The sequence below is a fragment of the Gordonia sp. (in: high G+C Gram-positive bacteria) genome, from assembly GCF_052106715.1.
Lineage (GTDB): Bacteria > Actinomycetota > Actinomycetes > Mycobacteriales > Mycobacteriaceae > Gordonia.
In genome coordinates, this window is record NZ_JBQEDL010000010.1 from 1 (window position 1) to 57,671 (window position 57,671).

General features: G+C 65.8%; 31 protein-coding genes and 1 pseudogene (1 of these 32 running past the window's edge). 26 read left to right on the plus strand and 6 right to left on the minus strand.

The genetic code is table 11. The annotated features are described in order from the left end of the window. The 5 genes and pseudogenes from ACTIMF_RS06985 to ACTIMF_RS07005 form a co-directional block, all read left to right on the plus strand. Positions 1-363 (plus strand): annotated as a pseudogene (locus ACTIMF_RS06985) (succinate--CoA ligase subunit alpha); the annotation flags it as partial. Positions 364-449: 86 nt separating this feature from the next. Next, on the plus strand, positions 450-599 hold the full coding sequence (locus tag ACTIMF_RS06990) for a hypothetical protein (protein ID WP_442349565.1): 150 nt from the start codon (positions 450-452) through the stop codon (positions 597-599). Between the two features lie 130 nt (positions 600-729). Beyond that, on the plus strand, positions 730-1,359 hold the full coding sequence (locus ACTIMF_RS06995; protein WP_442349566.1) for a TetR/AcrR family transcriptional regulator: 630 nt from the start codon (positions 730-732) through the stop codon (positions 1,357-1,359). An 83-nt stretch (positions 1,360-1,442) separates the two neighbouring features. Next, positions 1,443-2,243: a mycofactocin-coupled SDR family oxidoreductase gene (locus ACTIMF_RS07000; RefSeq protein ID WP_442349567.1), complete on the plus strand. Its 801-nt coding sequence runs from the start codon at positions 1,443-1,445 to the stop codon at positions 2,241-2,243. Positions 2,244-2,672: 429 nt separating this feature from the next. Then, a complete protein-coding gene (locus ACTIMF_RS07005) occupies positions 2,673-2,978 on the plus strand; it encodes a GIY-YIG nuclease family protein (RefSeq protein ID WP_442349568.1) in 306 nt (101 codons plus the stop codon). Between the two features lie 250 nt (positions 2,979-3,228). Here ACTIMF_RS07005 and ACTIMF_RS07010 read toward each other — a convergent pair whose 3' ends face one another. Further along, positions 3,229-4,341 (minus strand): CaiB/BaiF CoA transferase family protein, encoded by a 1,113-nt coding sequence (locus ACTIMF_RS07010; RefSeq protein WP_442349569.1) that lies wholly within the window; start codon positions 4,339-4,341, stop codon positions 3,229-3,231. A gap of 147 nt (positions 4,342-4,488) precedes the next feature. Here ACTIMF_RS07010 and mftE point away from each other — a divergent pair, with 147 nt between their 5' ends. From mftE to mftG, 3 genes are read left to right on the plus strand one after another with little or no spacing between them, the layout of a single operon-like run. Next, positions 4,489-5,202, plus strand: a complete 714-nt coding sequence (gene mftE / locus ACTIMF_RS07015) for a mycofactocin biosynthesis peptidyl-dipeptidase MftE (RefSeq protein WP_442349570.1) — start codon at positions 4,489-4,491, stop codon at positions 5,200-5,202. Beyond that, positions 5,199-6,626 carry a mycofactocin biosynthesis glycosyltransferase MftF gene (gene mftF, locus ACTIMF_RS07020; protein ID WP_442349571.1) on the plus strand — a complete coding sequence of 476 codons (1,428 nt, stop codon included), beginning with the start codon at positions 5,199-5,201 and terminating at the stop codon, positions 6,624-6,626. Before mftE ends, mftF begins: the two co-directional genes overlap by 4 nt. A 4-nt stretch (positions 6,627-6,630) precedes the next feature. Further along, entirely contained in the window at positions 6,631-7,845 is a 1,215-nt protein-coding gene (gene mftG / locus ACTIMF_RS07025) for a mycofactocin system GMC family oxidoreductase MftG (protein WP_442349572.1), read from the plus strand. A 22-nt stretch (positions 7,846-7,867) separates the two neighbouring features. Here the strand turns inward: mftG and ACTIMF_RS07030 are convergent, their stop codons facing one another. The 5 genes from ACTIMF_RS07030 to ACTIMF_RS07050 all read right to left on the minus strand — a co-directional run bounded on the left by ACTIMF_RS07030 (position 7,868) and on the right by ACTIMF_RS07050 (position 11,821). Beyond that, a complete protein-coding gene (locus ACTIMF_RS07030; RefSeq protein ID WP_442349573.1) occupies positions 7,868-8,569 on the minus strand; it encodes a vitamin K epoxide reductase family protein in 702 nt (233 codons plus the stop codon). A gap of 7 nt (positions 8,570-8,576) precedes the next feature. Then, complete coding sequence (locus tag ACTIMF_RS07035) at positions 8,577-9,323, minus strand: DsbA family protein (RefSeq protein WP_442349574.1); 747 nt, start codon at positions 9,321-9,323, stop codon at positions 8,577-8,579. 145 nt (positions 9,324-9,468) lie between these two features. Then, positions 9,469-10,200 (minus strand): DsbA family protein, encoded by a 732-nt coding sequence (locus ACTIMF_RS07040; protein WP_442349575.1) that lies wholly within the window; start codon positions 10,198-10,200, stop codon positions 9,469-9,471. Positions 10,201-10,210: 10 nt separating this feature from the next. Next, complete coding sequence (locus tag ACTIMF_RS07045) at positions 10,211-10,702, minus strand: hotdog fold domain-containing protein (RefSeq protein ID WP_442349576.1); 492 nt, start codon at positions 10,700-10,702, stop codon at positions 10,211-10,213. A gap of 162 nt (positions 10,703-10,864) precedes the next feature. Continuing rightward, positions 10,865-11,821: a type IV toxin-antitoxin system AbiEi family antitoxin domain-containing protein gene (locus ACTIMF_RS07050; protein ID WP_442349577.1), complete on the minus strand. Its 957-nt coding sequence runs from the start codon at positions 11,819-11,821 to the stop codon at positions 10,865-10,867. Positions 11,822-12,437: 616 nt separating this feature from the next. Here ACTIMF_RS07050 and rpsJ point away from each other — a divergent pair. The 18 genes from rpsJ to ACTIMF_RS07140 form a co-directional block, all read left to right on the plus strand. Beyond that, complete coding sequence (gene rpsJ, locus ACTIMF_RS07055; protein WP_003938093.1) at positions 12,438-12,743, plus strand: 30S ribosomal protein S10; 306 nt, start codon at positions 12,438-12,440, stop codon at positions 12,741-12,743. 16 nt (positions 12,744-12,759) lie between these two features. Next, positions 12,760-13,431 carry a 50S ribosomal protein L3 gene (rplC, locus tag ACTIMF_RS07060; protein WP_442349578.1) on the plus strand — a complete coding sequence of 224 codons (672 nt, stop codon included), beginning with the start codon at positions 12,760-12,762 and terminating at the stop codon, positions 13,429-13,431. After that, positions 13,428-14,084 carry a 50S ribosomal protein L4 gene (rplD, locus tag ACTIMF_RS07065; protein WP_442349579.1) on the plus strand — a complete coding sequence of 219 codons (657 nt, stop codon included), beginning with the start codon at positions 13,428-13,430 and terminating at the stop codon, positions 14,082-14,084. Before rplC ends, rplD begins: the two co-directional genes overlap by 4 nt. A 2-nt stretch (positions 14,085-14,086) precedes the next feature. Further along, a complete protein-coding gene (gene rplW, locus ACTIMF_RS07070) occupies positions 14,087-14,392 on the plus strand; it encodes a 50S ribosomal protein L23 (RefSeq protein ID WP_237009067.1) in 306 nt (101 codons plus the stop codon). Between the two features lie 31 nt (positions 14,393-14,423). Beyond that, positions 14,424-15,260: a 50S ribosomal protein L2 gene (gene rplB / locus ACTIMF_RS07075; RefSeq protein WP_442349580.1), complete on the plus strand. Its 837-nt coding sequence runs from the start codon at positions 14,424-14,426 to the stop codon at positions 15,258-15,260. A gap of 16 nt (positions 15,261-15,276) precedes the next feature. Next, the gene (rpsS, locus tag ACTIMF_RS07080; RefSeq protein ID WP_236996200.1) at positions 15,277-15,558 is read left to right on the plus strand and encodes a 30S ribosomal protein S19; all 282 of its coding nucleotides are present in this window, start codon (positions 15,277-15,279) and stop codon (positions 15,556-15,558) included. Between the two features lie 2 nt (positions 15,559-15,560). Continuing rightward, positions 15,561-15,971: a 50S ribosomal protein L22 gene (gene rplV, locus ACTIMF_RS07085; protein ID WP_237009065.1), complete on the plus strand. Its 411-nt coding sequence runs from the start codon at positions 15,561-15,563 to the stop codon at positions 15,969-15,971. A 3-nt stretch (positions 15,972-15,974) separates the two neighbouring features. After that, entirely contained in the window at positions 15,975-16,787 is an 813-nt protein-coding gene (gene rpsC, locus ACTIMF_RS07090) for a 30S ribosomal protein S3 (protein ID WP_236996202.1), read from the plus strand. A 3-nt stretch (positions 16,788-16,790) separates the two neighbouring features. Next, on the plus strand, positions 16,791-17,207 hold the full coding sequence (gene rplP, locus ACTIMF_RS07095) for a 50S ribosomal protein L16 (RefSeq protein ID WP_237009063.1): 417 nt from the start codon (positions 16,791-16,793) through the stop codon (positions 17,205-17,207). Continuing rightward, entirely contained in the window at positions 17,207-17,440 is a 234-nt protein-coding gene (gene rpmC / locus ACTIMF_RS07100; RefSeq protein WP_161893840.1) for a 50S ribosomal protein L29, read from the plus strand. The genes rplP and rpmC overlap by 1 nt, the downstream gene beginning before the upstream one ends. Then, positions 17,437-17,718, plus strand: a complete 282-nt coding sequence (gene rpsQ, locus ACTIMF_RS07105) for a 30S ribosomal protein S17 (RefSeq protein WP_442349581.1) — start codon at positions 17,437-17,439, stop codon at positions 17,716-17,718. Before rpmC ends, rpsQ begins: the two co-directional genes overlap by 4 nt. Before the next feature lie 233 nt (positions 17,719-17,951). Next, the gene (locus ACTIMF_RS07110) at positions 17,952-20,561 is read left to right on the plus strand and encodes an ABC transporter ATP-binding protein/permease (protein WP_442349582.1); all 2,610 of its coding nucleotides are present in this window, start codon (positions 17,952-17,954) and stop codon (positions 20,559-20,561) included. Further along, complete coding sequence (locus tag ACTIMF_RS07115) at positions 20,558-22,267, plus strand: ABC transporter ATP-binding protein (RefSeq protein WP_442349583.1); 1,710 nt, start codon at positions 20,558-20,560, stop codon at positions 22,265-22,267. Before ACTIMF_RS07110 ends, ACTIMF_RS07115 begins: the two co-directional genes overlap by 4 nt. A 708-nt stretch (positions 22,268-22,975) precedes the next feature. Then, entirely contained in the window at positions 22,976-24,451 is a 1,476-nt protein-coding gene (locus ACTIMF_RS07120) for an ATP-binding cassette domain-containing protein (RefSeq protein WP_442349644.1), read from the plus strand. Next, complete coding sequence (locus ACTIMF_RS07125; RefSeq protein WP_442349584.1) at positions 24,448-25,263, plus strand: ABC transporter permease; 816 nt, start codon at positions 24,448-24,450, stop codon at positions 25,261-25,263. Before ACTIMF_RS07120 ends, ACTIMF_RS07125 begins: the two co-directional genes overlap by 4 nt. Then, positions 25,260-26,105, plus strand: coding sequence for an ABC transporter permease (locus ACTIMF_RS07130; RefSeq protein WP_442349585.1), 846 nt, complete (start codon positions 25,260-25,262; stop codon positions 26,103-26,105). Before ACTIMF_RS07125 ends, ACTIMF_RS07130 begins: the two co-directional genes overlap by 4 nt. Before the next feature lie 181 nt (positions 26,106-26,286). Then, positions 26,287-34,233 carry an amino acid adenylation domain-containing protein gene (locus tag ACTIMF_RS07135; protein ID WP_442349586.1) on the plus strand — a complete coding sequence of 2,649 codons (7,947 nt, stop codon included), beginning with the start codon at positions 26,287-26,289 and terminating at the stop codon, positions 34,231-34,233. Positions 34,234-34,250: 17 nt separating this feature from the next. Then, positions 34,251-57,671: the 5' portion of a non-ribosomal peptide synthase/polyketide synthase gene (locus ACTIMF_RS07140; protein WP_442349587.1), read on the plus strand. The gene runs 813 nt beyond the window's last position; the window shows 23,421 of its 24,234 coding nt (coding positions 1-23,421); its start codon is at positions 34,251-34,253; its stop codon lies off the right edge, out of view.

Here is a 57,671-nt window from a genome sequence, read left to right on the forward strand (position 1 = left end):
TTCTCGACCGCCATCGGCATCGGCGGCGACCCGGTCATCGGCACCACGCACATCGACGCGATCGCGGCGTTCGAGAACGACCCTGAGACCAAGCTGATCGTCATGATCGGTGAGATCGGCGGCGACGCCGAGGAGCGTGCGGCCGAGTACGTCAAGGCCAACGTCACCAAGCCGGTCGTCGGCTACGTCGCGGGCTTCACCGCCCCCGAAGGCAAGACGATGGGTCACGCGGGCGCGATCGTCTCCGGCAGCGCGGGCACCGCGCAGGCCAAGAAGGAGGCCCTCGAAGCTGCGGGCGTCAAGGTCGGCAAGACGCCGAGCGAGACCGCTCGACTCGCACGGGAGCTGTACGAAGCTCTGTAAGTCGAGAGTCGGTAGTTCCTCACGACGCCCCGGTCCGGCCCGCACGCCGTACCGGGGCGTCGTGCATTTCTGGCACGATCCGCTTCGTGCTCGCAGAGGTCATCACGTACCTCACGGTGGCCTTCGTGAAGTTCGCGGTCCACGCGCGGACCATCACCTTCCCGGAGGTTCCGTGGATCTTCACCACGACGGGGTTCCTCGTAGCCTGCGTCGTGTTCTCGGTCGGGTTGGCGTAGGTCGTATTCTCGGCCCCGCAGACGGTCGCTGCAGAACCTCGTCTTGTGGACGCGAGTGGTCTACGCCGGGTGACCGACGCTGCCGGGATACAGTTCGAGACGAACCCTACGATCTTCGCGAGGAGCGCCCGTGTCTGAGCATTCGGAATCCGCTCTGGACGCGCTGCCCGAAGCGGCGCCGGGCACACGCCGATCGCAAGCCAAAGCCGCGCGACGGGCCGAACTCATCGCCGCGGCCGCCCGGCAGATGGCGCGCAAGGGTTTCGCCGCGGTGCGTCTGGAGGACATCGGTGCGGAGGCGGGCGTGAGCGGTCCCGCCATGTATCGACATTTCAAGTCGAAGACCGACCTCCTGGACCAGATGCTCCTGGACATCAGCGAACGTCTGCACGAGGGCGGCGAGGCCGTCGTCGCCGAGGGCGGGACGCCCGCCGACGTCCTGGTGCGGCTCATCGAGTTCCATATCGACGTGCTCGTCACGAAACCGGATCTGATCACCGTGCAGGACCGTGACCTCACGTCGATGACCCCCGACGCCAATCGCACTGTTCGATCGTTGCAGCGGCGCTACGTCGAGCGGTGGGTGGACGTTCTCGCGGACGCTGTCGGCCCGAGCCTCACCCGCGACGAGGCCCGGGTACGCGTCCACGCAGGGTTCGGCCTTCTCAACTCGTCACCTCGACTGCCTCGCTATCCCGACGCCGCGCTCGGTGAACTGTTGACGGCGATGACGTTGGGCGCGTTGTACGCAGGCGTGTGATCGTCGTCGGGGAGCACCGACCGGCGAATTAGAACATGTTACAGTTTGGACATTCGCAGTGTGCTCCAGGAAGGCGTTCGTCAATGGGACAGTTCGACGGTCAGGTCGTCTACATCACGGGTATCGCCCGAGGTCAGGGTCGCAGTCACGCGATTCGATTCGCGCGGGAGGGTGCCGCCGTCATCGGGATGGACATCGCCGACCGCGTCGCCGATCACATGACGTACCCGCATGCGACGGCAGACGATCTCGCCGAGACGATCCGGCTCGTCGAGGAGGGGGGCGGCACGATCCTGGCCCGCCGCGGGGACACTCGTGATCTGGCGTTCCAGGAGCAACTCGTCGCCGATGGGGTCGAGCAGTTCGGTCGCCTCGACCATGTCGTCGCGAACGCGGGCATCCTGTCGTGGGGGCTGTCGTGGGAGCAGACTGAGGAGCAGTTCACCGACCTCGTCGACGTGAATCTCGTCGGCACGTGGAAGACGATCAAAGCCGCGGTTCCGGCGATGCTCGAAGCAGGCAACGGCGGAAGCATCACGGTGGTGTCATCGTGCGCGGGACTCAAGGCGATGCCTGCGCAGGTCGGGTACTCCGCGTCGAAGTTCGCACTGCGCGGCCTCACTCAGACGGTGGCGAAAGAGTTGGGCGACAAGCACATCCGGGTCAACTCCGTGCACCCCTACGCGGTGGACACCCCGATGGGCGTACAGGACACGTCCGCGTTCGAGGCGTTCGAGACCTGGGGCCGCCACTTCCCGTCGATGATGGACCACTATCCGATCGCCAGCGTCGACGATCTCAGTGACGCCGTCCTGTACTTGGCGACCGCCAAAGCCGTCACCGGCGCCGAGTTCCAGATCGATATGGGGTCGGCTAAGGTCTGACCTCCCTCCGCCCCCGCCGGTCGAGCGGAGGTCTCCACCCCCCTCGCCGGTCGAGCGAAGGTCTCCGCCCCCCGCCGGTCGAGCGGAGTCGAGACCACCCACGCCGGTCGAGCGGAGTCGAGACCACCTACGCCGGTCGAGCGGAGTCGAGACCGCCTACGCCGGTCGAGCGAAGTCGAGACCACCCACGCCGGAGCGGAGTCGAGACCACCCCCGCCGGTCGAGCGGAGGTCTCCGCCCCCCCCGCCGGTCGAGCGGAGGTCTCCGCCCCCCGCCGGTCGAGCGGAGGTCTCCGCCCCCCGCCGGTCGAGCGGAGTCGAGACCACCTACGCCGGTCGAGCGGAGTCGAGACCCTCTGGCGCACAACGCAAGTACCCGACTGTGGATAACGCTCTCGTCATTTCCGTGAGTCTGCGCGATGCTGCCGTCATGACAGCTTATGTGTACATCCTTCGGTGCGGCGACGGCAGTTATTACGTCGGGAGCACCCGCAACCTCGACCATCGCGTGTGGCAACACATGGCCGGGGCAGGTTGCGTCTACACGGCGAAACGCCAACCTGTTGAGCTTGTGTTCAGCGAAGAATTCACCAACGTCGGCGATGCGTACGCGATGGAGAAGCGTATCCAGAATTGGTCGCGAGCCAAACGGGAGGCGCTTATTCGAGGCGACTTCGGTGCTCTCCACGACGCCGCACGATGCCGGAACGAGACCTCGTCTGAGCGGCGGAAGTGAGCGTGGGTCTCGACTCCGCTCGACCGGCGGGGGCTTCTGCCGGCGGCGGGGGCTTCGGCCAGCGAGTTTGGGGAGTGGTCCTTCTGCTGGTCGAGCGATGTCGAGACCGTTGGCTGTGTAGGGCGTGGGTCTCGACTTCGCTCGACCGGCGGTTCGCTCGACCGGCGGGGGGCTCGACCGGCGGTTCGCTCGACCGGCGGTGGGCTCGACCGGCGGGGGGCGACCGGCGGCGGGGACCCCAGCGGGTGGCTTAGTCCTGCCAGAGGGACGCGGGATCGGTAGCGGTACGGGCGGGACCTTCGGGGGTGGCAGTGCTCGACCGGGCGAAGCGGGGAGCGACCTGAGCCTGAGTGACGCCGTCGATCTCGACGATGGTGCCACGGGCGGCGAGATGCGGGTCCTTGGGTGCGTCCTGCCAGTCCAGGATCGGCGACGTGCACGCGTCCGTGCCGTCGAAGATCGCAGCCCACTCGTCGCGCGTCTTGGTCTTGAACGTGTCGGTGAACGTCTTCTTCAATTCGTCCCACCGGGAGACGTCGTTCTGGTCCGGGAGCGACTGCGCGTCCAGTCGCAGACCCTTGAGGAGCTCGGCGTAGAACTGCGGTTCGATGGCGCCGACGGCCATCCACTTGCCGTCCGAGGTCTCGTACACCTCGTAGTAGGGCGCTCCGGTGTCGAGCAGGTTGACGCCGCGCTTGTCCTGCCACAGGCCGGTGCCGCGGAACGCCCACATCATCTGACCGAGAACTGACGCGCCGTCGACCATCGCCGCGTCGATCACCTCGCCCTTGCCGGAGACGCTCCGCTCGACGAGTGCGGCGAGCACACCCATCACGAGGAACATCGAACCGCCACCGAAGTCGCCGACGAGGTTCAACGGCGGGGTCGGCCGCTCCTCGGTGCGTCCGATCGCGTGCAGCATCCCGGTCAGCGAGATGTAGTTCATATCGTGGCCCGCGAGCTCGGCGCGGGGGCCTTCCTGCCCCCACCCGGTCATGCGGCCGTAGATCAACTTGTCGTTGACCTTCGCGAGGTCGTCCGGACCGAAGCCCAGCCGCTCCATGACGCCGGGCCGGAAGCCCTCGATGACCACATCGGCTTTGGCGATCAGGTTCAGGATCGTCTCGCGGTCGGACGGGTTCTTCAGGTTCGCCTCGACGACGCGGCGGCCGCGCAGGAGAGCGTCGGCGTTGCGGTTCGGTTCCGGGAGTTCGCCGGGACGTTGGACGCGGACCACGTCGGCGCCGAGGTCGGCCAGGAGCATCGCAGCGTGCGGTCCCGGGCCGATGCCCGCGAACTCGATGACGCGGATGGACGAAAGTGGGCCGGAGCGGCCCGACGGGGCACGATCAGTCGTAGACATGGGAATCCTCTATATATCGGGGTGTGCTGAATCACCTACGCCTAGTCAGCATTACACACATCGCATCCGTGTAACGCCGCGGGCCGGGTGGCACCGAAACGGTGACTGGCCTATGGCTGCGACGAACTCCTCGGTAGGGTTACCGGAATGACCCCTGCGCTCGCATTAGGGGCCCGGGTGTGGAGCGATCTGATCGACAGAGACCTGACGATCGTCGTGCCGGTCGGGGCCGTCGAACAGCACGGACCGCATCTGCCCGTCGATACTGACGGACGGATCGCCGCCGACGTCGCTGCGCGCGCGGTCGAGGCTGCGGCATACGGCGTCGACGTACTCCTGGCTCCGGCGATCGCGTACGGCGCGTCCGGCGAACACGAAGGCTTTCCCGGCACCGTGTCGATCGGCGCCGAGGTACTCGAACTCCTGATCGTCGAATACGGCCGCAGTGTGTGCCGGTGGGCCTCGCGCGTGGTGTTCGTCAACGGGCATGGCGGCAACGCGCTCGCGCTCGCGTCGGCGGTTCGCCTCCTGCGGTACGAGGGGCGCGACGCGGCATGGTGGCCGTGCGTCTTCCCGGGCGCCGACGCCCACGCGGGCGACACCGAGACGTCGGTGCTTCTGTCGACCAGCCCCGAGGACGTCCGGTCCGACGCCGTCGAGGCCGGAGCCACGGCTCCGATCACTGAGTTGATGGACGAGCTGCGGGCGGGCGGTGTCGGCGCGGTCAGTCCGAACGGTGTGCTCGGTGATCCGACGACGGCGGACGCGGGCCGCGGCGCGGCGATGCTCGCAGGCGGAGTCCGCGCGCTCGCAGCGGCGTTGCCGACGTGGACGGTGCGCGACGACGGGCGGCTCGTGTGAACGCAGGCGCGGCCGGGCCGGCGTCGTCGACGTTGCCGACAGGGTTCCAAGTGCAGATCGATCCGCGGTGCGCGCGGGGCGGCAACCTGCGCTACCTGGTCGGCGGGTCGCCGCTGCGGGTGATGAAACTGTCCGACCCGGCGTTGGGAATGACTTCCGGCGACGGTCGAATCGCAGTCCACGACAACGGAACTCAGGTACTCGCACGACGACTCCTCGATGCGGGGATCGCGCACCCGCGCCCCATGTCGGGGCCGGACGTCTCCGATGTGACCGTGGTGGTCCCCGTGCATGGCAACCAGTCCGGGATCGACCGACTGCTTGCCGCCCTCACCGACATCACGGTGATCGTCGTCGACGACGCATCGGACGAGCCGATCCGGGTACCCAACGGCGTCGGGCTGATCCGCTTCGATGAGAACCACGGCCCCGCCGCGGCGCGGAACGCGGGGGTGGCGGCAGCGAGAACTGGATTCGTCGCGTTCCTCGACTCCGACACCGTCCCCGACAACGCCTGGCTGACGATGCTCCTCGGGCACTTCGCCGATCCCGCGGTCGCGCTCGTCGCACCGCGGATCGTCGGTCTCGGCGCCGTGTGCAGCCACGTCGACTCGGAGTCGTCGGCGGCCGCCGCGTACGCGAACCGCTTCTCCTCGCTCGACATGGGACCCCGCGAAGCGCTGGTCGCGCCCGGCAGCCCCATCGCCTACGTGCCGAGTGCCGCGATGATCGTCCGATGCAGCGCATTCCTCGGATTCGACGAGACGCTGCGCGTGGCCGAAGACGTCGACCTGTGCTGGCGCACGCACCAGGAGGGCTGGCGAATCCGGTACGACCCGATCGCCGCGGTGGGCCACGATCATCGGGAGTCGTTGCGCGCCATGCTGAATCGGCGACGCTTCTACGGGACGGGCGCCGCGGAGCTCGCACACAGGCACGGCCCGCTCGCCGCTCCGGTCGTCACGACTGCACCGCTCGCCGCCGCGGTCATCGGTCTGATGATGCGCAGCCGGGTGGGTGCACTCGTCGCCGCGGTCATTCTCACGGTCGTCTACCGACGCACACGTCGACTGCTCGGCGACATCCCGCGCGGGCGGGCCATCGCCGCCCAGAACACGGCGCGCGCAGTTGGGTTCGGGGTGCTGCAGGCGTGCGCGGCGGTCCTCCGGCACTACTGGCCCGCGTCATTGCTCGCGTTCGCGTCGAGTCGGCGGTTCCGTCGTTGGCTGCCGGTCGTCGCCGTCGCCGAAGCCGTCGCGATGTGGATACGCAGCCAACTGCTCGACCCCGAAGCTCCGGTGATGAGCCCGCTGCACTACGCCGTCTACCGCCGGCTCGACGACCTCGCATACGGTGCCGGCCTGTGGCAGGGTGCGCTGAGCCGTCGGGACGTCGGCGCGTTGCGGCCGGTGATCTCACGATGACTCGATGACCCCCGACATCCTCATCGTCGGGGCCGGGTCGGCGGGATGCGTTCTCGCCGAACGACTGTCCCGCGATCGGCGACGTCGGGTCACGGTCCTCGAGCGAGGCCCCGGCGAGGTGTTCGCCGCTGCGCTCGATTGTCTGCCCATCGACGCCGCCGACCGCGCCGTACCGATCGTGGAACGGGGCGGCAGGCCGATCGTGCGCGGTACCGGTGTCGGCGGGTCGTCGTCGATCAACGGCGCGTACTTCCTGCGCGGGCACCGCGCGGACTACACGTCCTGGCCGTGGGCGGCGGACGACCTGGACGCCGCGTTCGACGCCGCCGATGCGGTGATGCGAGCGAGCCCGTTCGCCTACGACGACCTCGGTGACGTAGCGCGGACCTTCGAGGAGGCGTACGGCTCGGGCGTGAACACCCGTCCGTGGCCGAGCGATGGCGTGAACCGGGTGTGGAGCAACCGGGTGGACGGTGCACGGTGGACGGCCGGGCACGTGCTGGCGGCCGCCGCCGATCGGCCCGGCGTCACGGTCCGCTCCGGCGTCGAGGTCGCCGAACTGGTGACCTCCGGCGACGCCGTGACCGGCGTCCGCACGGTGACGGGGGAAGTGATCGGCGCAGGCGAGGTGATCGTCTGTGCGGGCACGCTCGGAACCGCCCGACTCCTCGCGCCGCTGGTCGGTCCGTTGCCCGTGCACGAGCACGCGGAACGGATCGTGCGGTTCACCCCGCGGACGGTGGTGCGGGCACCCGCGCTGCTGCAGACGGTGCTGCACATCGACGGGATGGAGATCCGGCCGTACGGCGATGACTTCGCCGCGTTCACGTCGCTGGAGCCCGCTGGGGTGCCGATCGGGGTCGCCGACATGGCGGGGACCACCGGTCGCCTCGACGGCGAGACGGTCGACCTCGGTGAGCCGGACGCCCCATCGTCCGCGCGGTTGTCGCGCGGTGTGGACACGGTCGTCGAGCTGTTGAACGGCAAGGTCTTCGCCGACCTCGTCGAGCCGGGGTCGGTTCGCGTCGATCCCGTGATCGGCATGTCCCAGCACGCATGGGGTTCGCTGCCCGCCGGTTCCGCGACCGACGCCGACGGCCGTGTGAACGGCTGGCGCCGCCTGCGCGTGGTGGACGGTTCGATCCTGCCGGGCCCGTTGCGCAGCGGGCCGCACGCCACCGTCGTCGCCCTGGCGACGCTCATCGCGTCCCGTTCCTGACGCCTTTCTGCTGGTTGAAAACCTAGAACAACGTCTGCCAGTAATCCCAGAACTTCACGCCCGCGGCGACGATGACCGCGACGTACCAGACGGGGAGGAGGACGCCCATCCATTCGCGGACCGAGCGGCCGAGCTTGGTGTCGGGCAGTGCGCGCGAGAGGCTGAGCACCAGGATCAGCGGCACGATCGCCCACACCACCATGCAGTACGGGCAGAGCGCGCCGATGCGGTAGATGCTCTGGAAGATCAGGTAGTGGACGAACACCCATCCGAGTGCGGTGCCGATCGACAGACCGATCCAGTACCAGCGGGGCAGTCGGACCCGACCGATGGCCAGGACCGCGGTCACGATGACGACGGCGAACGCCGGGAGTCCGAGGATCGGGTTCGGGAATCCGAAGAACCGTCCCTGCTCGGTGACCATGACCGACCCGCAGGAGATGATCGGGTTGAAGTTGCACGACAGCTGCGCCTCGGGATTGATGAGCAACTCGATGCGTTCGATCGTCAGCATCGCCGCCGCGATCAAACCGAGCACACCGGTCACGAGGAGAACCCACGCAGCGATCTGCGACGTCGCACGTCGCTCGGTCAGCGCGTTGCCGGTCGGCTGCTCGTCGATATGCGCAGCGGGAGCGAGCGTGGCTCCAGTCTCGAGCGTGGCTCCGGTCTCGGGCCCGGGGGTCTCGGGTTCGGGTACCTCGACAGCGTCCTGGTCGGCCATGGTCGGGTTACTTCGCGGCGTCGTTGACGGCGCTGGTCAGCTGCTCGGGCGACATATTCATCGCGTCGATGGTCTTGCCGTTCAAGCGAACCCAGGGAGTGCCCTGGAAGGCGGAGTCGTTGAGGACGGTCGAGCTCTGCTCGGTGAGCCACTTGCCGAACTGGTTGTCCTCGATGCACTGGGACACGCCGGTGACGCCCGCTTCTTCGGCGTACTTACGGAGCTGGTCGGAGCTCGGTCCGGGGCCCCCCTCCTGCTGCTGGTTCGTGAACAGCAGGTTGTGGAACTTGAGCCACGACTCCATGTCGCCTTCCTTGCCGCTCGCTTCGGCAACGCACATCGACGCGTTGGCGGTGTTGGCCGAGTAGTCGGTCTGGCCGCTGCGGTCGAGGAAGATGATCGGCTTGTAGTCGACGGCGACGTTCGGGTTCTTCGACAGTTCGGCGAGGGTCGCGCCCTGCCGTGTCTCGAACGCCCCGCAGGCCGGACACTGGAAGTCTTCGACCACGGACACGACGGCCTTGGGTTGGGTGCCCTTCGGCGCGGCCGAGACTCGGATCGAACCGTCGTCGGTCGCGACCGTCGGAGTGGCGGAGCCGCCGGTGCTCGAGTCCTCGCTGTTGCTGACGACCGCCCAGATGCCGATACCGGCAGCGACGGCGATCAAGACGACGGCTGCGCCGATCTTGAGCATGAGGGAGCGACGGCGGTCTGCCTTTCGCGGGTCGACGACGGTCCGACGATTCTGGGTCACAGTTCATCCTTCGAAGGTGGTGCCGCGCTCGGTTCGACGTCCATGGGAGCGCGACGAAGCGTACTCGGGTGCAAGACTACTTGCCTCACCCTGAGAGGTTCATGACAGACGCCTCGGACATTCGTGTCAGTCCGATCCGCTCGGGTCACCGGCGGGCGGCCTCCACCGCGTCTTTCACACTCGACGCGGCTGTCACGGTGATCTCGTCACCGTTCACCAGGACGGTCGGAGTGCCCCGGAATTCGGGATCGCCGGTCGTCTCGTCGGTGGTGGCCGACACGTCGTCGGCGTACTGGCCGCCGGTGATGCAACCGGACACATCGGGTGCACCCGACTGCTGTGCGATGGCGGCGAGTTCGGCGTCGTCGAGGCCCGGACCGCCTTCGGCGGGCTGTCGATCGAACGTCGCGCGCTGGAACGTGCGCCACGTCTGCGCTGAACTCGGCGAGCCGTCGCCCGAATGCCACACGCAGTACGACGCATTGGCCGCGCGCGAGGAGTAGTGGTCGGGGTAGACGCGGTCGAGGAACGAGATCACCTGGTAGTCGATCGCGACTTCGGTGTCGTCGGCGTAGCCGTCGAGAGTCGGGCCGACGATGCTCTCGAAGTTCTTGCAGGCCGGGCATCCGAGGTCTTCGATGACGGTGACGACGACCTTCGGCTGTCCGGGAGCCGAGGTGACGCGGAACGATCCGTTGGAGGTGACAGACGATCCGGACGGTGCGCTCGTCGAAGTGCCGGCTCCGCCGGTGGTGTCGGCCCCCGAACCGTCGGACACCGGTGTGCCGTCGACGGTGCAGGCTCCGGCGGCCAGGGCTGCCGCCGCGGCGAGACCGCAGAGAGCGACGGCGCGGGCCACTCGGGTTCGAACGCTCATGCGGCTCATCTTAAGCGGGCGTGACCCACGTGGTGATGTCGCAGTGCACGACCTCTGTGCTCTCCCGGTCGAGGATCCGGATCGACACGACGACGTCGGTGCCTTCGGTGAGGGTGTCGAAGTCGATCGGCTCGGCGAGTTCGGCATGCGCGGTCAGCCGCGTGGTCGCCTTGGTGAGGTACTGCGCGTTCATCGCCTTCGGGATCCAGCGGTGCGTGGTGGGCACCGTCGCCTCCATCAGCATGCCCATCGCCGTCTCCGCGAGATTGCAAGCGGCGATCGCGTGGAACGTGCCGATGTGGTTGTGGACGCCGAACCACTTGGGGGCGGTCACTCGGCAGTAGCCGGGCTCCATCTCTTCGACGAACGGAAGGATCGTGCCGAAGTAGGGGACCCGCGCGACCATGCCCAGCGAGAACAGGACGTCGCCGACCTTGTTCTGGGGCAGCTTGCGCCGCAGCGCGTACGTCGCGCTCTTTCTGTTACCGGAAGTGTCACTCATGGGTCGATCGTAGCCGCGCTACCGCAGCCTGGGCTCTGGTGCCGCACCCTCGTACACGTCGTCGCACCTTCATTGCGTCTTAGCAGCCTCCGCCCAGGCTGCTAAGACGCATTGAAGGGGTGACGAGGTAGGCGAGGCTGCGAAATCGGTGAGGCTGCGACATCAGTGGGGTCGGGCCGGAAAGGTATCGAGCGCACTGAGCCACGTCTGGAGCATCGGGACCACGCGCCCCTGCTCCAAGTCGGCCCAGATCCAACGGACCACTTTGATCCCCGAACGATTCAGTGCGTCCTCTCGCCTCTTCTCACGGACGACGGCATCGGCGACCGATTCCCCTTGTCGACGTAGCCTGCCGTATTTGTGGAGACCGTCGAACTCGCCGACCAGTCGGCAGCGCCAGTCGAAGTCCGACCGGAATGTCTCGCCGTCCGCGCGGTGTTCGCACTGCAGAGTCGGCGGCGCGAGCTTGGCCTGGATCATCTCGGCTCTGCTCCAGGACTCTCCGACGGACTCGGCGAGCCCGTTGCCGTGGACGAGTGCGGCTCGTGCGATGCGAGAACCCGGCGAACGCCGTCCGCGTAGTCGCGCCGCGATGGCCTCCCGCGTCGCTCCGGCACGGAGCGCGGCGTCGATCGCAGTGAGTGCCTGCGCGAATGTGCCCTCGAGAGCAACGTCGACGGCAGTTCGCTCGAGGCTGGTGACGGCGATGTCGTCGACCGTGACGATGTCGTCCGCGGCCAATTCGAGCGCATGGACCTTGCGGTACCCGCGTTCGCCGCTTCCGTTCACGCCGTTCCGGGTGACGTGCACGAGTCGGTCGTCGGCCTTCAGCAAGGGGAGCCGATGAACGGCGGCCGCCGACTGATGGCTCAGGATCGTCGCACCCCGATCGCGCACACTCGACGCGACCGCGATGGAGCGGAGCCGGAACAAGTCGTCACGGCCATGCGGTGTGGCGTGCAAATCGTCGGCGACGACGAAGACGCCAGGTGCCACACGCACCAGGTCGCCCGACCGCGCCGCAGCGGCGACCATCGTGTCCGACCATCCGGCAGCGAGCGCGTCACCGCGCCGGATGAGGCCGAATCTGTCGACTGGCAACAGCTGAACGTCTCCCATGGCTTCCCCCTCGATGGCGACAAGCTCATTGTGAGACGGCGGGAGCGTTCGAGCGAATGCGTTATCCACAGGCTTGTCGCAGTCTCATATACGCCGTCGCACCCTCGTATACGCCGTCGCACACTGATTGCGTCTTAGCAGCCTGGGCCCAGGCTGCTAAGACGCAATGACGCTGCGAGAGAATAGGTGAGCGTGCGACGACGCACCCGAGGCTGCGGGGACCGCAACTGAGCCTGCGGCGAACGAGAGCAGGATCACGCGAACGGCGTCCGGCAAGGATTTGTGATCGCCGACCAGGTGCTGCATACTATTCAGGTTGCCTCCAGCTGGAGGCTCACAATACTTCTAGGGCCGCAACCGTGGGTCTAGGCGTGTAACGCGTGCGATTTGCTGATCGTCACGGACACGACACGCCCGACCGCGGGGTACCGGAGGCGAAGTCGGCGAGAGCCGGCAGCTGGACGAGAGTTCGGCACCGTACAACGACAGAAGAACAGCGTCGATCGCCCTATCTCACGGGGTTGGTCATGTGGCTCAGTTGCCGCCCGCGTATGCGCGGGTGTGGTCCACGCGGTGTTCTGCTGTCGAGAGACAATCAGACGGAAGAGGACACAGCGTGGCGGGACAGAAGATCCGCATCAGGCTCAAGGCCTACGACCACGAAGCGATCGACGCTTCGGCGCGCAAGATCGTGGAGACCGTGACCCGCACGGGTGCACGTGTGGTCGGCCCGGTGCCGTTGCCCACCGAAAAGAACGTGTACTGCGTCATCCGTTCGCCGCACAAGTACAAGGACAGCCGCGAACATTTTGAGATGCGCACTCACAAGCGACTCATCGACATCCTCGACCCGACGCCCAAGACGGTCGATGCCCTTATGCGCATCGACCTGCCTGCCAGCGTCGACGTCAACATTCAGTGACGGAGGATCGGATTAAATGAGCAAGCAGAATGCAAGCCGTCAGAACGCCACTCGGGGCATCCTGGGCACCAAGCTCGGCATGACCCAGGTCTTCGACGAGAACAACCGGGTCGTTCCGGTGACCGTTATCGCGACCGGCTCCAATGTCGTCACCCAGCTCCGCACTGCGGAGCGCGACGGCTACACGGCAGTCCAGCTCGCCTACGGCGCCATCGACCCCCGCAAGGTGAACAAGCCGGTCGCCGGTCAGTACGCCAAGGCCGGAGTCACTCCCCGCCGTCATCTCACCGAACTTCGTGTCAACGACGTCTCGGACTTCGAGATCGGCCAGGAACTGGGCGCCGACCTGTTCACCGACGGTGTCAAGGTCGACGTGACCGGCACCTCTAAGGGCAAGGGCTTCGCCGGTGTCATGAAGCGTCACGGCTTCGCCGGTCTGAGCGCCAGCCACGGTACGCACCGCGTCCACCGTTCGCCGGGCTCCATCGGTGGCTGTGCGACGCCGGGCCGCGTGTTCAAGGGCATGCGCATGGCAGGCCGTATGGGCAACGACAGGGTGACCACGCAGAACCTGACGGTTCACAAGGTCGACACCGATGCCGGTCTCCTGTTGATCAAGGGCGCGATCCCCGGCCGCAAGGGCGGCGTCGTGGTGGTCCGCGAGGCAGTGAAGGGTGGCAAGAAGTGAGCACCGAAACCGCAACCAAGCTGACGCTCGACGTCCGCGCGGCCGACGGCTCCGTCAACGGAACCGTCGATCTGCCGGCCGAGCTCTTCGACAAGACCGCGAACATCGCGCTGATGCACCAGGTCGTCGTCGCCCAGCAGGCCGCAGGCCGTCAGGGCACGCACGCGACCAAGACGCGCGGAGCAGTCGCAGGCGGTGGCGCAAAGCCGTATCGCCAGAAGGGCACCGGTCGCGCCCGCCAGGGTTCGACCCGCGCACCGCAGTTCGTCGGCGGTGGCACCGTCCACGGCCCGCAGCCGCGCGACTACTCGCAGAAGGTCAACAAGAAGATGAAGGTCGCCGCACTGCGTGGCGCCCTGTCGGACCGTGCTCGCAACGAGCGCATCCACGTCGTGACCGAGATCGTCGCCGGCCAGACGCCGTCGACGAAGGCTGCTCGCAAGTTCCTGGAGCTGCTGAGTGACCGTCGCAAGTTCTTGGTCGTCCTCTCCCGCGAAGACGAGGCCGGCTGGAAGAGCATCGCGAACCTGCCGAACGTGCTGGGCATCACGACCGATCAGCTCAACACGTACGACATCCTCGACTCCGATGAGGTCGTGTTCAGCGTCGAGACTCTGAACGCCTTCATCGAGCTGAACAAGAAGGAGGCCTAGGAATGGCTACGCACGCAGATCCGCGTGACATCATCCTGGCGCCGGTGATCTCGGAGAAGGCCTACGGGCTGATCGAAGACAACGTGTACACCTTCCTGGTGCACCCGGATTCGAACAAGACCCAGATCAAGATCGCGATCGAAGCGATCTTCGACGTCAAGGTCTCCAGCGTCAACACCGCGAACCGACAGGGCAAGCGCAAGCGCACTCGCTTCGGCTACGGCAAGCGCAAAGACACCAAGCGCGCCATCGTGACGCTGTCCGCTGACAGCAAGCCCATCGAGATCTTCGGGGGAGCGGTCAGCTGACCGCCCGCGAGAAGGATAGGGACTAACACTCATGGCAATTCGTAAGTACAAGCCGACGACCCCGGGTCGCCGCGGCTCGAGCGGTGCCGACTTCTCCGAGGTCACTCGTTCGCACCCTGAGAAGTCGCTGGTTCGCCCGCTGTCTTCGACCGGTGGCCGCAACGCCCACGGTCGCATCACCACCCGTCACAAGGGTGGCGGCCACAAGCGTGCCTACCGTCTGATCGACTTCCGTCGTAACGACAAGGACGGCATCAACGCCAAGGTCGCTCACATCGAGTACGACCCGAACCGTACGGCTCGGATCGCGCTGCTGCACTACTTCGACGGCGAGAAGCGCTACATCATCGCCCCGAGGAACCTGAAGCAGGGCGACATCGTCGAGTCGGGTCCGAACGCCGACATCAAGCCGGGCAACAACCTGCCGCTGCGCAACATCCCGACCGGTACCCAGATCCACAATGTGGAGCTGCGTCCGGGCGGTGGCGCCAAGATGGCACGCTCGGCCGGTGCGTCGATCCAGCTCCTCGGCAAGGAAGGCCCCTACGCCTCGCTGCGTATGCCCTCCGGCGAGATCCGTCGCGTCGACGTCCGCTGCCGCGGCACCGTCGGCGAGGTCGGCAACGCCGAGCAGAGCAACATCAACTGGGGCAAGGCAGGCCGCATGCGCTGGAAGGGCAAGCGCCCGACCGTCCGTGGTGTCGTCATGAACCCGGTGGACCACCCGCACGGTGGTGGCGAGGGCAAGACCTCCGGTGGTCGCCACCCGGTCAGCCCGTGGGGACAGCCGGAAGGCCGTACCCGCAAGAACAAGCCCAGCGACAAGCTGATCGTCCGCCGCCGTCGTACCGGCAAGAACAAGCGATAATAGGAGGAGGTAAAAAATGCCACGCAGCCTGAAGAAAGGCCCGTTCGTCGACGACCACCTCCTGAAGAAGGTGGATGTTCAGAACGAGAAGGGCACCAAGCAGGTCATCAAGACCTGGTCGCGCCGCTCGACCATCACACCTGACTTCATCGGCCACACGTTCGCCGTCCACGACGGTCGTAAGCACGTGCCGGTGTTCGTGTCGGACTCCATGGTGGGGCACAAGCTCGGCGAGTTCGCCCCCACCCGAACCTTCAAGGGTCACATCAAGGATGACCGGAAAGCGAAGCGCCGGTAACCATGACTACTGATACTGACAACGCAGTGCAGACCGCTAAGGCGACAGCGAAATTCGTTCGCGTCACCCCGATGAAGGCTCGCCGGGTCCTCGACCTGGTCCGCGGCAAGAACGTGGACGAGGCTCTGGACATTCTGCGGTTCGCTCCGCAGTCGGCCAGCGAGCCCGTGTACAAGGTGCTCGCCAGTGCGATCGCCAACGCGGAGAACAACCAGGGGCAGGATCGTCGCACCCTGGTGGTCTCGGAGGCTTACGCCAACGAGGGACCGACCCTGAAGCGCTTTCAGCCGCGTGCACAGGGACGTGCGTTCCGCATCCGCAAGCGCACCAGCCACATCACCGTGGTCGTTGCGGCTGCAGCGGAGAACGGCGGACGTGCTCGTTCGCGCCAGCAGAAGAAGAAGGGAGCCTGAACCGTGGGCCAGAAGATTAACCCGCATGGCTTCCGCCTCGGCATCACCACCGACTGGAGCTCGCGTTGGTACGCCGACAAGCAGTATGCGGAGTACGTCAAGGAAGACGTCGCCATCCGCAAATTGCTGAGCACCGGCCTCGAGCGCGCAGGCATCTCCAAGGTGGAGATCGAGCGCACCCGTGACCGTGTTCGCGTCGACATCCACACCGCTCGTCCGGGCATCGTCATCGGTCGCCGTGGCGCCGAAGCCGATCGCATCCGTGGCGACCTGGAGAAGCTCACCGGCAAGCAGGTTCAGCTGAACATCCTCGAGGTCAAGAACCCCGAGGCCGACGCCCAGCTCGTCGCTCAGGGCGTCGCCGAGCAGCTGTCCAACCGCGTGGCGTTCCGTCGTGCGATGCGCAAGGCCATCCAGTCGGCGATGCGTCAGCCGGGCGTCAAGGGCATCCGTGTCCAGTGCTCGGGTCGTCTCGGCGGAGCTGAGATGAGCCGCAAGGAGTTCTACCGCGAAGGTCGCGTCCCGCTGCACACGCTGCGTGCCGACATCGACTACGGACTCTACGAGGCCAAGACCACCTTCGGCCGTATCGGCGTGAAGGTGTGGATCTACAAGGGTGACGTCGTCGGTGGTCGTCGCGAGCTGGCTGCGGCCGCTCCGGCAGAAGACCGTCGTCCGCGTCGTCCCAGCCGCCCGCGTCGCAGCGGTGCCTCGGGCACCACCGCGACCGGCACCGATGCAGGCCGCAGCGCGGCTGCCGAGGGTGCGGCTGCAGAGGCGTCTGCGCCTGCGCAGGCAGAGAAGCAGGAGGGCTAGCCCATGTTGATCCCTCGTCGGGTCAAGCACCGCAAGCAGCACCACCCCAGCCTGAAGGGTCAGGCGTCGGGCGGAACCAAGGTCAGCTTCGGCGACTACGGTATCCAGGCCCTGGAGGGTGCTTACATCACCAACCGACAGATCGAGTCCGCTCGTATCGCGATCAACCGCCACATCAAGCGTGGCGGCAAGGTCTGGATCAACATCTTCCCGGACCGCCCGATCACGAAGAAGCCTGCCGAGACCCGCATGGGTTCCGGTAAGGGTTCGCCCGAGTGGTGGGTGGCCCCGGTGAAGCCGGGCCGCGTGCTGTTCGAGATGTCGTACCCCAATGAGGAGACCGCTCGCGAGGCCCTGCGCCGCGCACAGCACAAGCTCCCCATGAAGACCCGGATCGTGACCAGAGAGGAGCAGTTCTGATGGCACTCGGAATCGCTGCGTCTGAGCTCCGCGAGCTCAGTGACACCGATCTGGTCGACCGCCTCAAGGAGTCGAAGGAAGAGTTGTTCAACCTTCGCTTCCAGATGGCTACCGGCCAGCTCGACAACAACCGTCGCCTGCGCACCGTGCGTCGTGAGATCGCTCGCGTCTACACCGTGATGCGTGAGCGCGAGCTGGGCCTGGCGTCCGGACCGGAAGGTGAAGACGCATGAGTGAGGACCAGAACGTGAACGTCAAAGAGCGCGGCCGCCGCAAAGAGCGGATCGGCTACGTCGTCAGTGACAAAATGACCAAGACCATCACGGTCGAGTTGGAAGATCGTAAGAGCCACCCGCTCTACGGCAAGATCATCCGCACGACCAGCAAGGTCAAGGCGCATGATGAGAACGAGACCGCCGGTGTCGGCGACCGCGTTCGCATCATGGAGACCCGACCGATGTCGGCCACCAAGCGCTGGCGTCTGGTCGCGGTGCTCGAGAAGGCCAAGTAACTCGAGAAGGCCAAGTAACTCGAGAAGGCCAAGTAACTCGAGAAGGCCAAGTAAGGCTCGAGACATACGAAGCCCGCTCCCGGTATTACCGGGGGCGGGCTTCGTCGTTTCCTACTGCCGCCCCACTCCCCGCCGGTCGAGCGAAGTCGAGACCCCCCCACCCGCAGAGTTGCTGTTCGGTTCTGCTAAGGCTAGCCTTACATTCCTAGTCTAGCCACGGGGAGATGCCATCGATGGGTAAGGGATTCCAGGGTGCGATGCTGCGCGCGTTCGGTGCGCAGGACCATTCGATCCGAGTCACCGGAACGCGGTGGATCACTCCACACATCATCCGAATCGACTTCGACAGCGAGGACGTTCTGTACTCGGCGGGCGAGAAGCCGACGGCGTGGGTGCGTGCCTGGTTTCCTGATCCGGACGGTGGCGGCAAACTCTTTCAGCGCGCGTACACTCTCGTCGACCCCGACCCGGCGACCGGGCGCTTCGGCCTCTGCTTCCTGATCCACGAACCCGCCGGGCCGGCGTCGCGCTGGGCGATCGGGGCTCGCGAGGGCGACGAACTCGTCGTCAAACGTCTCGGCGGGGACGGCTGGGAGATCACCGAACCCCAGCCTCCCGGATACCTTCTCTGCGGCGACATGGCCGCATGGCCCGCGATCTCGTCGGTGATCGCGGCTGTTCCGCACGACGTCCCGGTGCGGGTATTCCTCGAGCACACCGAGGACGACGACCGCACGGCGCCACTTCCCGAGCATCCCGATCTCGTGGTGACCTGGGTGAGGACCCAAGACGATTCGCGTGCCCTGCTCGACGCGCTCGGCGACACCGACTATCGCGGCTGGAAATCGTGGACGGCGAGCGAATCCACGGCCACCCGTTTGGTGAAGACCTATCTGCAGCGCGAGCAAGGCCATAACAAGGGCACCATGTTCTCGCAGGCCTACTGGATCCGCGGACGCGGCATGGGCGTGGAACTCAGCGCTGAAGAACTGGCGGCCCTGCCCGCACCGGAAGAAGCGCCGACCGCATCGGAGTCGGCGCAGACTGAGACCTCGGCGCGTTCGGTTCCGTCGGAGGCGGTCCTCGCGGAAGCATCCGATATCGGTCAGACCGAATCGGATGAACCACAGCGGGTCAAGCCGCCATCAGTACTGGCTCCGGCCCGTCCGGCGTTGATCATCGCGGCCTTGGTCTCCCTGCTTCTGGCGGCCGCGACTGTGGTCCCGCTGATCCTCTTCGCCGAGGTGGCTCGACGGTTCACCGAGGGCGCCGAGCGCTCCGACCTGACCGGGCTCGGGATCGCCGCGGTGATCGTGCTGGCTGCCGGTTTGGTCGGCTCGACGGTGCTGATGATCGGGTTGCATCTGTACGACCAGGTGTTCGCTGCCGCCCTGCGTCGCAAGGTCTTGGAGAAGTTCACCCGGTTGCCGCTGGGCTGGTTCGCGGGTCGTCGTGCCGGGGAGATCCGCAAACTCGCGCAGGACGACGTCAACTCTTTGCACTATCTGGTGACGCACGCGATGGTCGACCTGGTGACAGCGGTCGTCACACCGCTGGCGATCCTGGGGTACCTCTTCTCGGTCGACTGGGCCCTCGCGTTGGTGCTGCTGGTCCCGATCGTGGTGTACATCGTGATCATGGTGCGCATGAGCGCAGGCGACCGGGAGCGGATGACGCAGATGCTGCGGTACAACGCCGTGCTCCCGGGCGAAGCCGAGCGGTACATCACGGCGCAGCCGATGAGCCGGGTGTTCGGCGATTCCGCGACGGTCGACCTGCCCAGGCAAGCGCGGGAGATGAACGACTTCATGCGGACGTGGCAGCACGACACCATCGACTTGAAGACGTTCATGATCCTGCTCACCCGGCCGATGACGTCGATGGTGTTGGTCGCCGTGGTCGGAACCGCGTTGATCACCACCGACTCGATGCCGGCCGCATCGATCCTGCCCTTCCTGATTCTGGGCACCTCGTTCGGCGACCGTCTGCTCGCCGTCTCGTTCGCGGCCAACGGGCTGCGGGAAGGCTTCTCCGCCAAGTCCGGGCTGGATCTGCTGTTGACGACTCGCGAGCTGCGGGGCCATGACGACCCGGTGCGCACCGCGGGCACCGGCCCGGCGTCGATGCGCTTCGATGACGTCAGTTTCGGTTACGCCCCGGGCCAGCCGGTGGTCAGCGGGATCAGTCTGGATCTGCCTGCGGGCAGCACCACCGCGATCGTCGGCCCGTCCGGTGCAGGCAAGTCGACGCTCGCGGCGTTGGCAGCGCGGTTGTGGGATCCGGACAGCGGCGCGGTGTTGTTGGACGGGATCGACTTGCGAGGCTACGACGAGGAGACCTTGCGGCCGCAGATCGCCACCGTCTTGCAGGACGTACAGATCGTCCGCGGCACAGTGGCGGAGAACATCGCACTTGGCCGCCCGGACACGCCCCGCGAGGAGATCGTCGAAGCGGCGCGCGCGGCCTACATCCACGAGGTGATCGCAGAGCTTCCGCACGGATACGAGACGATCATCGACCGCGACAGCCTGTCCGGCGGGCAGCGGCAGCGACTCTCCATCGCACGGGCGATGCTCGGCGATCCACGGGTGGTGGTTCTCGACGAGGCGACCGCAGCGGCCGATCCGGATTCGGAATGGGAGGTCCGCCAGGGCATCTCTCGGCTCCTCGAGGATCGGACTGTGCTGGTGATCGCGCACCGACTGCACACCGTGGCCGACGCCGATCAGATCGTCGTCGTCGACGGCGGACGCATCGTCGAGCGGGGCCGCAGGGAGGAGCTCGAAAACGCCGGCGGGCTATATGCCCGAATGCACGGTCGCGCGATGGAGGCGGTTCGATGATCTACTCGGATCTGGCGGCGGTGACCGGTCCACGCGCACGGGGCGATCGGATCACGTTCGTGGCGTTGTCGGCCGTATCGACCGCAGTGCAGGCCGGCGCGACGATCACGTTGGTGCCGCTGTTGCGTTCGTTGTTCGGGGAGAATCCCGCCGACGCCTGGGGGTGGGTCGGTCTCCTCATCGGACTGTTAGTCGTGGTGTGGGCGTTCGACGTGTTCGCCGCCCGCGCAGGGCTCCGGCTGGGCCTGGCGCTGATGTACCAGGCCGAGTCCGTCGGTGTGACAGGTATCCGCCGGCTCGACCCGTCCGACCTGCACTCGGCTAAGGCGAGCAAGCTCCGGGATCTGGTGAGCCGCGGCGGCGTCGATTCGGTGTCGTCGGTGGTCCTGCTCGGGTCACCGCTCATCCGGGCCGTGCTGATGGTTCCGTTCCTGGCCCTGGCGCTGCTGGCCGTCTCATGGCAGTTGGCGCTGGTGGCCTTGGTGTGCGGCGTCGTGCTGTTCGGCGCATTGTGGGCCAGCCGCCGGGCCGTCGCCCATTCGGAGGAGATCTACGCCGAGTCCGGTCGTGAACTGGACGAGAAGGTCCTGGAGTTCGCGTGGGCGCAGCCGACGCTGCGCGGTTCCGGTGCAGGCACGGGGACGATGGACGCGGTGCTCGATCAGCGCCGCCGCAGTGGGTTGCGTCTGCTTGCCTGGGACGTGTCGGGGGAGACGCTGTTCGCGGTGGTGCAACAGGTGGTTCTGTTGGCGTTCGGCGTCGCTACGGCAGCGCTCTATCTCAACGACGAGATCTCCGGAGTCACCGCGGCAGCGATGATCGTTGTGCTGCTGCGCATCGTCGAGAGCACGAGCTCGCTGTCGTTGATGTCGGTCCCGATGGCGATGGCCGAGCGAGTGCTCGCCGATCTGCGGGGACTGGCGACCCGCGGCGAGGCCTCTGACCGGCTAAGTGAGGCAGGGGCCGGTGCCGGCGTCGACGGATCCGTTGATGTGGCGCTGGAGCAGGTGGCCTTCGACTACCCGGACGGGACCAGGGCACTGCACGAGGTCGACCTGCAGTTGCCCGCAGGCAGCACCACGGTGATCGTGGGGGCGTCAGGATCGGGTAAGTCGACGCTGCTCGACGTGCTCACCGGGCTGCGCGAGCCGACCAGCGGAAGAGTGCTCATCGGCGGCCGGGAGACGTCGGCCGCCGAGCGCCTTGCTGCCACTTCCATGGTCTTTCAGGCTACGGAGTTGCGTCCGGGCACGCTGCGGCAGAACGTCGATCTGGACCGCAGCGCGAATCTGGACGCTCTTGCGGAGCGGGCTGCCCTCACCGAGACACTCGACGCCTTGCCGCACGGCTGGGACACCAGGGTGGGCGAGGCCGGTAACGCCCTCTCCGGCGGTGAGCGGCAGCGCGTCGGCTTGGCCCGCGCCTTGGCTAAGCGCGCACCGCTGCTCATGGTCGACGAAGCGACGTCGGCCCTCGATGCCATCACCGAACGCGCTGTGGTGGACGCCTTGGCCGACGAGCGCGGCACGCGGACCATCGTGGTGGTGACCCACCGGCCCGCGCTGGTGGCCTTGGCCGACCGAGTCATCGTGCTCGAGGACGGACGGATCGCCGAGGCCGGCGGGATACAGAACCTCCTGGACAGCGATGGAGTGTTCGCCCGGCTGTGGGAGCGGTGGCGGCAGTCCGAAGGATGGAAGGTCTGAGGAGCGCTCGAGGGAGTTCACGCGGTGGGCTTCCCGCCGCCTGACTCTGCGACAACGAAGATCGCCCTTCCCGGGTTCGGGAGGGCGATCTTTTCCATTTCAGGAGGTTTCACGCGAGAGTGACGTCGACCGTATATACCGCACATTCTCCTCAAAATATTGATCGATTGATCGACACTGCGTCACATGAATGTCGACGGGGTTTTCTAGAGATGTGTCATATAACATCGGACATGCGTGGCGTTCGGCTGAGCTTGTGAATCGAATCTGGCGCAATTTTGCCCGAAATATATTGCATAACAATAGAATTCGAATCCCGTACACGTGGGGCGGCTCGTGAGGCCGGATCACGATCCGACCCTGAACTGGTCCTATCGTGAAACACCTTCCAGGTTGTGAGCGATAGTCGGAGGGTAGTAAAACTTGTCGGCTGAACGTAGAAGAGCGAAGGAGAGGGATCGTCACATGCCAGACCCTGCCGGAAGTGCCGCCGATGCCGGTGGTCAGACTCCGGGACGTGGGCGTGAGACCGACCCCCTCCAGGACACGATGCCGTGGGTCCCGGACGACGACCCAATCCTTCGTGAACTACGCGCGTGGCGCGACGACCTGTCGTCCGCTCCGCAGGACCGGAGTCCGGCAGCCAGTGTTTCGAGCGGTCATGAGAATCCCGCGCAGCGCGCGGTCGGGTCATGGTCGCCGCGTGATGTGAGTGGTGGTGCTCCTCAGGCGGAAGACGCGTCTCGCGGTGCTCCGCTGCCGGTTGCCCGGACTGATGAGCGTGCTTCTGACGAGTCTGTTGCGACCCGCCGGTTCGGGCGCTGGCGAGGGGACTCGGATGACCGTCGTAGCGCGCCGGAGGCTCTGAACAGTACGGGAACTGCCACCAGCAGCCATCGGCTTCCGCAGAACGCCCGGTACGCCGCGACCCAGGCGCCACGCGGCCCACGTCACGCAGCGTGGGACGTGATGGCACCGGCCCCCGCACCTGAGGCACCGGTCGAGCCGGACGATCTCGCTCCGGCGGAAGCGCCCGACGAGGCAGAGCAGCTTGTGCCGTTCGTCTCCGAACACGAACAGCGGCTGGCGGCGGCGAGCACGGTGGCGTTCGCTGCTGTCTCACAGACGGATCTCGAGCCCGAGGACGGTGCCGGTCCTGCGATTGTGGCGAGCCACCTCCATAAATCATTCGGTGATTTCGTTGCCGTCGACGATGTGAGCTTTCGAGTCCCGAAGGGGACGATTGTCGCGCTGCTCGGACCGAACGGCGCGGGTAAGACCACGACCGTCAATATGCTGTGCACACTGCTGGCTCCGGACAAAGGGAGCGCGGTTGTCGCGGGTCACGACGTCGTCGAGAATCCCGCCGGCGTGCGAACCTCGATCATGTTGACCGGCCAGTTCGCTGCGCTCGACGAGTCGCTGACCGGACGAGAGAACTTGATTCTGTTCGGGCGCCTATTGGGTCTGCCGAAGAAGAAGGCCGCGGCGCGCGCCGACGAACTGCTCGAAGACTTCTCCCTCGTGGAGGCCGCGGGGAAACGAGTCGGGCAGTATTCGGGCGGTATGCGGCGTCGTATCGATATCGCATGTGGTCTCGTCACGTCACCGGAAGTGGTGTTCCTCGACGAGCCCACCACGGGGCTGGACCCGCGGAGTCGTCAGGATGTCTGGAACCTGGTCGACAAGCTGCGCGACGACGGCGTCACCATCCTGTTGACCACTCAGTACCTCGAAGAAGCCGACGTGCTCTCGGACAACATCGTCGTAATCGACGCCGGTCGCGTGATCGCCGAGGGCACGTCGAGCGAACTGAAGGCGGCGACCGGTGCGGCGTACTGCGAAGTGACGCCCGCCCATCCGGCGTACCTTCCCCGGCTGCGTGCTCGTCTGCGTGATCTGATCGGCGACGAGGCCGCCGCCGACACGAGTCTCGATGTGTCGACGGTGTCGGTGCCTGCACCGAACGGTCCGGAGACCTTGGCCGAGGTGATGCGTCGTACGGAGGCAGCGAAGATACCGCTCGCTGACATCGCGCTGCGCCGCCCGTCGTTGGACGAGGTGTTTCTCTCGCTGACTGAGAAGCCGAAGGACGACACCGGACTGACGCTGTTCGACCGTGACGGCGATTCCCTTGCCGATCACATCAAGTCCACGCTGCCTGCAGGCGACGGTGGCCCGTGACGGCCGATTCGGGAATTCGTCCGCTCGATGCCGTCGCAGTGCCCGCCGGTGTGCGCACTGTCCGACAGTGGTGGACGCTGACGTCCCGCGGGCTGCTGAAGGTGCTGCGGAACGGCGAGTTCGTGTTCGCGTTCATCGCGCCTGCGTTTCTCGCGGTCTGCTTCTACCTGCCGCTGCGCAAGGTCATGGATGCTGGCGGGATGAACTATGGGCAGTTCCTGATGCCCATCATCCTGCTGCAAGCGATGAGTTTCGCTGCGACCTCGGCGGCAATGCGCTCGGCTTTCGACGTCAGTCGGGGAATCAATACCCGATTCCGCGTTTTGCCGATGCCGGAATGGGTGCCACTCCTCGCTCGTTCGGCGACGAACCTCGCGCTTCTCCTCGTGTCGATGGTCTGCGGCGTCGTCGCCTGCCTGATCATCGGGTGGCGGGCCGACGGCGGCATCTGGGGCACAGTCACCTTGCTGGGGATCACCCTGGTGATTGGGTTGTTGCTCGCATTGCTGTCGGACGGCTTGGGCCTCGTCGCAGGCAGCCCAGAGGCGACGAGTCAGATCCTCGGCTTGCCGACGATGATCCTGGGGATGGTGTCGACTGGATTCGTCCCCGAAGCGCGCTTCCCGGACTGGATCCAGCCATTTGCTCGCAACCAGCCGATCTCCCAGTTCGTTAACGTGATGCGGGTAGCCGACTCGCGTGAGTCGCTCAGTTGGTCTGTCGCTGCACCGACGGTGTATTGGTGTATCGGTATCGGCATCGTTGCTCTGATGACGCTGACGGCGGGAACACGGAAGGCGCGGACCCGATGAGCACCGAAGCAGTGGAGGCCGAACGCGTCTCCGAGACCACTGTCGTGGATCATACGGTCTCTGAACGGTCGGTCGGAGCGTGGTTCGAGCACACCAGGGTGCTGACGTGGCGGCAGATTCTCGTCTACGTCCGGAATGTGCCGACGGTGTTGCAGTCGTTGATCATCCCCGCGATCTCGATGGTGCTTCTCAAGGTGGTTCTCGGCGATTCGATCGGCAACGCGACTGGTCAGGACAGCCTGTACGGGACGGTACCGTTGATGATCATCATCGGCGCGATGGGTGGGTCGATGGTGTCGGCGGTCAGGCTGAACAAGGAGCGCACCACCGGGCTACTCGCACGACTCTACGTGCTTCCCATCCACCGTGCTGCCGACCTCTCGTCCCGAGTCGTGGCAGAGATGGCCCGAATTTTCGTCCTGACACTGATCTTGCTTACGGTCGGCTACGCGCTGGGCTTCCGATTCTCGGAGGGGATCCTTCCTGCGATCGGGCTCGTCGTGGTGGCCGTGCTGTTCGGTGCTGCGTACGCGGTGTTCGTATTGGCCATCTCTGTGAATGCGCCACCTGGCGCTCCACTGGTTCAGTATCTCGGTCTGCTGATGAGCGTGCTCATGTTCTTCAACTCGGGTTTCTCGCCGATTGATGCGTATCCCGGTTGGCTTCAGCCGATCGTGGCGAATCAGCCGATGACGCCCGCGATCGATTTGATGCGGGCTTTTGCCATCGGCGGGCCGATCACGATGGATCTGATCAAGGTGATGATCTGGGCTGCAGTCTTTGTCGGTGCAAGCATTTACCCTGCGCTCGTCGGTTACCGGAAGGCGGCGACGAGTAGGTGAACGATCATCGTCAGCGTCGGTCGGTCAACTGTCGCTATGCATATGGCCTGAGAGTGGGAGGCTAGGAGAGGAGAGTCTCAATGAAACAGTGAGGTCTGCGGAGTCGATATCCGTGGGGACGCGTCCGAGTTGTCGGACGGCGGGCAGTGCACCAGCGCACGAGCGAAAGGCATGAACGGTAATGAGTGAGTTGAGCAGCGGATCTGACGAGCAGCAATGGCTGCCGTTGACCGCCGCCCAGCGCGGCATGTGGTTCGCCGAGAACATGTCGCCGGACTACTCGGTGAACGTCGCCCAGTACCTCGACATCCGCGACGTCGACCGGCGCCTCGACGTTGACTTGTTCGACTCGATACACCACGAGAGCGCCCGGGAACTTCAGAGCGCATTCACCCGACTCGTCGACAACGACGGCGAGTTGATGCAGACCATTGATTTCTCACTTCCGTTCACACTCGAGCACATCGATTTCCGCAGCCATGAAGACCCGGTGGCGGCTGCAGAGGATTGGATGAACACTGATTACCGTCGGCCGGTAGATCTCCTCGCACGCGTGCCGCTGGCGCGTGCGGGACTGCTGCGCGTCGCCGACGATCGGGTGTTCTGGTATCTCCGCGGACATCACCTTCTGATGGACGGGGTAGCTGCCCTCAACAACGTCCTCTGGCTGGTCGACCGTTACAACGCTGCCTTGGCTGGGGACGACGTCGCCGTCAAACCGCATGCCGAGTTGGCGGAGCTCGTGGCGGACGATGCCGCATATACCTCGGGGACGCGTCGCGAGCGGGATCGCGAATACTGGGTGAAGCGGGCTGCGGATCTGCCCGAGCGAGTGACGCTCGCCCAGCACGCGGCCACGGCGCCGTTGTCGCCCAAGAACCTGGTGGCCGGACGCCGGCTCACCGACGATTTCCAACGCCGATTGGCCGAACTCGCGTCGGCGATGGGTAGTTCGCTGCCAGCGCTCTTGACCTCTGGGTTCTCCGCCTACTTGTCGCGAATGACAGATTCCGATGAGGTCGTCCTCAGTGTTCCGGTGACAGGACGCGCCACCGCGAAGGTGAAGCGGGCCGGCGGAATGGTGTCGAACATGCTGCCAGTCAGGGCGACTCGGCCGAGCGAACTGACGTTCCCCGAGTTGGTCGCCCAGATTCAACTCGAACTCACCGGTGTGCTGCGCCATCAGCGGTACCGGTTCGAGGACATCCGCCTCGATGCCGGCTTGCGTGACGCCGCGACCGCATCGTTCGGTCCGATCGTCAACATGGTGTTCTTCGACCGTCCGATCGAGATTGCGGGCGCCGATGTGGAGTACCACATCCTGGCATCGGGAATCCTGGAAGATCTGCGGGTCAATCTCTACCAGGCGAGCCCGAACGCACCGGTGTTCGTCGATCTGCATGGCAACCCGCACCTGTACACCCAGGACGAACTCGATATCCACGTCGCACGGTTCCTCGAGTTCTTCGAGCGCCTGCTCGATGACCCCGATCGCCCGCTCGGAGAGGTGGAATTGCGAACCGCTGCGGACCGTGCGTCGATCCAGTCCGCGGAGCGCGGTGCAGTGCGCGACTACTCTGCCTTCGGTGCGCACCTGCTCGACGGATTCGAACGGCAGGTCCGCGAACACCCGGATGCGCACGCCCTGACTTTCGGAAACGAGACGTGGACGTACGCCGAGTTCGACGCGGCGCGCCGCAGGCATGCTGCACGGCTCGTCCGCGACGGCGTGCGTGCCGGAGACCGAGTCATCGTCTCGATGGCCCGTGGGTTCGGCCAGCTCGCCGCGGTCTACGCCGTACTCACCGTCGGGGCCGCGTATGTTCCGGTTGATCCGTCTCACCCACAGGACCGGCGAGATCTCGTCGCCAACGCCGCAGGTGCGAGGCTGGTATTCGACGCCGAGTATTTCGAGCGTGACGACGCGACTGGACTCGATCCCGTCGATACCGCGCCACTTGCGGCCAACGCACCTGCATACGTCATCTTCACCTCCGGGTCCACAGGTACGCCGAAGGGCGTCGAGGTACCGCACGACGCGGTGATGAACCGTCTGGCATGGACCGACGAGCACTACCCGCTCGCCGCAGACGATGCGGTGATGTATAAGACACCGTTCACGTTCGATGTCTCGGTGTGGGAACTGTTCTGGCCGCTGGCGGTCGGAGCACGCATGGTCATCGCGCGACCCGACGGTCACCGAGACCCGGGATACTTACGCGAACTGATGGAAGTCGAGGACGTCACGGTCGTCCACTTCGTTCCGTCGATGCTCGACGTCTACCTCGATGACCGAGCCGGACGGCAGACCGGCGAGGAGCTTTTCCCGAGCAGGCTGCGGCGCGTGTTCACCTCGGGGGAGGCGCTGACCGGTAATGCAGCGGACCGAATGCTTCTCGGTGCGCCCGAGGTCGACTTGGTCAACCTGTACGGACCGACCGAGGCGGCCGTCGACGTCACCGAGCACCGGGTCCGGTTTGGGGAGACGATGCCGCCGATCGGCTCCCCGGTTCCGAACACCCGCGCCCTCGTACTCGATGACCGTCTGACGCCGGTCCCGCCAGGTGCGCCGGGCGAGCTCTATCTCGCTGGAGTCCAACTGGCCCACGGGTACATCGGTCGACCGAGTCTCACCGGTGAGCGCTTCGTCGCTGCTTTGGGCGACGACGTGGCGGGCGCGCGGATGTATCGCACCGGCGACCTCGTGCGCTGGAACATCAATGGGGAACTCGAATACCTCGGTCGCACCGACTTCCAGGTCAAGATCCGCGGGCAGCGGGTGGAACTCGGCGAAGTCGAGTCGGTGTTGGTCGATCACCAAAGCGTCGATGCGGCGGTCGCGATGGTGCGGGACGACCTGGCGGCCGTGCCCACGCTCGTTGCGTACGTGCGGGCCACCGACCCGAAGCCGGACGAGCCCGAGCTGCTCGCCTGGTCGCGGCGCCGTCTGCCGTCGCACATGGTGCCGTCGGCGATCGTCGTACTCGACGACTTCCCGATCAACTCCTCTGGTAAGACAGATCGGCGCGCTCTGCCGGTTCCCGAGATGCACTCGGCGGAATACGAGGCTCCGCAGTCGGAGATCGAGGTTCAACTCGCCGGAATCATCGCTGAACTGGTCGGAATCGATCGGGTTGGGCGTCGGGACAATCTGTTCGAACTCGGTGGCAACTCGCTGGTGGCTGCTCGTCTCGTGACGAGGGCACGCGATGGACTGGGTCTGGATCTTCGATTGGCCGATGTCTTCGATGCGACAGATCTCTCCGAGCTCGCTGCAGGTGCCGCGCACGCCGACCACGATTCGCAGTCGCCCCTGATCCATGTGAGCCCGCGGCCCGATCGGATTCCGCTGTCGACAGCTCAGTCGCGGTTGTGGTTGGTCAACCAGATCGATCCGGCCGCGTCTACTTACAACATGCCGGGCGCGGTCCGCCTGGGCACCGACGTGGATGTCACCGCGCTCTCCGCTGCAGTGCGCGATGTGGTCGACCGCCACGAGATTCTGCGGACGACGTTCGATGTCCTTGACGACGGTGAGCAAGTTCAAACTGTCGGTGACGTGGATTCGATGGATGATGCGATCGATCTGACTCCTATCCACACCGACGATGCGCAGGCCGCAGTCGACACGATCGCCGCGAGCGGATTCGATCTCACAGCCGAGGCACCTTTTCGTTGTCGTCTCGTGCTCGAAGGTCGCGAGCACATCCTCGTCGTGGTGATTCACCACATCGCGGCAGACGGCTACTCGTTGGTTCCGTTGATCGCCGATCTGACGGCGGCGTACGCCGAGCGTAGGTCTGGCCGAGCGCCTGTACGAGATCCGGAGGCGTTGCAGTATGCCGACTACGCGTTGTGGCAGCACCAGCATCTTTCTGGCGAGGGCAGCGACACAGTCACCGCCGATCTGTCGTTCTGGCGCTCGGAACTAGGCGGGCTGCCCGAGTTGTTGCCGCTCCCTACGGACCGTCCTCGCCCCGCCGTCGCCAGCGGACGAGGCGCGTATGTCGACCTCGTCGCCGATCCGGTGCTCACCGGTGCGGTTCGCGATCTTGCGAAAGCGGCAGCAGTGACCACGTTCTCGGTGATCCACGCTGCCGTCGCACTGGTCCTGTCCCGGTGCAGTGGAACCGATGACGTCGCGGTCGGCGTCGCCGTCGACGGGCGTCGAGACGATCGTTTGGCGCAACTGGTCGGCATGTTCGTCGACACCGTCGTCTTGCGAACCTCCGTACCTGATGGATCGAGCCTGACGGAACTGCTCGCCGACGCACACCGCACTCGGGCCCGCGCGATGGCACATGCGACAGTGCCGTTCGAACGCGTCGTGGAAGAACTGGCCCCAGCGCGGTCGGCGGCACACACCCCGCTGTTCCAGGTTGGCCTCACGATGCTCGCGGACACTACCAGCGCATTACGTGACGATTCGACAGGCTTCGAGCTCGTCGATGCGCGAGTGCCTGCAGCGAAATATGACGTATCGGTGGCGGTCATCGACAACGACGAACATCTCGACTTCGAGATCTCGTACGCTACGGACCTTTTTGACGAGTCGACAGCGTCATGGTTCGGTCGGGCCGTTTTGCGGGTCCTTGATCAGTTCACACGGAGCGCGCCCGAAACACCGGTCGGCAGGCTCGATATCGTCGGCCGCGATTCTTTCGCGGAGTTGACGGCCGCACCGACCCCTGCCGCTAGCCCCGTTACGCTCGGCGAGTTGTGGGACCTGCACGGATCGCAGAACCCCGGTGGTGTCCAGGACAGCAAGACCGCATTGACTCGGGCCGAGTTCGATGCCGCCGCGAACCGTCTGGCGAGGGAACTACTCGCGGCCGGGGTCAGTACCGGCCAGGTTGTGGCAGTCGGTACTGGCCGGAGTGTGGCAGCGGTGCTCGCGATGGTAGCGATCAGCAAAGCGGGCGCGGCGTTCGTCAACGTCGATCCGAATCTGCCCGACGAACGACGGGTCGAGATCCTTGAGGACAGCGGCGCGGTACTCGGCGTCGGGACCGAAACGTTCGGCACCATCGACTGGATCAGTGTCGACGCCGCCGTCGTCGCGGGTCGGCCGGCAGGGCCGATCGCCGATGACGAATTGGGGCGCACACCTCGGGTAGATGACGTCGCGTACCTGATCTATACGTCGGGATCCACCGGCAAACCGAAGGCGACGGTGGTCAGTCACCGCGGCCTGGCCAACATGGCTGCCAATCAACGATCGATCCTCCGCCTCGACGATACGAGTCGGGTGCTTCAGGTGGCTGCTCCGAGTTTCGACGCGTCGATCTTCGAGATAACGATGGCGTTGTGCAGCGGTGCGGCGCTCGTCGTGACGGCACCCGACGTGTTCGCGGGCGACGAGCTGGTCGAGGTGATCAACAAGCAGCGGGTGACGCATACGGTGATGACGCCGTCGGTCATGGCCGGACTCAGCCCGGACACGTTGCCGGACCTGGGGACGCTGGTCAGCGTCGGCGAGGCCTGCCCACCCGAACTGGTGGAACGGTGGGCGGACGCCGGTCGCGACTTCTTCAATCTCTACGGGCCGACTGAATCGACCATCTGGGCGACGGCGGCAGGGCCGATCGGCGTCGGCGAGGAGGTCACGATCGGTGAGCCCGTCGCGGGAGTCGGCGCACTGGTGCTCGGCAGTGCTTTACGCCCGGTTCCAGTCGGAGTGCCCGGCGAGTTGTATTTGACCGGGGAGCAGTTGGCCCTCGGTTACTTGGGGCGCCCCGACCTCACAGCAGCACGTTTTGTGCCGGCACCGTTCGGAGCGGCCGGGACGCGGATGTATCGGACCGGTGACCGGGTGATGAATCTTCCCGGTGGCGGTCTCCGCTACCTGGGCCGTACCGACTTTCAGCTCAAGATCAGAGGGATGCGCGTGGAGCCGGGCGAGGTGGACGGTGCCTTGACCACACACCGTGCGGTGGCTGCCGCCCTGACTGTCGGAATGCCGGGACCTGTCGGCGACACGGTTCTCGTCTCGTACGTCACGCCTCGGAGCGTGACTCCGATCGACCCAGCAGAGATCCGCAGTTTCGCGATGGACCTCCTGCCCGGACACATGGTCCCGCATACGGTGGTGCCGGTCGAGAGTTTCGTCATCAACGCCGTGGGGAAAATCGACCGGTCGTCCTTGCCGCCCGTCGACTTCGACGCGGGACATGATTTCGTCGCGCCGCGCAACGACTCCGAACGTCTGGTCGCGGAAGTCTTCGCGACCGAGCTCCGTGTTGATCGGGTCAGCGTCTCGGAGAGCTTCTTCGAGTTGGGCGGGAACTCGCTGTCTGCGGTCAGCGTGGCGGCTCGCCTGACCAAGTTGCGGGGTAGGCGCATTGCATTGCGGGATATCTTCGCGAATCCGACGGCTTCCGCGCTAGCCTCTTTTCTGGCCACCGCGCCGATCGTGGCCGATGTGCCGGCACTCGTCAGCCGACCACGACCCGACCTCGTGCCTCTTTCTGAGGTGCAGCGCGGAATGTGGCTCCTGAACAGCGCGGATCCGGAGTCCTCCGCGTACAACATCGCGTTTGCCCTTCGGGTCTCCGGTGCTTTGGACGTAGCCATGTTCAAAGCCGCCGTCGGAGACCTGATCGAACGTCAAGAATCGTTGCGGGCCGTCTATCCGATGATCAGCGGTGAGCCCGTGTCGAGGCTGACTTCGGCGGCAGAAGTGTTGTCGGCTCTGGACCTCGACCCGGTCGACGTCGAGGGCAAGTCGCTCGACGCAGTCGCCGCTGTGATGGATCGTGGCTTCGACCTGACTGCTGAGGTTCCGGTGCGGATCGGGCTGCTTCGCGTGTCAGCTGAGGAATACCTGATCGTCTTCGTCATGCACCACATCACTGCTGACGGTTCATCGATACGGCCACTTGCTGAAGATTTCTTGACCGCGGCTGCTGCGAGGTCGGCGGGCCGGGCACCGGCGTGGGCACCCTTGCAGATCCAGTACGCCGACTTTGCGATGTGGCAGCAGGAATGGCTGGCCGCCGAGGACTCCGAGGGCACAACCGAACGAGATCGTCAACTCGAGTACTGGCGGCGTCGACTCTCTGGTGCGCCGGACCTCTTGGCGCTGCCGACAGACCGCCCACGGCCCCCGACGCCGTCGTACGACGGATCTGAAGTGGTATTCGAGATCTCGGCAGAGCTCACCGGGCGACTCGAAGCACTCGCCCATGCGCAAGGGACGACGCTCTTCGTCGTCGTTCACTCGGCATTCGCCGTCCTTCTGTCTCGGATGAGTGGCAGCTCCGACGTGGTCGTCGGGATTCCATACGCCGGGCGGAACGAACCTGCGGTGGCTGATCTCGTCGGGATGTTCGTCAATAGTCTGGCTTTGCGGACCACAGTGACCGGTGGAGAATCGTTCAGTGCGCTGATCGACAGGGTTCGCGTCGAGGACATGGACGATATGGCACATGCTGACGTCGCATTCGAGTCCGTGGTGCAGGCCGTCGATGCGCCGCGGACACGGTCATACAATCCAGTCTTCCAAGCGATGCTCTGGTTCCAGAATCTCGAGTTTCCGAAGGTGGAGATCGGCGGACTCGCGATCCGTTCGGTCCCCGATGCTCTCACTTCGGCGAAAGTCGATCTCCAGTTGGCGATGTATCCGAACGACCCGACTGTGCTCGGGGACCGCGTGGCAGGTGCGCCGATGCGGGCCGGATTCGTGTACGCAACGGAATTGTTCGACGAGAAGACGATCGAGAGATACGCGGAACGATTCGTTCAGATTCTCGAGTCGGTGGTCGACAATCCGGAAATCCTGGTGGCCGATATCTCTATCGCGACGCAATCCGATCGGCTCGCCGACGCGGACAGTGCTGCTGAAGAAGTCATTCCGCTGCCGACTATCATCGACGAAGCGGCGGCGGCTGCGCCCGATGCTATGGCCTTCACCTATGGCGGGGCGTCCGTAAGCTTCGGCTCGCTGTCGGCGACGGTCACAGCGATGGCCGCAGTACTTCCCGACGCCGATTCCGCGCTCGTCACCGCGCTGATGGGACTGGCCGCTGATCTAGCTGCGGCCGGCCCTGACGGGCTCGGCGACGTGCTTCAGCAGATTCGTGATACGGCTGGAGCCCATACCAATAAGTCTCCTTACGTCCGCGATTGAAGGAACTGATTCACACGATGTTGGGTACCGAGACTGCTGACGCATTCGCACGGACGTGGGGAAAGCGCCCCGCAACCGTGGATCTGATTGCGTTCGTCGCGAAGGTCGATCCGGGTAGGGTGGCGTTCGCCGGGGCCGCCGGACCCGTGGCGTATTCGGTGCTGAATGCGCAAGTGTCCGCAACGGCGGGAGTGCTCGCAGCGCAAGGTATCGATCCCGACGTCGCTGTCGGGGCCGCGATCACCGCGCTGGGACCGAAACGGGACCTGCCTGCAGCACAGGTCGCGGTCGAGACGAGCGCAGTGGTCGAACGACTGCGCACGGACGCACTCGGTGTGCTCGGATCGTCTGACGTCGGATCGTTGGCCGGAATCTTCCGTGCGGCCGCATCGCATATGGGAGACAGCGTCGCGCTCACCGACATGGACGGTGCGCGGCTCACGTATGCCGAACTCGACGAGCAGTCTGACCTGCTCGCAGCAGGCCTGATCGCGGCGGGCGCCGGGCCCGAGAAATTGGTCGGTATCGCACTGCCGCGGACGGCCGAACTGATCGTCGCACTTCTAGGTGTCGTCAAGACCGGCGCGGCGTACCTGCCGTTGGACCGGTCGCACCCGATCGACCGTCTGGCATCGGTCGTCGACGACGCGAAGCCGGTCCTGGTTATCACCGACGAGGGCACAGCGTCCGACTGGACTGCACTGAACGCCGACTTCGCGACGGTGGCAGCGCAGAGTGCGCTCGCCACGGACGAGTTGCGCAGGCGAATTCCGGACCGGATCGACGGTTCGCATCCGGCGTATGTCATGTATACCTCGGGTTCGACCGGTCGTCCGAAGGGCGTCGTGGTGACGAACGCCGACGTGGTCGCCCTGCTGTCGGCGATGAACGTGGAGTATGACTACTCGTCGGATGACGTGTGGTCGATGTTCCAGTCGTACGCATTCGACGTGTCGGTCGGCGAGATCTGGGTGGCGTTGTCGTTCGGTGGCCGGCTCGTGGTCCTCGACTTCCTCACGACGCGCTCTCCTGACGTGTTCGCCGAGGTCCTGCATCGGGAACAGGTGACCGTCGTCAATCTGACGCCGTCGGCGTTCTACCAATTGGCCGGTGCGCTTCGTCCCCCGGCGAAGGGCACTCTGTCACCGACCGTCCGGTCCATGATCTTCGTCGGCGAGGCTCTCGATTTCGCGCAGGTGCGACGGTGGTATGCCGATCGACGCGAGTTCGACGGCGATGACGGCCCGGAACTCAACAACATGTACGGGCCGACCGAAGCGACCGTCTACATGACGCGGCGGGTTCTGACCCCCGATTTCGTCGCGGCGACGGATGCCAGCGATGTCGGACTGCCGCTGAGCGGGTCACACGTGTACGTGCTGGACTCGCGACTCGTCCGAGTGCCGGACGGGGTGCCCGGCGACCTCTACCTCGCGGGCGATCAGTTGGCTCGTGGATACGCAGGCCGGTTCGAACTCAACGCGGCTCGATTCGTCGCTGATCCGTTCGGTGCACCCGGTAGTCGGATGTACCAGTCCGGCGACGTCGCGATGCTCCGCGACGGAAGTCTCGAGTTCCTCGGGCGCGCCGACGGTCAGGTGAAGCTACGCGGATATCGCATCGAGTTGGGTGAGGTCGAGGCCGGAATTCTGGCCGCCGACGGTGTCAACGCCGCAGCGGCAGCTATCGCTGAGCGCGAAGGCTTCCCCGACCAACTCGTCGGGTACGTCGTGGGAGCAGCCGCAGACGGGACTGAGTTGGACGTCGCGGAGATCAGGCGATTCGCGGCGACGAAGGTTCCGGACTACATGGTTCCCGACGTCATCATGGTGCTCGATCAGCTCCCGCTGAACGTCAACGGAAAGCTAGATCGGAAGGCTCTGCCGGAGCCGGTGGCCACTGCGACCGTCCAGTACGTCGCTCCAGAGAACGACGTGGAAGCGACGCTGGCCGCGATCTTCGCCGAAGCTCTCGGCGTCGATGAAGTCAGCACGATCGAGTCGGTGTTCGACATCGGCGGCAACTCGTTGCTTGCCGCCAAGATCATCGGTCAGGCGTGTGAGGCACTCGATGTCGACCTGAATCTGCGCGATCTGTTCGAGGCCCCGACTGTGCGCGGACTCGCGATGCGTGCACGCGCGACGACGACGCATGCGCTGGCGCCGATCTCCAAGGTCGACCCGCGTCCCGACCGAGTCCCGCTGTCGTTCGCTCAGCAGCGGATGTGGTTCATCAACCGCTTCGACACCGCGGCAGGCACATACAACATTCCCGCCGTTCTACGATTGACCGGTCCACTCGACGCCGAAGCCTTGCGGCGGGCGCTGGTCGACGTCGTGGAGCGATACGAGGTGCTGCGCACGACCTTCCCTGACCGTGACGGAGAACCGTTCCAGCAGGTCGCGCCCGCTGGCGAGGTCGCTGCCCGCCTCGACTTCTTTTCGACCGGCGACGACGAGACTTCCGCCCGCTGGTCGAGCGGAGTCGAGACCCCGCGCGACGACGAGACCTCCGCCCGCCGGTCGAGCGGAGTCGAGACTTCGACCCGTTGGTCGAGCGGAGTCGAGACCGATCTCGACTCCGCTCGATCAGCGGCAGGTGACTCCGCTCGATCAGCAGCAGGCGCTGTCGAAGCCGCCGTCGCCACCGGCTTCGACCTGACCAGGCACTGGCCCATCCGCGCTCGGCTGATCTCGGTGGGACCGGACGAGCACGTCTTCGCCCTCGTCGTGCATCACATCGCTGCCGACGGTGAATCGCTCGGCCCACTGATCGGTGACCTCGTCGCCGCCTACAGCGCACGATTGACGGACAGCGCTCCGCAGTTCGATGATCTCGATATCCAGTTCGCCGATTTCGCGCTCTGGCAGCGCGAGGTCCTGGGCGAAGTGACCGACCCGGACTCCGTGGTCGGCGGTCAACTCGCATACTGGCGCGAGCAACTCGCCGGCGTGCCCGACGTGCTCACTCTGCCGTCGGACCGTCCGCGACCTGCGGTCGCGTCGTACCGTGGGGCGCAGCGCGAGTTCACCGTTCCCGCTGACGTCGCTGCCCGCGTGCGCGAGGTAGCGTCAGCGCACGGCGGAACGCCGTTCATGGTGGCTCACGCCGCACTGGCCGTTCTCCTCGCACGACTCTCTGCCACCGACGACATCGCGGTGTCGACTCCCGTCGCCGGTCGTGGGCAGGCCGCTCTCGACCGCCAGATCGGCATGTTCGTCAACACGCTCGTACTGCGTACGGCGATCGACCCGACGGTGTCGTTCGCAGGCCTCCTCGAATCGGTCAAATCTACGGATCTCGACGCATTCTCGAATGTGGAGGTGCCGTTCGAGGCGGTCGTCGATGCGGTGAGTCCCACCCGGAGTGAAGCCTTCGCGCCTCTCGCGCAGGTCATGCTGTCGTTCGATCCGGCCGCGTCGCTCGGTCGGTCCGGCAGCATCTCGGTGGCGGGCCTGGAGATGGAGCAACTCGAATCGCCGTCGGTGCCGTCGCAGGTCGACCTCACGGTCGCGGTGTCGACGACCGAGGACGACGACTGGACCGGGTCAGTCACCTTCGCCACCGACCTGTTCGACCCGTCGACGGTCGACGGCATGATGACGAAGTTCGTCGCACTCCTCGATGCACTCACCGCAGCCCCGTATGCGCCGGTCGGCGATGTCGAAGTGCTGTCGTCCGCCGAGCGGTCGGTAGTCGATGGGTTCGCTCGTGGTGTCGCGGCTCCGGTGCCTGCGGGGTCGTTGGCGTCTGCTGTCTGGGCGAGTGTGGAGCGTCATCGTGACGATCCGGCGTTGGTCTTCGCGGGGCGGAGTGTGTCGTTCGGCGAGTTCGGTTCACGGGTGAGTGCGCTGGCTCGTGAGTTGATCGCGGTAGGTGTTGGTCCGGATTCGGCTGTGGCGGTGTGTATTCCGCGGTCGGTGGAGATGGTGGTCGCGATTCACGCGGTGGTGGCCGCGGGCGGGCAGTTCGTCCCGGTGGATCCGGATGCTCCTTCTGAGCGGGTGCAGTACACGCTGGCGACGTCGGGTGCCCGAGTCGTCCTGGTGGACGGCCGTTCGGCGGTTCCGGCGCCTGTGTCGGGTGCCTCGGTGCGGATTTTCTCGGTGGACTGCTCGGGTGCGGTGGATGATGCTGTGCCGGTCACGGACGCGGACCGTCTGTCGCCTCTCGATCCTGATGATGCGGCTTACACCTTGTTCACCTCGGGTTCGACGGGCCGTCCGAAGGGTGTGACGGTGTCGCATCGGGCGGTACTGAATCGTCTGGCGTGGATGGACGACTGGTATCCGATCACTGGTGCCGACCGGGTTTTGCAGAAGACTCCGACGACCTTCGATGTGTCGGTGTGGGAGTTGTTCTGGCCGTTGATGTCCGGAGTGCCATTGGTGATCGCCGAGCCGGGGCGCCATGGCGATCCGGAGTATCTGGCTCAGGTGATCGCTGAGGAGCGGGTGTCGGTGATGCACTTCGTGCCGTCGATGCTGGCGGCGTTCACCGATGTGCTCGGCGAGCGTGTCGCGGGGTTGGAATCGTTGCGGTACGTGTTCGCCTCGGGTGAGGCGTTGACGCCTGCGGTGGCTGATGCGTTGTTGACGAGGCTGCCGGATGTGGGGTTGCACAATTTGTACGGCCCGACTGAGGCCGCGGTCGATGTCACGGCGCATGCGGTGCGGGTCGGCGAGTCGGTGATTCCGATCGGTGGGCCGGTGCCGAACACGTCGACGGTGGTGCTCGACTCGCGGTTGCGGCCGGTGCCGGTGGGCGTCCCGGGTGAGTTGTATCTGGGCGGCGTCCAGGTTGCGCGTGGGTATGCGGCGCGGCCGGATCTGACTGCGGAGCGTTTCGTCGCCGATCCGTCGGGTAGTGCTGGTGAGCGGCTCTATCGCACGGGTGATCTGGTGCGGTGGACATCCTCGGGGGAGTTGGAGTATCTGGGACGCACCGACTTCCAGGTGAAGTTGCGCGGCCAGCGTCTGGAACTCGGTGAGGTCGAGGCCGCGATCGGTGCAGTTCCCGGTGTGGTGCATTCGGCTGCGTCGGTCCTCGAGGCGGCCGGCGGTCAGCAGTTGGTCGGCTATTTCTCGCCGGGCGATGTCGGCGTGGACATGGTGCGCGACGGGATCGGTGGTGCGCTGCCGGGATACATGCGCCCCTCGGTGTGGGTCCCGATGGATGCGATGCCGTTGACGTCGTCGGGCAAGGTCGACCGGAAGGCGTTGCCTGCGCCGGTGATCGAGGTAGCGGAGTATGTGGCGCCCGAGGGCGAGGCCGAGGAGAAAGTGGCTGCTGTGTTCGCAGCGCTGCTCGATACTGAGCGGGTGTCGGCCACGGAGTCGTTCTTTGATGCCGGTGGTAACTCGTTGTCGGCGATGCGCCTGGTGGCGCGGGTGTCGGACGCTCTCGGGGTCGAGGCGTCGATCAGGGACGTGTTCGACGCGCCGTCGGTGCGTGCGTTGGCTGCGGCAGTCGCCGGTCGGGGATCGGCGCTGCCACCGGTCATGCCAGTCGAGCCCCGCCCCGAACGCATTCCGCTGTCGTTCGCTCAGCAGCGGATGTGGTTCATCAACCAGATGGAGCCCGAGCTCCCCACGTACAACATCCCGGCAGTGTTCGCATTGTCCGGAGAGATCGACGTCGCCGCACTGCGAGCTGCGACCGCCGACGTGGTGGCGCGGCACGAGGTGCTGAGGACCACCTTCCCCGCCGCCGATGGGTTCCCGTTCCAGACGGTTGCGTCGACCGACACGATCGACGAACGGCTCGATTGGCGGATCGTCTCGTCTGCGGACGAACTGGACTCGGACTTGCGCCGCGGATTCGACGTGACGCAGCAGTGGCCCCTGCGAGCACGATTACTACAGGCGGGGCCGAACGAGGCCACCTTCGCGCTCGTGGCACATCACATCGCGTTCGACGGGCAGTCGTTCGCTCCGCTCGCCGCCGATCTGCTCACTGCATACGGCGCACGGACCAACGACTCCGCGCCGACGTTCACACCGCTGGACGTGCAGTTCGCCGATTACGCGATGTGGCAGCGCGAGGTGCTCGGATCACCAGACGATCCGGCGTCGATACTCGGTGGGCAACTCGCGTTCTGGCGCGATCGACTGGCCGGTGTCCCGGATGTCATCGATCTCCCGGGCGACCGCCCGCGGCCACTGGTGGCGACCCACCGAGGCGAACTGCTGACGTTCGATATCCCGTCGGACGTCGCGCGGCGTATCGACGAGGTCGCGACACGTCACGGGGCCACCCGATTCATGGTTCTGCACGCCGCCTTCGCGGTGTTCCTCGCGCGCCTCACCGGTGGCGAGGACATCGCTGTCGGGTCGCCGATCGGCGGTCGTGGCAGGCAGTCGCTCGACGCGATGGTCGGCATGTTCGTCAACACGCTCGTCCTACGGACCGAAGTCGACGTCTCCCGCCCGTTCGGCGAGGTCGTGGAGGCCGTCCGCGACGGCGATCTCGATGCGTTCGCGCACGCCGACGTCCCGTTCGAGTCGGTCGTCGACGCGATGAATCCGATCCGCTCGGAGGCGTTCTCGCCGCTGGTCCAAGTGATCCTCTCGGTCGATCCGATCGATGCGGCGACGACGGCGGCCACGGTGAACGGAATGACGGTGACACCCGTCGAGATCACCGATACGCCTGCGCAGGTGGACCTGAACCTCACGATCTCTACCGGCGAGCCGGATCAGGACTGGTCCGCGATCATGACGTTCGCGACCGATCTGTTCGACCGGTCGACGGCAGACGCGATGTCGAGCCGATTCGTTCGTCTGCTCGCAGGCGTCCTCGCCGACGACGGCCGCGCGGTCGGCGACGTCGCGTTGGTCGACGAGTCGGAGCGGGCGGTGCTCGTCGCCGGGTCGGCCGCGGCAAGCGTTGCGGAGACCGAGGAGACGATCGCAGGCCTCGTCGCATCTCGTGCCGCTGACTCGGCGACGGCAGCTGCGCTGATCGAGGCCGGACGGACATACACCTATGAGGAGTTCGGTCTTCGCGTCTCCGCGCTCGCGCGCACCTTGATCGATGCCGGGGTAGGCCCGAACGTCGCGGTCGGCGTCGCTATGCGCCGGAGTGCGGCGACCGTGATCGCGATTCACGCGATCATGGCGGCCGGTGGCCAGTATGTGCCCATCGATCCGGACGCCCCTGCTGACCGGTCGCAGTACATGATCGACACTGCAGCAGTCGGAGCAGTGTTGGTGGAAGCCGGGCGGCCGACGCCCTCGGCCGTCGAGGCTCTCGGCGCGAGTGCTCGGGTCATCGACGTGGACACCGATCGAACGGTGCCGGAAGGTTCGACTCTGCTCGACCCATCCGAGCGTCTGGCTGTGCTGAGCCAGGACGATGCGGCGTACACGCTCTTCACTTCGGGTTCCACCGGTCGCCCCAAGGGTGTGACCATCTCGCACCGCGCGGTGGTCAACTTCGTCGCGTGGTTCGACTCCTTGATCCCGGACGGACAGCAGCGACTGCTGTTCAAGACACCGCACACCTTCGACGCGTCGGTGCTCGAACTGTTCTGGCCGCTCACCGCGGGGCAGGCCATGGTGATCGCCGATGCAGAAGGCCACCGAGACCCGCAGTACCTCGCCGACGTGATGACGGAGAACGACGTCACGGTGGTGCAGTTCGTCCCATCGATGCTGTCGGTGTTCCTGGACGTGGTCGACGAACCTAATCTCTTGCCCGGTCTGCAGGTGCTGTTCAGCGGCGGCGAGGCGTTGCCGCCTGCCGTCTATCACCGCTTCTCCGACCGCGTACCCCACGCGCGCGTCGTCAACCTGTTCGGTCCGACGGAGGCCGCCGTCTACACGATGTCGGCGGAACTCGACGACGTGGTGGACGTGGTGCCGATCGGGCATCCGATGCAGAACACTTCGGCGCTGGTCCTCGATGCGCGACTCCACCCGGTTCCGGCCGGTATCGCGGGAGAACTGTATCTCGGCGGCGTGCAGTCGGCGCGCGGTTACGCGTCCCGTCCCGACCTGACCGCCGAGCGATTCGTCGCGGATCCCTTCGGGGCTCCGGGGGCTCGTCTGTACCGGACCGGCGACCTGGTGCGCCGTCGCCGGTCGGGCGACCTGGAATACCTGGGTCGCACCGACTTCCAGGTGAAGCTGCGTGGCCAGCGAATGGAACTCGGCGAGGTCGAGGCGGCGATCGCGGCGGCACCAGGCGTCGTGCACGGCGCAGCCCGCGTCGTCGCCGGGGCGGCAGGCGATCAACTGGTCGGCTACGCGGCCCCGGCGACGGTCGACCTCGACGCGGTCCGCAGTTCGGTGGCCGAAGGGCTGGCCGAGTTCATGCGGCCGACTGCATGGGTGCTCCTCGACGAGATGCCGTTGAACTCCGCGGGCAAGGTGGACCGCCGTTCGTTGCCCGACCCCGAGCTGGCGGAGGCCGAATACGTGGCACCGGAGACCGAGGACGAGGCGGCCCTCGCCGACGTCTTCGCTGGCCTTCTAGGTGTGGAACGGGTCAGTGTCGAAGAGTCGTTCTTCGATCTCGGTGGAAACTCGCTCGCAGCTATGCGGTTGGCTGCTCGGTCGGCGGAAGCGCTGGGCGTGCAGGTGTCGGTACGTGACGTCTTCGACACGCCGAGTGTCCGCGAGCTCTCGGCAGCGGTGGCGGATCGCACGGATGCCCTTCCGCCCGTCACCGCGGTCGAACCACGTCCGGACCGCATCCCGTTGTCGTTCGCACAGCAGCGCATCTGGTTCATCAACAAGCTCGATCCGGATGCGGGAACATACAACATTCCGGCCGTACTGAAGCTGACCGGCGACCTCGATGTCGATGCGCTGCGGCAGTCTCTCGTCGACGTCGTGCAGCGCCACGAGGTGCTGCGAACGACGTTCCCGTCGGTCGACGGAGACTCTTACCAACAGATCGGTGCACGCGCGGCGGTCGACGAGCACATCGACTGGGCGGTAGTCCCATCGAAGGATCTGCTCGACGCCGCTGTGACGCAGGGTTTCGACGTCTCGGTGCAGTGGCCGATCCGTGCTCGCCTGTGGCAGAGCGGTCCGCGCGAATTCGTGATCGCGATCGTCGTCCACCACATCGCCGCCGACGGTGAGTCGATGGGCCCGTTGGTCGGCGACCTCGTCGCCGCATACCAGGCTCGGTCGATGGGCACGCGTCCGGAGTTCGCGCCGATCGAGGTTCAGTTCGCTGATTTCGCGATCTGGCAGCATCAGGTCCTCGGCGCGGGATCGGATCCTGCATCGGAGACCGGCAGGCAACTCGCATACTGGCGGGACCAGTTGGCAGGTCTGCCCGATGTGCTCGACCTGCCGAACGACCGTACTCGGCCGCACAGTTCCAGTGGCCGCGCCGCCGAGACGTACTTCCACCTGCCGCGCGCCGTCGCCGACCGGATAACGGACGTTGCGGCGGCACACGGCGCAACACCGTTCATGGTGGTGCATGCTGCGCTGTCCGCACTGTTGGCGCGACTCTCCTCGAGCGAGGACATCGCCGTCGCCACACCTGTCGGCGGCCGCGGGTCTGCTGTGCTGGATCAATTGGTCGGTATGTTCGTGAACACTCTGGTCCTGCGTGCGCGCGTCGAACCAGAGATGACGTTCAGCGAACTGCTGGCACAGGCGCGCACCACGGACCTCGAAGCATTTGAGCATTCGAACGCCCCCTTCGAGTCCGTCGTCGACGCTGTCAGTCCGACGCGAAGCGAGTCGTTCGCACCGCTCGCTCAAGTACTCCTGTCCTTCGATCCTGGTCGCTCGGCGCGCGGTATCAGCGTTCCCTCCGGCGACCTGACCGTCGAGGCCGTCGAGCCTCCGGCCCAGCGGACCGAGATGGATCTTGAACTCATCCTTTCGTCGAATGACGACGGTCCGTGGGAAGCCACCCTCATCTACGCGACGGACCTGTGGGACCCGAGCACCGCGGAGTCGTTCGCTACGCGCTTCGTCTCCCTCGTCGACTCGATGACAGTGGAACCTGGCCGACCGATCGGCGACAGCGCACTGCTGGCCGGAGAAGAACTCGCGGCGATCGTCGATCTGGGCCGAGGGCCCGATCTTTCAGTCCCCAGCGACACTGTGGCCGACTATCTCACCGCCGCAGGGGTGGCTGAACCCGGAACGGTGGCTATCTCGTTCCAGGGCCGCGATGTGACGTTCGGTGAGTGGTTGAGTCGTGTGAACGTCACTGCCAGGGAATTGATTCGGGCAGGCGTCGGTCCGGACGTCGCGGTCGGCGTGTGCGTCGATCGGTCCATCGAGATGCTGATCGCGATGCACGCCGTCGTCGTCGCAGGCGGACAGTACGTTCCGATCGACATCGACGCGCCTGCTGACCGAATAGGTTACATGGCGGAGATCGCCAGCTTCGAGATCGTACTCACTGCACCTGAACAGGTGCCGGACGGTGTCGCTGCCCTCCCCGCGCTGAGGCCGATCACTGTCGATTCGACGGTCGACGTCGAGGGCCGAGACGGGCGTTCGGTAACCGACGCGGATCGGATCGCGCCGCTGCACCAGGAGTCGGCGGTCTACACGATGTTCACGTCCGGCTCGACCGGTCGGCCGAAGGGCGTGACGGTCAGTCACCGAGCTTTCCGCGCACACCTGCACCGCACGGCGCTGCTGTTCGCGGAGGCATCGATCGAGAGTGCGCTACTCAAGTCCCCATACACGTTCGATGCGTCTGTGTGGGAGTTCTTCTGGTCATTCGGCGCAGGGCGACGCCTGGTCGTCGCGCGTCCGGGAGGCCATCGCGACATCGACTACCTCGTGGATGTGATCGAAGCCGAAGGCATCCAGGCGTTCGAGGCTGTCCCCGCCGTGCTCTCGGCGATTCTCGAACACGATGCGGACGGCCGGAGCCGTGCGCTGAGTTCGGTGCGGCTCCTGCAGACCGGTGGCGATGCGCTGAACGGCGTGCTGGCCGACGCGGTGACGACCTACCTGCCCGACGCCGTGTTCCTCAACCAGTACGGGCCGACCGAGGCGACCAACTACGTGGTCGAGTACAAGGTGGTGGACGGATCTCATCCGCCGATCGGTAAGCCTATTGCGAATACCATTGCGCGAGTTCTCGACTCACGCCTTCTCGAGGTCCCTGTCGGAGTCGTCGGCGAACTGTACATCGGCGGGGTCCAGGTCGCCCGCGGCTATTCGGGCCGACCTGATCTGACCGCGGAGCGCTTCGTCGCGGATCCTTCGGGTGCGCCCGGCAGCCGCTTGTATCGCACCGGCGACCTGGTCCGCTGGAATGCTGCGGGCCAGTTGGAGTACTTGGGTCGCTCGGACTTCCAGGTGAAGCTGCGAGGTCAGCGTCTGGAACTCGGTGAGGTCGAGGCGACAGTGGCTGCAGCGCCCGGCGTGGTTCATGCTGCCGCCGCAGTGGCTGAGATCGGTGGCGGTCAGCAGTTGGTCGCCTACTACTCACCGGGCGATCTCGACGCCGACATCGTCAAGGGGTCGGTGACAGCCGCGCTTCCCGAGTACATGCGTCCGTCGGTGTGGATGCCGGTCGACGTGATGCCGTTGATGTCGTCGGGCAAGGTCGATCGCAAGGCCTTGCCTGCACCCGTGCTGCAGTTGGCCGATTACGTGGCGCCCGAATCGGACGACGAAGCCGTGGTCGCCGCCGTATACGCAGACCTACTCGGGCTTGAGCAGGTCTCGGTGACGGAATCGTTCTTCGACGCCGGTGGTAACTCACTGTCGGCGATGCGCCTGGTCTCCCGAGTGTCGGAGGCACTCGGGGTCGACGTGTCGATCAGGGATGTGTTCGACTCACCGACCGCTCGCGAATTGGCGGTCGCCGTTGCGGGACGCGCGAGTGCTCTGCCACCCGTCAGCCGTATGCCGCGACCGGAACAGATTCCGCTGTCACTCGCGCAGCAGCGTGTCTGGTTCATCAATCAGTTCGATCCAGTTACCAGCGCCTACAACATTCCGACGTTGTTGAAGATCACCGGTCCGCTGCGAGTAGACGCTCTCCGTGAAGCGCTCGTCGACGTGGTGGTCCGGCACGAACCGCTCCGAACCACGTTCCCTGCGGTCGATGGAGTGCCGTACCAGGACATCAGCGGGACCGAGGGGGTCTCGGCGGGTCTGGACTGGGCGGTTGTCGAATCGCAGGCCGACGTCGAAGCGGCGGTGGTCGAAGGCTTCGATCTGTTGGCGCAGTGGCCGCTGCGCGTGAGGTTGTGGCGTGCTGCCGATGACGAGTATCTACTCGCCGTCGTCGCTCACCACATCGCCGCGGACGGTGAGTCGATGGTGCCGTTGGTGCGCGACCTGGTCACTGCGTACGCTGCACGATCCGAAGGTGCGGCGCCTGAGTTCGCGCCGTTCGAGGTGGACTTCGCCGACTACGCGATCTGGCAACGCTCGGAACTCGGCAGCCCGTCCGATGAGACGTCGGTGCTCGGTAGCCAGTTGGCCTACTGGAAGGGTCGGCTCGAGGGGATTCCGGACGTCCTTGAGGTGCCGGCCGACCGGCCTCGTCCCGTCGTAGCGTCCAATCGTGGTGCGCAGGTTGACATCTCGCTGCCTGTAGACACTGCACAGTGGGTCACACACTTCGCGAGTGCTGCGAATGCCACGCCGTTCATGGTCGTCCACGCAGCGCTGTCGGCCGTGCTCGCGCGCGAAGCCGCGACAGACGACGTCGTCGTGTCGACTCCTATTGCGGGTCGCGGTCAGCAGGTTCTCGATCCGCTCGTCGGCATGTTCGTGAACACGCTGGTTCTGCGGACGAAGGTCGACCCGGCCGAGTCGTTCAGCGATCTCGTGCGGTCGGTGCGGCGACATGACCTGGATGCCTTCGGGAACGCAGACGTACCGTTCGAGTCGCTGGTGGAGGCGCTCAACCCGGTGCGCAGCGAGTCGTTCGCGCCACTCGCTCAGGCGATGCTGTCCGTGGTCGACGACGACTCAGCGCTGGTGAACGTCGCAGGCGCGACGATCGAACCGGTGCAGATCGACAATCTGCCTGCGAAGGTCGACCTGAGCTTCTTACTGGGAATCAAGGACTCCTCGGAAGGGTGGAAGGGCACGGTCCTCTACGCGACGGACCTCTTCGACGGATCGACGGTGGCCCGTCTGTGGGACCGCGTCGTCGCTCTGCTCGATGCGGTGCGATCCGAGCCCGATCGAGCACTCGGAGACGTCGACCTATTGACGGTCGAGGAATCCTCGGCGATTACCGGATGGTGCCGCGGCGATGTGGTGCCGCTGACGGGCGATCTCGCGCTCACCGGACTCGTCGATGCGGCGTGTGCCAGCCGTGGCACTGACGCGACAGCGCTCGTGTACCGCGGCGAGTCGATGTCGTACGGCTCCTTCGCCGACTCCGTGAACACTTTGGCGAGGCGTCTGATAGCAGCAGGGGTGGGGCCGGACACTGCGGTGGGCGTGTGCATGGAACGATCGTTCGAGGTGATGGTCGCGGTTCACGCCGTGATAGTCGCAGGCGGACAATTCGTGCCCATCGACACGGACGCCCCCGTGGACCGGACCGACTATGTGCTTCAGACGGCTCGCGTATCATTCGTCCTGGTCGCACAAGGGGATTCACCCGAGGCGTTGACGGGTATCGACATCGAGCGGATCAGCGTTGATTCGAAGGACGCTTCGAACGGCGCCCCGCTGGGCGTTGCAGAACGCGCCTCGACGCCGTTGCCCGATCACGCCGCTTACACCCTGTTCACGTCGGGCTCGACGGGACGTCCCAAGGGCGTCACCGTCACGCGGCGTGCGCTGTTCAATACCCTTCAGTGGTTTGCTGATTCGAATGGCTTCGACGACCACGTGTTTCTGCTGAAGACTCCGTACACCTTCGACGCGTCGATATGGGATCACTTCGGTTCCGTGTTCAGTGGTGGGCCTGCGGTGATCGCTCGACCTGGTGGACATCGGGACCCTCAGTACCTTGTGGACTTGATTCGCACTGAAGGAGTGACCACAGCCAAATTTGTGCCGTCGATGCTTGCTGCGTTGACGGAACTCCATCGATTTGCGGGTGGTCAGCCATGCGATTCGCTGAGAAACATTTACAGCGGTGGTGAGGCCCTCGGTAAGAACCTCGTGGAGGAACTGGAAGGTCTCTTCCCCAACGCAGCGATCATCAATCAGTACGGCCCAACCGAGGCCACCGTCGACATCACGCAGACCCACGTGGACCGCGACCGGGCCATCACCATCGGTCGTCCGATGTGGAACTGCGAGGCGCGCATCCTGGACGGTCGGCTCCGTCCCGTGCGCGCCGGTGTCACCGGCGAGTTGTACCTCTGCGGCCCGCAATTGGCCCGCGGGTACGCTTCGCAGCCTACACAGACCGCAGGCGCGTTCGTGGGCGATCCGATGGGGGAGCCCGGAGCTCGCATGTACCGTACAGGCGACCTCGCCCGGTGGACCGGGACTGGGGAGATCGACTACCTCGGCCGCGCCGATTCGCAGGTGAAGATCCGTGGTCAGCGGCTCGAGCTCGGCGAAGTCGAAGGGGTCGTCGCTGAACACCCGGACGTCGTGCACGCCGCCGTCACTGTCGTTACGGCTCCCGGCGGAGGTGATGCGCTGGCCGCATACGTGTCGGTGGCGCCGTCTGTTACGACGTCCGTCGACGATCTGCGGCAGTGGACCGCAGAGCGACTCCCGGAGTACATGCGGCCGTCCGCGTGGACGGCCCTTCCCGAGATGCCGTTGACCGTCTCCGGCAAGATCGACCGCCGCTCGCTGCCCGAACCTGAGTTCGGCGGCGTCGAGTACGTAGCGCCAGTCGGTGCAGCCGAAGAAGCGGTGGCAGCGGTCTTCGCAGATCTGCTGGGTGCCGACCGAATCAGTGCAACGGAGTCGTTCTTCGACGTCGGCGGCAATTCACTGCTGGCGGCACGGTTGTCCGCCCGCGTGGGAGTGGCACTCGACGTCGACGTCTCGATCAGAGACGTGTTCGACGCACCGACTGTTCGCGGGCTCGCCGCGGCGGTCGCGGATGCGGCGCCCGCGTTGCCGCCCGTCGTTCGAGCCGAACCTCGACCGCAGCCGATTCCGGTGTCCCGTGCACAGCGTCGGATGTGGTTCATGAACCAGTTCGACACCGCGTCGGGCGCCTACAACCTTCCGGTGGCGTTGAAGCTGACCGGTAATGTCGATGTCCCGACACTGGGCGAGGCCGTACGCGACCTCGTCGTGCGTCACGAGGTGCTGCGGACGGTCTACCCGTCCGTCGACGGGGCGCCCGTACAAGAAGTGCTTCCGGCGACGGCCGCTCGCGCCATGCTCGACTGGGCCGAAGTCGCGTCACTCGATGAATTGATCGAGTCCACGGTCGCGGGCTTCGACGTGTCCCGACAGATTCCCATTCGCGGCCGCGTCCACCAGTCCGACGACGGTCTGTCGATCGCGATCACCGTGCACCACATCGCGATGGACGGCGAATCCATTCCCGTCCTCGCGCGCGACCTGCTGGCCGCCTACGCGTCGCGAGTCGACGAGACGGTGTCGGCACTGCCCGAACTCGACGTGCAGTACGCCGACTACGCAGTGTGGCAGCAGTCCGTACTGGGTGATGCCGCCGACGCCGGAAGCGTTGTGGGCAGGCAGCTCGCATATTGGCGAAAGGCACTCGCGGGTCTCCCCACGGTGACAGATCTGCCGATGGACCGACCACGCCCTGCGGCGTTGAGCGACGCGGGCGGCATCGTCACTGTCGAACTCGACGACGCGATTGCCGACGGAGTCGACGCCCTTGCTCGGGAACGCGGCATGTCGGTGTTCATGGTGACCGAAGCGGCATTCGCCGCGACGGTCGCGCGTCTCGCAGCCACGTCCGACGTGGTCGTCGGAACGCCGGTCGCCGGCCGCAGCAGCGCAGCGCTCGACGACCTCATCGGAATGTTCGTCAACACGCTTCTCCTGCGCACCCAGGTCGATCCCGGCAAGTCGGTGGACGCATTGCTCGCCGAGGCCCGCACCGGAATCCTGAATGCGTTCGCGAACGACCAAGTACAGTTCGACGACCTCATCGACGAATTGGCGCCGGAGCGATCGTCGGCTTATCAACCGTTGGCACAGGTCTCGTTCACGTACACGGACGCCGCAGATCACCCGGACGCGATAGCGCTGGCCGGTGTCGAAGCGGAACCGATGAAGTCCGCGAACGTCGAGGCGAAGTTCGACCTGACGACGGTGGTCCGCGCTCGGACCGCCGCGTCCAAGATGGCCGCGGACTTCATCTACTCCGCAGATCTGTTCGACGAATCGTCGGCGAGGCGGTTCGCTGCCGTCTTCGAGCGCGTCCTGACCGTGATGATCGAGGACCAGAGTGTGGCGGTCGGTGACATCGACATCGTGGGTACGCCAGTGTCGTCGGCGTCCGAAGCCGCTCCGACGCGCCGCGCCCTTCGGGACAGCAGCGCGGCGGTCGGCCGCGGCGGCGAGGTGGAGACAGGAACCCTGATCGACCTGCTGTCCAACCGGGATCTCGACCTCGAGCACCCCGCCCTGATCTGTGGCGGGGTCGAACTCGACTACCAGGAGTTCGAAGAGCGGACCAACGGCATCGCGCGTGCGCTGCTCGCGCGCGGAGTGACGCCGGAGGACGTCGTGGCTGTCGGCCTGGAGCGTTCGATCGATTCGGTTCTCGCAGTGTGGGGCGTCATCAAGTCGGGCGCCGCATACGTGCCCGTCGATCCGGCCTACCCCGAGGACCGCATCGCCTTCATGGTCGCCGACTCGGCGGCAGCGATCGGCATCACCGACGAAGGCACGCGCGGCCGGCTCGGCGACTCGGCGTGCGACTGGGTGTACCTGCAGGACCTCGAGGCCGAAGCCGAGTCGGGCGACGACATCGAACCCGCCGAACGCAACGGCTGGGTGCGCCTGGACAACCTCGCATACCTGATCTATACGTCGGGCTCCACCGGCCGACCGAAGGCCGTCGGCGTCTCGCACACCGGCATCGTCGACTTCGTCGAATCGCTCGCGAAGATCACCGCGGGTCCGCCGGAAGACGAACCCGACACTCGGATCCTGCACGTCGCATCACCGAGCTTCGACGCATCGATGTTCGAGATGGCGTGGGCCATTCCGGTCGGCCACACCCTGGTGATCGCGCCGCACACCGAGTTCGCGGGCGATGCGCTCGCCACGGTGCTCGAACGCGACGAAGTCACCGACATGATCATCACCCCGTCCGTGCTGGCGACCGTCGACCCCGAGCGCGCTCAGTACGTGCGCAACCTCGCGACCGGCGGCGAAGCCTGCCCGCCGGAACTCGTCGAACGCTGGTCCGAACGCGGCCGCCGCATCTTTAACTGCTACGGCCCCACCGAGGCCACCGTGTGGGCGACGCGCTCGCGCATGCAGGCCGGGAAACCCGTCACGATTGGCAAGCCGAACGACGGCTTCACCGCGCACGTCCTCGACGCGCGACTTCATCAGGTTCCCCAAGGCGTGGTCGGCGAGTTGTATCTGGCGACCGCTGGTCTGGCTCGCGGCTACCTCGGCCGGCCAGATCTGACGGCGACCAGCTTCATCGCCGATCCGTACGGCGATCCGGGGTCACGGATGTACGCCACCGGAGACCTCGTTCGGCGGACCAAGAACGGCAATCTCGAGTTCGCCGGTCGTGTGGACTTCCAGGTCAAGATCAACGGTCAGCGTGTGGAACTCGGCGAGATCGAGGCGGTGCTCGACGATCAACCAGGAGTCGCACAGTCCGTCGTGATCGGCGTGGACTCTGAACGCGGTGGACGTAAGCACACCGAGATCGTCGCCTACCTCGTGGCCAAGCCCGGCGAGACGATCGATACTGACGCCGTCCTCGACGACGCAGCGGACCGACTGGCCGCACACATGGTGCCGAGCCAAGCGATTGCGATCGATCAGATTCCACTCACGCCGGCCGGAAAGCTCGACCGCAAGGCGCTGCCGGAACCGCACGCCAAAGAAGCGACCGAATACGTCGCGCCGGAGAACGCAGGGGAGGAGACACTCGCGCGCATCATCGCGGGTCTCCTGGGCGAAGATCAGGTCAGCGTCACCGAGAGCTTCTTCGCGCTCGGCGGCGACTCGATCATGTCGATCCAGCTGTCGTCCGCAGCGAAGGCTGCCGGCTTGCACCTGTCTCCGCGCGACATCTTCGAGTTGAAGACTATTCGCGCCATGGCCGCTGCCGCAGCCTCGTCGGATGGGCCCGCCGAACTGCTCGCAGAACTGCCGGGCGGGGGTTCAGGTGAGATGCCGCTGCCACCGGTGACGTCGTGGATGATCGAGCACTCCGAACAGCCATCGGACTTCGCAGACTTCTCGCAGCCGGTCGTCTTCACCCTGCCCAGAGCGGCAACGGTCGCCGACGTGCAGACCGTCGTCGACGCGGTGGCAGCCGTCCACCCGATGCTGACCGCGACGCTCACTGGTAGTGGGGACAATTGGACCCTCACTGCGGGCGCCGGTTCGGTTCCGGCAGTTCGGGAGATCGCGGCGGCTGATGACATCGATGCAAGTCTGCTCACTGCGCATCGTGGTCTGCTGTCCGCTCTTGACCCTGCGACCGGGGCACTGATGGGTGTCGCGCTGGTCACCGGCGCGCAGTGGCGTCGCATGGTGATCGCGGTTCACCACCTCGGTGTGGATGCGGTGTCGTGGCCGATCATCGTCGAAGATCTCGTCACCGCCTGGGCGCAGCACACCTCGGGGCGTCCGATCGAGTTGCGATCGGAAGGCACCTCGACTCGGCGCGTCGCGCACCTCCTCTCAGATCAAGTCGACGTACGAGCAACGGAGGTCGATTACTGGCTGGGCCAGTCGCCGATCAGGCGGACGTCCTTCGGCGACGCCGCTGACCGCCAGCGGCACCGTTGGCACAGTCAGGCGTCGTACCAGCATGTGGTGGGCGCCGATGTTGCGGATGCAGTCCTCGCCGCAGTGCCCACCGCGTTCGGCGGAAACGTCGACGACGTGCTGCTCGGCGCATTGGCTCGTGCAGTGCGGTCATGGCAAGACGACCACGGCATCGAGGACGACGCACCGGTCACGGTTCAGATCGAGGGGCACGGTCGCGATGAGCGGATCGCGGGCGATGAAGGTCTGATCGACCTGTCCCGGACGGTCGGCTGGTTCACCAGCATCGCGCCAGTCGCCGTCGATCCCTCCACGGACATCGTCCACGCGATCAAGTCGGCGAAGGACGCGCGTGTGGCGCGCCCGGCGGGCGGTGTCGGATTCGGCATCCTCCGATACGGCACGGACGGTGGACTCGCACAGCGACCGCTCCCGAGCATCGCGTACAACTATTTCGGTAGCGGAACTGCGCCGATCGACAACACCGCATCGGACGAATTCCTTCCGGTCTCGGGCGGACCGCACCTCCCGAGCACAGTGTCGGGTGCGATGTTCTCGCCGAACGTGTTCGGCATAAACGTGAGTGCCGCGGGCGCCGATGCGAAGCGGCTTGAGGCCCAGTTCTCGTACGCCACTGACGTTCTCGACGAGGCCGCAGTCGCCGATATCGCCGGCCGCTGGCAGCACGAGTTGCAGGAGATAGCCGATCTCGTTCTCGGCGGTACCGACGTGGGGCTCAGCCCGTCGGACGTTCCGGGCACCGACCTCATTCAAGCCGACCTCGATCGCATCGCTGCGCATTACCCGGGCGCCGACGTCTGGCCGATGACGCCGTTGCAGCAAGGCCTGTATTTCCAAGCCGACCTCGCGGGCAACGGAGCAGACGAGCGATCAGGTATCGACGTCTACGTCACGCAGTCGGTGCTCTCGCTGACCGGCGACGTCGACGCCGATCGGTTGCGAACCGCATTCGGCATGCTCCTCGACCGGCATCGCGTGCTGCGGTCCGGCTTCGTCCGGGTCGGCAGCGGCGTCGCGGTCACGGTGGTTCCTGCTGAAGTAGATGTGCCGTGGAGCGTCGTAGATCTGCGCTCGGGTCCAGTTGAAGACCGCGAACGCCAAGTCCGCGCAGTGGTCGACAACGAACGAGCGAAGCCCTTCGACATGGCGCAGCCTCCGCTCATTCGGACGGCTCTGGTCCATCATCACGATGGCGCCGAGCTGGTCATCACGAATCACCATCTGTTGGTGGACGGATGGTCGAGCCCACTCGTTCTGGCGGACCTTCTCGCGCTGTACGCCACCGGGGCGACATACACGGGCTCGGTCGCAGGTGCGTCGACAGGCGACTTCGCCGACCACGCCCGCGCCGTCGCGGCGACTGACACCGCGGCCGGACTTAGCGCCTGGCGTGAGGTGTTGGCACCGGTCACCGAGCCGACACTCGTCGCGCCCGGTCACGAACCGTCTGCCGATGCGCCGCCGCGCGACTTCGAGTTCGACCTGAACGGTGAGATCGCGAACCGACTCGACGCGATCGGTCGCGAGAACTCGGTCACCATGGCCACCGTCGTCCAGTTCGCGTGGGCGGTACTGCTTTCCCAGATGACCGGTAATCAGGCGGTGTCGTTCGCCGAGACGGTGTCGGGCCGATCGCCCGACATCGACGGCATCGAGTCGATGATCGGCATGTTCATCAACACGGTTCCGGCAGTGGTGGACGTCGACCCGAACGCATCGGTCATCGACGTGCTGACCGCCATGCAGAACGACAAGGTGAGGGTCCTCGACTATCAGCAGATGGGGCTTCCGTCGCTGATCGCGCAGACCGGACTTCCCGCGCTGTTCGACACCCTCGCGGTGTACGAGTCGTACCCGGTGGACACCGAGTCGATCACCGGTATCGATGCTTCTGCGAACGGCGGGCTGCAGTTGGTCGACGCGCAGACCACCGATGCGACGCACTACCCTCTGAATCTGTCGGCGTCTCGCCGAGGCGACGAGCTGGCCATGAAGATCAAGTTCCTGCCGACCGCATATCCGGTGGAACAGGTCGAGATCTTCGCACAGGCAGTGGTCCAGGTTCTTTCGACGATGGCTGACGATCCGCAGACCACCTGCGGCAGCCTTTCGTTGCTGTCGCCCACCGACAGCGCTGCACTGCTGCCCGTCACCGGCGGGCCCGCCGCCGACCCTGTGCTGTTGCCGGATCTGTTCACCGAGGCCGCACGTCGTGCCCCCGATCGGATAGCGGTCGTCGACGGAAACGGTGGGTCGCTGACCTACCGCGAACTCGACAAACGCTCCAACCGCTTGGCGCGATGGCTCATCGGCCGAGGCGTCGGACCGGAGCGTCCAGTGGCGCTTGCCATCGCACGGTCGGCCGAGTTGCTGACGGCGATCTGGGCGGTCGCCAAGACCGGGGGAGCCTACGTCCCCGTCGACCCCGACTACCCGGCCGAGCGCGTGACTTCCATGATCGAAGACAGCGCGGCCGTCCTCGGACTCGCGGTCGCGGCATCCGGCGAGCTTCCCTCGCGCGGATTCGGATGGACGCGCATCGATGCGCCGGACATCGCTGCAGCGGTCGCCGAGGAACCGGATGCCACGGTCACCGCCGCCGATCGGCTCGGCGCGGTCACGGCGTCGAACCTGGCGTATGTGATCTACACATCCGGATCCACTGGCAGGCCGAAGGGCGTCGCAGTGACCCACTCGGGTCTGGCGAACTTCGCACGTCAGGAGTCCGAGCGCCTCGATGCCGGTGACGGCGCCGTGGTCCTCGGCTTCGCATCCCCGAGTTTCGATGCGTCGGTTCTGGAATACCTTCTCGCCACTGCGAACGCGGGGACCCTCGCGTACCGGCCGGCGGACGCCGTCGGCGGTCCTGCTCTGGAGCGGTTCATCACCGAGCACCGAGTGACGCACACCTTCCTCACCCCGTCCGTCCTGGCCACGCTCGATCCGGCCGCAGTGTCGACTCTCTCGTCGATAGCGGCAGGCGGCGAAGCGGTGCCGCAACCGATCGTCGATCGGTGGGCCGCCGCCTGCGCCCTGCACAACCTCTACGGACCGACTGAGACGACCATCGGCATCACGATCAGTGCACCGATGTCCGTCGGCGATCCTGTCCGGCTGGGTGGCCCGATCGGCGGCGTCGACCTCATGGTGCTCGACGAGCGACTGCGTCCGGTGCCGGTCGGCTTGCCAGGCGAACTGTATGTCGCGGGCGGAGCTCTCTCGCGCGGATATCTGGACCGCCCGGGTCTGACGTCGGAGCGCTTTACCGCTAATCCGCACGGTGGCGCCGGATCGCGGATGTATCGGACCGGCGATGTGGTTCGTTGGACACCGTCTACGGACGGAGGACTCACTCTCGAGTACACCGGTCGATCGGACGACCAGGTGAAGCTGCGTGGTCTGCGCATCGAACTCGGCGAGATCGAAGCCGTTCTGAGCGAGCACGAGACCGTTCATGCTGCGGTCGTTCTCGGAGTCGGAGGCTCGGTGGCTACCGCGTTGGCCGCCTACGTCGTGGTCGGCGACCCGTCTGTCGACGTTGCTGACCTCACCGCGTTCGTGTCGCGACGACTGCCCTCGCACATGGTGCCGTCGTCGTTCACCGTTCTCGACGAACTCCCGCTGACACCGGTCGGCAAACTCGACAAGCGAGCGCTACCCGAACCGGTCATCGTGAGCGGTGAGTTCGTCGCGCCTGCGACCGGGGCCGAGCGGGCCGTGGCCGACGTGATCGCAGCCGTGCTCGCGATCGAAGAGAGCGACGTGTCGGCGACGGCGAGTTTCTTCGATCTCGGAGGGGACTCGTTGTCGGCCGCGCGCCTAGCGGCACGTTTGTCCGACCAGCTCGGCGTGTCCGTGACAGTGCGGGACGTGTTCGATTCCGATTCAGTCCGCAGCCTTGCTCGACGCGTGGAACGAGGTTCGGATGCTGCGATCCTCTCGCCGATCGAGGCCGTTCATCCGAGGCCGGACCGAATCCCCTTGTCGTTCGCACAGCAGCGCATGTGGTTCATCAATCAGTTGGAACCCGAATCCGCGACCTACAACATCCCGATCGCAGTGCGTCTTGACGGGGAACTGGACGTCGACGCGTTGCGCCAGGCGGTCCGCGACGTAGTGGCGCGGCATGAGATTCTCCGGACCACGTTCCCGGCGGTCGATGGACAGCCGTCTCAGCTCGTCCATGACGTCCGCTCGGCGGTCGCGGATCCGGACTGGCAGGTCGTCACTGATGAGACCGATCTGCTGGCCGCTTCGAGTGCGGGATTCGATGTGGCGGCCGCACCACCGTTCCGTGTTCGGTTGCTGCGTGCCGGAGACGACTCGTACGTTCTGGTCGCGATACTGCATCATCTCGTCGGCGACGGCGAGTCGATGAGGCCGCTCATCGGTGACATCGTGACCGCTTACGTGGCACGGTCTGCGGGCAGCGCACCGGCATTCGCACCGTTGGAGGTGCAGTTCGCCGACTACGCACTGTGGCAGCGTCGTGAACTCGGCGCACCGGACGACCCGACATCCGTCGTCGGTCGTCAGCTCGACTATTGGGCCGACCGGCTCGCAGGTGCGCCGGGCGTGCTCGACCTG

Excerpts from the sequence above, each read along its gene's own strand:
- ACTIMF_RS07050 (WP_442349577.1), bottom strand. The coding sequence starts at position 11,821 with ATGGGAGACGTTCAGCTGTTGCCAGTCGACAGATTCGGCCTCATCCGG.
- ACTIMF_RS07045 (WP_442349576.1), bottom strand. The coding sequence starts at position 10,702 with ATGAGTGACACTTCCGGTAACAGAAAGAGCGCGACGTACGCGCTGCGG.
- mftE (WP_442349570.1), top strand. The coding sequence starts at position 4,489 with ATGACCCCTGCGCTCGCATTAGGGGCCCGGGTGTGGAGCGATCTGATC.
- ACTIMF_RS07040 (WP_442349575.1), bottom strand. The coding sequence starts at position 10,200 with ATGAGCGTTCGAACCCGAGTGGCCCGCGCCGTCGCTCTCTGCGGTCTC.
- ACTIMF_RS07010 (WP_442349569.1), bottom strand. The coding sequence starts at position 4,341 with ATGTCTACGACTGATCGTGCCCCGTCGGGCCGCTCCGGCCCACTTTCG.
- ACTIMF_RS07030 (WP_442349573.1), bottom strand. The coding sequence starts at position 8,569 with ATGGCCGACCAGGACGCTGTCGAGGTACCCGAACCCGAGACCCCCGGG.
- ACTIMF_RS07000 (WP_442349567.1), top strand. The coding sequence starts at position 1,443 with ATGGGACAGTTCGACGGTCAGGTCGTCTACATCACGGGTATCGCCCGA.
- mftG (WP_442349572.1), top strand. The coding sequence starts at position 6,631 with ATGACCCCCGACATCCTCATCGTCGGGGCCGGGTCGGCGGGATGCGTT.
- rplV (WP_237009065.1), top strand. The coding sequence starts at position 15,561 with ATGACTACTGATACTGACAACGCAGTGCAGACCGCTAAGGCGACAGCG.
- rpsQ (WP_442349581.1), top strand. The coding sequence starts at position 17,437 with ATGAGTGAGGACCAGAACGTGAACGTCAAAGAGCGCGGCCGCCGCAAA.
- ACTIMF_RS07110 (WP_442349582.1), top strand. The coding sequence starts at position 17,952 with ATGGGTAAGGGATTCCAGGGTGCGATGCTGCGCGCGTTCGGTGCGCAG.
- rplP (WP_237009063.1), top strand. The coding sequence starts at position 16,791 with ATGTTGATCCCTCGTCGGGTCAAGCACCGCAAGCAGCACCACCCCAGC.
- rplW (WP_237009067.1), top strand. The coding sequence starts at position 14,087 with ATGGCTACGCACGCAGATCCGCGTGACATCATCCTGGCGCCGGTGATC.
- ACTIMF_RS07130 (WP_442349585.1), top strand. The coding sequence starts at position 25,260 with ATGAGCACCGAAGCAGTGGAGGCCGAACGCGTCTCCGAGACCACTGTC.
- ACTIMF_RS07135 (WP_442349586.1), top strand. The coding sequence starts at position 26,287 with ATGAGTGAGTTGAGCAGCGGATCTGACGAGCAGCAATGGCTGCCGTTG.
- rpsS (WP_236996200.1), top strand. The coding sequence starts at position 15,277 with ATGCCACGCAGCCTGAAGAAAGGCCCGTTCGTCGACGACCACCTCCTG.
- rpmC (WP_161893840.1), top strand. The coding sequence starts at position 17,207 with ATGGCACTCGGAATCGCTGCGTCTGAGCTCCGCGAGCTCAGTGACACC.
- ACTIMF_RS07115 (WP_442349583.1), top strand. The coding sequence starts at position 20,558 with ATGATCTACTCGGATCTGGCGGCGGTGACCGGTCCACGCGCACGGGGC.
- rplB (WP_442349580.1), top strand. The coding sequence starts at position 14,424 with ATGGCAATTCGTAAGTACAAGCCGACGACCCCGGGTCGCCGCGGCTCG.
- rplC (WP_442349578.1), top strand. The coding sequence starts at position 12,760 with ATGAGCAAGCAGAATGCAAGCCGTCAGAACGCCACTCGGGGCATCCTG.
- ACTIMF_RS07005 (WP_442349568.1), top strand. The coding sequence starts at position 2,673 with ATGACAGCTTATGTGTACATCCTTCGGTGCGGCGACGGCAGTTATTAC.